47 protein-coding genes are annotated in these 57,084 nt (G+C 67.7%); 9 read left to right on the top strand and 38 right to left on the bottom strand.

The window, feature by feature from the left end:
* Positions 1-99 precede the first annotated feature (99 nt).
* Positions 100-9,069, top strand: a complete 8,970-nt coding sequence (locus tag EV685_RS15220; RefSeq protein WP_207224832.1) for a M10 family metallopeptidase C-terminal domain-containing protein — start codon at positions 100-102, stop codon at positions 9,067-9,069.
* A gap of 47 nt (positions 9,070-9,116) precedes the next feature.
* On the opposite strand, the gene xylB is transcribed toward EV685_RS15220, so the two are convergent.
* The 8 genes from xylB to EV685_RS15180 all read right to left on the bottom strand — a co-directional run bounded on the left by xylB (position 9,117) and on the right by EV685_RS15180 (position 18,242).
* The gene (gene xylB / locus EV685_RS15215; protein WP_130482869.1) at positions 9,117-10,583 is read right to left on the bottom strand and encodes a xylulokinase; all 1,467 of its coding nucleotides are present in this window, start codon (positions 10,581-10,583) and stop codon (positions 9,117-9,119) included.
* 32 nt (positions 10,584-10,615) lie between these two features.
* The gene (locus EV685_RS15210; protein WP_130482868.1) at positions 10,616-11,542 is read right to left on the bottom strand and encodes an AraC family transcriptional regulator; all 927 of its coding nucleotides are present in this window, start codon (positions 11,540-11,542) and stop codon (positions 10,616-10,618) included.
* A 62-nt stretch (positions 11,543-11,604) separates the two neighbouring features.
* Positions 11,605-12,993, bottom strand: coding sequence for a D-arabinitol 4-dehydrogenase (dalD, locus tag EV685_RS15205; RefSeq protein ID WP_207224831.1), 1,389 nt, complete (start codon positions 12,991-12,993; stop codon positions 11,605-11,607).
* A gap of 76 nt (positions 12,994-13,069) precedes the next feature.
* Positions 13,070-13,798 (bottom strand): SDR family oxidoreductase, encoded by a 729-nt coding sequence (locus EV685_RS15200; RefSeq protein ID WP_130482867.1) that lies wholly within the window; start codon positions 13,796-13,798, stop codon positions 13,070-13,072.
* Positions 13,799-13,812: 14 nt separating this feature from the next.
* The gene (locus EV685_RS15195) at positions 13,813-14,844 is read right to left on the bottom strand and encodes an ABC transporter ATP-binding protein (RefSeq protein WP_130482866.1); all 1,032 of its coding nucleotides are present in this window, start codon (positions 14,842-14,844) and stop codon (positions 13,813-13,815) included.
* Between the two features lie 55 nt (positions 14,845-14,899).
* Positions 14,900-15,730, bottom strand: a complete 831-nt coding sequence (locus EV685_RS15190; RefSeq protein ID WP_130482865.1) for a carbohydrate ABC transporter permease — start codon at positions 15,728-15,730, stop codon at positions 14,900-14,902.
* Positions 15,731-15,749: 19 nt separating this feature from the next.
* Positions 15,750-16,610 (bottom strand): carbohydrate ABC transporter permease, encoded by an 861-nt coding sequence (locus tag EV685_RS15185; protein ID WP_207224842.1) that lies wholly within the window; start codon positions 16,608-16,610, stop codon positions 15,750-15,752.
* Between the two features lie 327 nt (positions 16,611-16,937).
* Positions 16,938-18,242 (bottom strand): ABC transporter substrate-binding protein, encoded by a 1,305-nt coding sequence (locus EV685_RS15180; protein WP_130482864.1) that lies wholly within the window; start codon positions 18,240-18,242, stop codon positions 16,938-16,940.
* 262 nt (positions 18,243-18,504) lie between these two features.
* Here EV685_RS15180 and EV685_RS15175 point away from each other — a divergent pair, with 262 nt between their 5' ends.
* From EV685_RS15175 to EV685_RS15165, 3 genes are read left to right on the top strand one after another with little or no spacing between them, the layout of a single operon-like run.
* Complete coding sequence (locus EV685_RS15175) at positions 18,505-19,686, top strand: class I SAM-dependent rRNA methyltransferase (RefSeq protein ID WP_130482863.1); 1,182 nt, start codon at positions 18,505-18,507, stop codon at positions 19,684-19,686.
* An 8-nt stretch (positions 19,687-19,694) separates the two neighbouring features.
* Positions 19,695-20,615 carry an oxygen-dependent tRNA uridine(34) hydroxylase TrhO gene (trhO, locus tag EV685_RS15170; RefSeq protein ID WP_242615605.1) on the top strand — a complete coding sequence of 307 codons (921 nt, stop codon included), beginning with the start codon at positions 19,695-19,697 and terminating at the stop codon, positions 20,613-20,615.
* Positions 20,612-21,565, top strand: coding sequence for a pseudouridine synthase (locus EV685_RS15165; protein WP_130482862.1), 954 nt, complete (start codon positions 20,612-20,614; stop codon positions 21,563-21,565). The genes trhO and EV685_RS15165 overlap by 4 nt, the downstream gene beginning before the upstream one ends.
* An 82-nt stretch (positions 21,566-21,647) precedes the next feature.
* Here the strand turns inward: EV685_RS15165 and EV685_RS15160 are convergent, their stop codons facing one another.
* From EV685_RS15160 to EV685_RS15140, 5 genes are all read right to left on the bottom strand, one after another.
* Entirely contained in the window at positions 21,648-22,364 is a 717-nt protein-coding gene (locus EV685_RS15160) for an ankyrin repeat domain-containing protein (RefSeq protein ID WP_242615604.1), read from the bottom strand.
* Positions 22,361-22,897, bottom strand: a complete 537-nt coding sequence (locus EV685_RS15155; RefSeq protein ID WP_130482861.1) for a GlcG/HbpS family heme-binding protein — start codon at positions 22,895-22,897, stop codon at positions 22,361-22,363. Before EV685_RS15155 ends, EV685_RS15160 begins: the two co-directional genes overlap by 4 nt.
* A gap of 190 nt (positions 22,898-23,087) precedes the next feature.
* Positions 23,088-23,729 carry a response regulator transcription factor gene (locus EV685_RS15150; RefSeq protein ID WP_130482860.1) on the bottom strand — a complete coding sequence of 214 codons (642 nt, stop codon included), beginning with the start codon at positions 23,727-23,729 and terminating at the stop codon, positions 23,088-23,090.
* Positions 23,726-25,273: a sensor histidine kinase gene (locus EV685_RS15145; RefSeq protein WP_130482859.1), complete on the bottom strand. Its 1,548-nt coding sequence runs from the start codon at positions 25,271-25,273 to the stop codon at positions 23,726-23,728. The genes EV685_RS15150 and EV685_RS15145 overlap by 4 nt, the downstream gene beginning before the upstream one ends.
* 11 nt (positions 25,274-25,284) lie before the next feature.
* Positions 25,285-25,545, bottom strand: a complete 261-nt coding sequence (locus EV685_RS15140) for a hypothetical protein (RefSeq protein ID WP_130482858.1) — start codon at positions 25,543-25,545, stop codon at positions 25,285-25,287.
* A gap of 536 nt (positions 25,546-26,081) precedes the next feature.
* Between EV685_RS15140 and EV685_RS15135 the strand changes: the two genes are divergently transcribed.
* Positions 26,082-26,318, top strand: a complete 237-nt coding sequence (locus tag EV685_RS15135) for a cysteine-rich CWC family protein (protein ID WP_130482857.1) — start codon at positions 26,082-26,084, stop codon at positions 26,316-26,318.
* 38 nt (positions 26,319-26,356) lie between these two features.
* Here the strand turns inward: EV685_RS15135 and EV685_RS15130 are convergent, their stop codons facing one another.
* From EV685_RS15130 to EV685_RS15120, 3 genes are read right to left on the bottom strand one after another with little or no spacing between them, the layout of a single operon-like run.
* On the bottom strand, positions 26,357-26,995 hold the full coding sequence (locus tag EV685_RS15130; RefSeq protein WP_130482856.1) for a nitroreductase family protein: 639 nt from the start codon (positions 26,993-26,995) through the stop codon (positions 26,357-26,359).
* A gap of 28 nt (positions 26,996-27,023) precedes the next feature.
* Entirely contained in the window at positions 27,024-27,749 is a 726-nt protein-coding gene (locus tag EV685_RS15125; RefSeq protein WP_130482855.1) for an SOS response-associated peptidase, read from the bottom strand.
* A gap of 35 nt (positions 27,750-27,784) precedes the next feature.
* Entirely contained in the window at positions 27,785-28,792 is a 1,008-nt protein-coding gene (locus EV685_RS15120; protein WP_130482854.1) for a TerC family protein, read from the bottom strand.
* Between the two features lie 196 nt (positions 28,793-28,988).
* Here EV685_RS15120 and EV685_RS15115 point away from each other — a divergent pair, with 196 nt between their 5' ends.
* Together EV685_RS15115 and EV685_RS15110 are read left to right on the top strand one after the other, a co-directional pair.
* Positions 28,989-29,426, top strand: coding sequence for a TerB family tellurite resistance protein (locus EV685_RS15115; protein ID WP_130482853.1), 438 nt, complete (start codon positions 28,989-28,991; stop codon positions 29,424-29,426).
* Positions 29,427-29,467: 41 nt separating this feature from the next.
* Complete coding sequence (locus EV685_RS15110) at positions 29,468-30,355, top strand: LysR family transcriptional regulator (RefSeq protein ID WP_130482852.1); 888 nt, start codon at positions 29,468-29,470, stop codon at positions 30,353-30,355.
* Here the strand turns inward: EV685_RS15110 and EV685_RS15105 are convergent.
* The 3 genes from EV685_RS15105 to EV685_RS15095 all read right to left on the bottom strand — a co-directional run bounded on the left by EV685_RS15105 (position 30,352) and on the right by EV685_RS15095 (position 35,005).
* Positions 30,352-31,089, bottom strand: coding sequence for a PaeR7I family type II restriction endonuclease (locus EV685_RS15105; protein WP_130482851.1), 738 nt, complete (start codon positions 31,087-31,089; stop codon positions 30,352-30,354). The two genes, EV685_RS15110 and EV685_RS15105, sit on opposite strands and share 4 nt — an antisense overlap.
* Before the next feature lie 29 nt (positions 31,090-31,118).
* Positions 31,119-32,816 (bottom strand): Eco57I restriction-modification methylase domain-containing protein, encoded by a 1,698-nt coding sequence (locus EV685_RS15100; RefSeq protein WP_130482850.1) that lies wholly within the window; start codon positions 32,814-32,816, stop codon positions 31,119-31,121.
* Between the two features lie 110 nt (positions 32,817-32,926).
* Positions 32,927-35,005 carry a DEAD/DEAH box helicase gene (locus tag EV685_RS15095; protein ID WP_130482849.1) on the bottom strand — a complete coding sequence of 693 codons (2,079 nt, stop codon included), beginning with the start codon at positions 35,003-35,005 and terminating at the stop codon, positions 32,927-32,929.
* A 141-nt stretch (positions 35,006-35,146) separates the two neighbouring features.
* Between EV685_RS15095 and EV685_RS15090 the strand changes: the two genes are divergently transcribed.
* Entirely contained in the window at positions 35,147-36,217 is a 1,071-nt protein-coding gene (locus EV685_RS15090) for a histone deacetylase family protein (protein ID WP_130482848.1), read from the top strand.
* Here the strand turns inward: EV685_RS15090 and EV685_RS15085 are convergent.
* A complete protein-coding gene (locus EV685_RS15085; protein WP_130482847.1) occupies positions 36,196-37,131 on the bottom strand; it encodes a M48 family metallopeptidase in 936 nt (311 codons plus the stop codon). The genes EV685_RS15090 and EV685_RS15085 overlap by 22 nt on opposite strands.
* Before the next feature lie 73 nt (positions 37,132-37,204).
* Positions 37,205-38,857 carry an AmpG family muropeptide MFS transporter gene (locus EV685_RS15080; protein ID WP_130482846.1) on the bottom strand — a complete coding sequence of 551 codons (1,653 nt, stop codon included), beginning with the start codon at positions 38,855-38,857 and terminating at the stop codon, positions 37,205-37,207.
* Between the two features lie 104 nt (positions 38,858-38,961).
* Between EV685_RS15080 and trxC the strand changes: the two genes are divergently transcribed.
* Positions 38,962-39,390 (top strand): thioredoxin TrxC, encoded by a 429-nt coding sequence (gene trxC, locus EV685_RS15075; protein WP_130482845.1) that lies wholly within the window; start codon positions 38,962-38,964, stop codon positions 39,388-39,390.
* Between the two features lie 13 nt (positions 39,391-39,403).
* On the opposite strand, the gene EV685_RS15070 is transcribed toward trxC, so the two are convergent.
* From EV685_RS15070 to EV685_RS14990, 17 genes are all read right to left on the bottom strand, one after another.
* Complete coding sequence (locus tag EV685_RS15070; RefSeq protein ID WP_130482844.1) at positions 39,404-39,646, bottom strand: hypothetical protein; 243 nt, start codon at positions 39,644-39,646, stop codon at positions 39,404-39,406.
* 14 nt (positions 39,647-39,660) lie between these two features.
* Entirely contained in the window at positions 39,661-39,975 is a 315-nt protein-coding gene (locus EV685_RS15065) for a DUF1360 domain-containing protein (protein WP_130482843.1), read from the bottom strand.
* Positions 39,976-40,055: 80 nt separating this feature from the next.
* Positions 40,056-40,496: a hypothetical protein gene (locus EV685_RS15060; RefSeq protein ID WP_130482842.1), complete on the bottom strand. Its 441-nt coding sequence runs from the start codon at positions 40,494-40,496 to the stop codon at positions 40,056-40,058.
* A 283-nt stretch (positions 40,497-40,779) separates the two neighbouring features.
* Positions 40,780-41,619: an orotidine-5'-phosphate decarboxylase gene (gene pyrF, locus EV685_RS15055; protein ID WP_130482841.1), complete on the bottom strand. Its 840-nt coding sequence runs from the start codon at positions 41,617-41,619 to the stop codon at positions 40,780-40,782.
* The gene (locus tag EV685_RS15050) at positions 41,616-42,203 is read right to left on the bottom strand and encodes a DUF4276 family protein (protein WP_473964381.1); all 588 of its coding nucleotides are present in this window, start codon (positions 42,201-42,203) and stop codon (positions 41,616-41,618) included. Before EV685_RS15050 ends, pyrF begins: the two co-directional genes overlap by 4 nt.
* Positions 42,200-43,579 (bottom strand): adenylosuccinate lyase, encoded by a 1,380-nt coding sequence (purB, locus tag EV685_RS15045; protein ID WP_130482839.1) that lies wholly within the window; start codon positions 43,577-43,579, stop codon positions 42,200-42,202. The genes EV685_RS15050 and purB overlap by 4 nt, the downstream gene beginning before the upstream one ends.
* Before the next feature lie 87 nt (positions 43,580-43,666).
* The gene (locus tag EV685_RS15040; protein WP_130482838.1) at positions 43,667-45,583 is read right to left on the bottom strand and encodes a S8/S53 family peptidase; all 1,917 of its coding nucleotides are present in this window, start codon (positions 45,581-45,583) and stop codon (positions 43,667-43,669) included.
* Positions 45,583-46,737, bottom strand: coding sequence for a phosphatase PAP2 family protein (locus EV685_RS15035; RefSeq protein ID WP_130482837.1), 1,155 nt, complete (start codon positions 46,735-46,737; stop codon positions 45,583-45,585). The genes EV685_RS15040 and EV685_RS15035 overlap by 1 nt, the downstream gene beginning before the upstream one ends.
* Before the next feature lie 39 nt (positions 46,738-46,776).
* On the bottom strand, positions 46,777-48,660 hold the full coding sequence (locus EV685_RS15030; protein WP_165396816.1) for an adenylate/guanylate cyclase domain-containing protein: 1,884 nt from the start codon (positions 48,658-48,660) through the stop codon (positions 46,777-46,779).
* 29 nt (positions 48,661-48,689) lie between these two features.
* Positions 48,690-49,538, bottom strand: coding sequence for an ATP-binding cassette domain-containing protein (locus tag EV685_RS15025; protein WP_130482835.1), 849 nt, complete (start codon positions 49,536-49,538; stop codon positions 48,690-48,692).
* Positions 49,535-50,539, bottom strand: coding sequence for an ABC transporter ATP-binding protein (locus EV685_RS15020; protein ID WP_165396815.1), 1,005 nt, complete (start codon positions 50,537-50,539; stop codon positions 49,535-49,537). The genes EV685_RS15025 and EV685_RS15020 overlap by 4 nt, the downstream gene beginning before the upstream one ends.
* Positions 50,536-51,246 (bottom strand): ABC transporter permease, encoded by a 711-nt coding sequence (locus EV685_RS15015; RefSeq protein ID WP_207224830.1) that lies wholly within the window; start codon positions 51,244-51,246, stop codon positions 50,536-50,538. Before EV685_RS15015 ends, EV685_RS15020 begins: the two co-directional genes overlap by 4 nt.
* A 142-nt stretch (positions 51,247-51,388) precedes the next feature.
* A complete protein-coding gene (locus tag EV685_RS15010; protein ID WP_130482832.1) occupies positions 51,389-52,357 on the bottom strand; it encodes an ABC transporter permease in 969 nt (322 codons plus the stop codon).
* Between the two features lie 4 nt (positions 52,358-52,361).
* Positions 52,362-54,143, bottom strand: a complete 1,782-nt coding sequence (locus tag EV685_RS15005) for a peptide ABC transporter substrate-binding protein (RefSeq protein WP_130482831.1) — start codon at positions 54,141-54,143, stop codon at positions 52,362-52,364.
* A gap of 90 nt (positions 54,144-54,233) precedes the next feature.
* Positions 54,234-55,181 (bottom strand): AfsR/SARP family transcriptional regulator, encoded by a 948-nt coding sequence (locus tag EV685_RS15000; RefSeq protein ID WP_130482830.1) that lies wholly within the window; start codon positions 55,179-55,181, stop codon positions 54,234-54,236.
* A gap of 93 nt (positions 55,182-55,274) precedes the next feature.
* Positions 55,275-56,060: a Crp/Fnr family transcriptional regulator gene (locus tag EV685_RS14995; protein ID WP_130482829.1), complete on the bottom strand. Its 786-nt coding sequence runs from the start codon at positions 56,058-56,060 to the stop codon at positions 55,275-55,277.
* A gap of 66 nt (positions 56,061-56,126) precedes the next feature.
* Positions 56,127-57,044, bottom strand: coding sequence for an AfsR/SARP family transcriptional regulator (locus EV685_RS14990; RefSeq protein WP_130482828.1), 918 nt, complete (start codon positions 57,042-57,044; stop codon positions 56,127-56,129).
* Between the last annotated feature and the right edge of the window lie 40 nt (positions 57,045-57,084).

Below are 57,084 nucleotides of genomic sequence, written 5' to 3'. Positions count from 1 at the left end.
GTTGAATCGAAGACCTCGGCAGCGACGAGCGCCGTCGCAAACATCAACGACTTGCCTAGCGGCAGCGTCACGATCAGCGGCGAGGCGAAGCAAGGCCAGATGCTGACCGCAACCAACAACCTGACTGACGCCGACGGCCTGGGCAGCGTCAGCTACCAATGGTTCGCCAACGACGTCGCCATCGACGGCGCGATCGGTGACAGCTACACGCTCACGCAAGACCAAGTTGGCAAGGCCATCAAGGTCCGCGCGAGCTACACCGACGGTGGCGGCACCGTTGAGTCGAAGACCTCGGCCGTGACGAGCGTCGTCGCCAACCTCAACGACCTGCCCAGCGGCAGCGTGACGATCAGCGGCGAGGCGAAGCAAGGACAGACGCTGCGGGCGTCGAACAACCTTTCGGACCTCGACGGCCTCGGCACCATCAGCTACCAATGGCTCGCGAACGACATCGCCATCGACGGCGCGATCGGTGAGAGCTACACGCTCACGCAAGACCAAGTTGGCAAGGCCATCAAGGTCCGCGCGAGCTACACCGACGGTGGCGGCACCGTTGAGTCGAAGACCTCGACTGCGACGAGCGTCGTCGCCAACCTCAACGACCTGCCCAGCGGCAGCGTGACGATCAGCGGCACGGCCACGCAAGGCCAGATGCTGACGGCGTCGAACGATCTGTCGGATGCCGACGGCCTCGGCACGATCAGCTACCAATGGCTGGCGAACGACGTCGCCATCGATGGGGCGACCGGAGACAGCTACCGACTGACCCAAGACCAGGTCGGCAAGCTCATCTCAGTTCGTGCGAGTTACACCGATGTCGGGGGCACAACCGAGCTTGTGAGCAGCCTGGTCACAGCAGCGGTGGTGGATGTGAACGATGCTCCCACGGCGGTGACGCTGACCAGCGTGTTGCCAAACGCCAAACTGGCGCAAAACACGCCCAACACCGAGCGCATCAAACTGGCCGATGTGGCGGTGACAGATGACAGCCTGGGCACCAACACCTTCAGTTTGGAGGGTGCAGATAGTGCCAGTTTTGAGGTTGATGCGACCGGTTTGTATTTGAAGGCAAATGCTGGCTTAAACGCCGCGCTCAAGACCACCTACGCCGTCACGGTGAAGGTGAACGATGCAGGTTTGCCAGATGCGTCGCCCGTGAGTTCAGCATTCAGCTTGACGGTGACACCGCCCGTGCCGATGCCATCGTTTCGCTTGTTGAGCGATGCAGGCCAAAGCAATTTGGATGGACTGAGCACGCAAGGCACTGTGCTGGTGGCAGATGTTGCCGCTGGAAACACGTGGCAGTTTTCAATTGATGGTGGCGTGACTTGGCAAGACGGCACGGGTGATCGATTTGAGCTGCCCGAGGGTGATTGCGCCATAGACAGTATTCAAGTGCGGCAGATCGATGCGGCCACGGGTAACTTTGGGCCTGTTGCTAAAAACTCAAAACTCCCCGATGCCTTGCTGCTCTCCCTAAATGTGAACGGAGAAATTTTTGCATTTTGGGATAAGAGTGGGGACAAGAAGGTCGGAGCGAGCGGATCTCCCGATACATCGAACTTGACAGAGTTGGCGACCACGTTGGGCATTACTGGCGCCGTGAGTGATACCAATCGCACGGGTCTGCTGGATGGCAAATTGCTTGCTATTCCTACTCTTGGTAATGCATCGTTGCCAACCGCATCGGCAGCTGTGACCTTGGCGCCAGATTCTGTTTTGGGTACAGATGGTTTGGCTGGATTGTGGGACTTTGTGAATGGTGTCGGCAATACATCGAGGGGTGTGCCAGCGGGTTGGTTCAGCAGCAACTATGTGACGGTGACGAAAGTCGGTGACTCGTATGTCAAGCTGAATTTGGGTAGCGGTGAAGCCAGTGTGGGCAACTCTGGCTACGTGGCCTTGCAAGTGCGCACGCCGTCAGCGGTGTCGATCGACAAGACCGCGCCGGTGGTGAGTTCCGTGACGGTCGACAACGCATCGGGTGAAGCTGGGCCTTGGGCTGCTGGCGAAGTGGTGCGTGTGAGTGTGGCTTTGTCTGAGGTGGTTTATGTTTCAGGCTTGCCTAAGTTGACCTTGCGCATTGGTAGCCAAGATGTGGATGCGTTTTACGTGTCGGGCTCGGGCACCAAAACGCTGCAGTTTGAGATAGCCTTGCCCACGGGGCTGGCCGATTTGGATGGCATCAGCATTGCTGCGGATGCTTTGAAAAACTGGGGTGGCGATATTCAGGACAAGGCCGGTACATCGGCCAACTTGGCGCTGCCTGCCGTTGACAACAACTTGAGCTGGACGGTGGACTCCCGCGTGCCGGATGCACCGGTGTTGCGTTTGTTGTCAGACACGGGTGAGAGCAACGTGGATGGCGTTACCAGCAACGGCACGGTGAAGGTCTCGGGCTTGTTGGCAGATGGTCGATGGGAATATTCCACGAACGCTGGCACGAACTGGCAGACGGGTTCCGGCGATCAGTGGGTGCTGCCTGCGGGGACTTATGCAGCAGGCCAGATTCAGGCGCGTCAATACGACGCCAGCGGACGCGTGTCTGCGGTGCAGACGGCGTTTGAACGCGCACCGCTGAACTTGTCGATGGACCGCATTTCTGACGACGACGCCGTGCAGTGGACGCAGGCGACCACCATCAGTGGCCATGCCGCAGCGCATGCCCATGTGGCCCTGAGTTGGGGTTCTCTGAGTACCGAGGTGCAAGCCGACGAGACCGGGCGCTGGCAGTGGGACTTGTCTGCCGATCAGTTGCAGCTTGTGGGACAAGGTGTGCAAAGTGTCTTGGCCAACGTGGAGGGTTGGTCGGTTCACCGCGATGTGTGGGTGACGGGTGCGATGCCCAACCGCATCAATGAATGGGCGGGCGATGAGCTGCGGGTGCGGTTTTACACATCTGCCAGCATTGACAGCTTGATTTCCAAGTACGCCACTGAGTTGCAGTCCATGGATGGTGTGGGCCCGCGCTATGGCGGCACGATAGGTTTGAGTGACCAGAGTTGGCGTACTCTGGCCCAAAAAGGTTTGTCTTTGCCATTTTTGTTCCAGTTTTCTGGCGATGTGCGCACTGGTGGCAGCATGGCCGATGGCAGTGTGACCGACGCGTTCTTGGCCAAGCTCTACGACCAAATTTATACACAAGTGGAGTCGGTGCTGACCAATCCGCTGAAGAACAGTGTGGTCAGCAATTGGTACGCTTATGAGGAAGCGCGCGATTTCCGCACCGCCGATCTGCGTTCGGCTAACACGGTGCTGAAGGCTATACGTGATGCAGAGGAGGCCTACGGGGCTCCAGCCAGACCTTTTGAGCAGTATCAACCCAACCATGTCGAGATCGCACGCTTAGACGCCTTTGACGGCGTGTTTGATGTGATCGAGAAGGGCGCTTACGTACAGGTCGGTGATTCGACGATATATACCAAGATATTGGAAGCCAGTCGGATGTTGGTGCAGGCGTCTCGTTCAGACACGTCTGCGACAAGCAAGAACACAGGTGCAGTGGGCACAGAGTTCACGCCGCAGTTGTCTTTGGCCGCTTACGACCCGATGTCAGGTGTAGATGCGGCGCAGTATCAATCGGGTTTGCGGGTGGGCTATTACTTGGCTTTGTCGCAAGGTATCCAAGGGCTCAATATTTGGAGTTACGAGACTCGCGCGGCGACCTTCAAAACGGATGGGTCATTGAAAGAAGCGGGGTTGACCAACAGTTCGCCCAACCTTTGGCGTGACGAATTATTCAAGACCTATGCCTCGTTAGGTAAAGAGCTCAATGCGTACGAGCCCGAACTGGGCAAGGCCATTGCCCGAGGTTTGTGGATGGACCCCGCCGCTAGCACGGGCAAGCCGGTGAGCTTCAGCGCTGTTTCGGGCACGGTGGAAGGTGGTAGTTTTTTCATCAACGGTTCGCAGTATTTGATTTTGGTGAACACAAGCGCGGCTGACAGTGCATCGGTGCAGTTGACGCGCAACGATGCCGACTACACCTTGTGGCAAGAGGTGCTCAAGAGCGCCACGAGCGGTGTGCTCAGCGATGGAACAAAAGGCAGTTGGGCGAACTTGGGTGCGACACAAGAGTTGCAGCTGGCGGCCAACTCGGTGCGCATCATTCGGGTGACCGACCCCACTGGTTTGGGTGTTGCTGATGGCCTGCCTTTGGTCGTGGAGGACACCAACGCCGCGCCGCAGTTCATCAACCTGCCAACAGGTACCCAACAGGTCGTGGCGGGTGTGGCCACGGACTTGCGCGACGTTGGCGTCGCCGATGCGGACGGCGACGACGTGCCGTTGACCCTGACGCTGTCGGCCAGCAACGGGACACTGACTGGTTTGACGGATGCCGACGCCGGTGCGCCAGGCGTGCAGCTGCGGGGCACGGCCAGCCAGATCAGCGATGCGCTGGCGTTGGTTCGCTACACGGCTGACGCCGCAGGCGGTGCCGACGTGGTGCTCAGTTTGAGCGATGGGCGAGTCACCACGTCCAGCACCTACCGCGTGCAGGCGCTCAACGCCAGCTCGGGCTTGGCCTTGAGCGTGGCCTTGGCCAACGACACGTTTGCCACCGGCATCGACGGCTTGCCGGTGCGGGCCGATGACGGCCGCGACGGGATCACCCGCGGCCATGCCTGGGCCCTGCACGGCAAGGCCGATCCGGCGCTGGGCGTCGTGACGATCCTTGATGGCGAGACCGTGCTGGGCACGGCCACACCCCAGGCGGGCACGGGGGTGTGGAGCTTCTCGGCCAGCACGCTGACCGTGGCGGGCACCAGCAGGGCGGACGGCAGCTATCGGCAGATCAGTGACCCGGCGGTGTTGGCCAGCTTGGGCACCTCAGGCGTCTTGGCCGCCAACTTTGGCGGCGCGACGCTCGACAAGTCGCGCGCCATCTACAAGGCCACCCTGTCCGGGCAGGACTGGTATGTCTGGGCCAGCGTGCAGGGCGGCTACCGGATCACCGGCGTGTGGGACGCGAGCCAGTGGTATGCGGCGAGCGCGGTCGATGCCAGCGCGGCCAATCCGGACGATGTCACGGCCTGGACCTTGCGCACCAGCAACACGGCCAGTGGCGGTGCCAGCGTCACGTTGACGCTGTCGGCCAGCCACTCCTTTGCCGAAGGCGAACACGCCATCACCGTCACGCAGAAGACGGCCGATGACCCTGTTTATGCCCACCAGTCGCTGACGCTGACCCGTGACAGCACGCCGGACCAGCCTCCCCACATACAGCAGGCCCTGACGGACGATGGTGAGCTGTCGAGCGCGGGGCGCACCCGCGACCGGTCGGTCGTGCTGAACGGCACGGCGCCGGCCGACGTGATCGTCCGGGTCCATGACGGCGCCACCTTCATTGGCCAGACGCGCGCCGATGCCTCCGGGCACTGGGCGCTGGCACCCGCCGACTTCAGCGCGCGCACGCACACCTTGCGTGCCACCAGCGTGGATGCCGCCGGCAATGAGTCGGCCGCCGGGGCTGATTTCGAGCTCACGGTCGAGGGCAGCAACATCACTGGCATCAGCAGTGCGCAAGACCGGTCGCATGCCTATGTGCAAGGCGACAAGGTGCAGATCGTGCTGTGGCTGGACGATGCCATCACCTTGAACGGCCTGTCGTGGAGCACCCGCCCGTCGATCCAGCTGGAGATTGGTGGGCAGACACGCACCGCCCACCTCTTTGGCGTCGACCCCAACTTGGCCCGCCATTCATTGGCTTTCGAGTACACGCTGAGCGCCAGCGACGTTGATGCCGATGGCGTCCGGGTGGTGGCCGACAGCCTGGCGCTGAATGGTTCGACGCCCGTTCTTGTGAGTCAGGGCCAGACGGCCAACTTGCAGTTGCAGGGCAGCTGGCTCGATGACTTCATCGACGCATCGGCCGACGGGGCGCAACGGGCGGCCTTCGGCCCGACGGCCGTCGAGCCCACGGTGGGCGTGGCCCTGACGTCAGACCATGGCAATGCTTATCTCAACGGCATGTTGGGCCCGGCCAAATGGGGTGTGCCCGCCAACGGCACGCTGACCTACTACCTGGTCACCGGCTATGACCGGGGCTATGGCACCCGCCCCGTCGAATGGACCGACGAAGCCCGCGCGGCCTTGCGGGCGACCTTCCAGAACGTCACCGATGTCACCGGCATCCAGTTCCGCGAGGTTCACAACCAGGCCCAGGCCAATTTTGTCGAGACCTTGGTGCCCAGCAGCGTCTCGCCCACGGCGGCGATGCAGAGCAGCCTCGGCGTGGGCAACGGGCAAAGCACGGGCTTCTATTCGGAGTCCCGCGGCATCACCACCGCCTTGTCCAGCCTGCGGACCCTGGCCGATGTGTCGGGGCCGTCAGGCTATGCGGTGCTGGTCCACGAACTGGGTCACGGGCTGGGGCTGAAGCACCCCTTCGACACCAGCGAAGGCGACGCCTTCCCAGGTATCACGGCGAGCAACCCCAGCCAGGCCCACTTCGGCCTGAACAACCTGGCCTACTCGGTCGAGTCCTACACATCGCAGCTGCTGCTGGACGAGCTGGGGCTGGTGATCTGGTCGGTCAACCAGACGTCCTTCGCGGCCTTCGACATCGCGGCCCTGCAGCAGATGTACGGCCGCAACATGAGCACCCGCACTGGCGACGATGTCTACCTGCTGACCGATGCCAGCCTGACCAGCGTCTGGGACGCTGGCGGTCACGACACCTTCAGCGCGGCAGCGGCCACCAAGGGTGCCGTCATCGACCTGCGTGCGGCCACGCTGAGGGCGGAGGTGGGTGGCGGGGGCTACATCAGCACCGTGCGCGATGCAGCGCGCGAGTTTCGGGTCGGTGGCCAGCTCAAGACCTACGACCAGTCGCTCAACCCGGTCACGATTGCCCATGGCGTGGTGATCGAGTCCGCGATCGGCAGCGCTCATGACGACCGCATCACCGGCAACACGGCCGACAACACCCTGACCGGCGGCGCTGGCAACGACCGCTTCGTCTGGGTGGCCGGTGATGCGGGGCGCGATGGGGTGACCGACTTCTCCTTCGAACCGACCGCCACCGGCTTTGTCGGCGATCGGCTGGACGTGTCGGGCCTGCTGCAAGCGGTGACCGGTGTGGCGGCTGGCGGCGAGGTTGACCTGACGGCGCATCTGGCCCTCACGTCCACCGGCGCGGCCGGTGCGGATGCCTTGCTCACCGTGCGTCGGGCCGATGGCACTGCGGTGCAGGACATCGTGCTGAGCGATGCCTGGGACCGCCTGGCGGGCCTGGGCATCACGCAGCTGCACGACCTCGGCGTGCTGGTGACGGGGCTGGTCCATGTGCCGGCCGTCATCGAGCCGATCGACACGGCCTTGCCGGATTGGTTGACGGACGCGGCCTATGCGGTCGACGTCACGGGCCTGAGCGTCCTCCACCCCAGCATGGGCATGGCCAGCCTGATCAGCAACGATGCGATCGGCTCTGGCCTGCATCCGGCGCAGACCCAGGCGTCTTGGTTGCCGATGAACTCCGGCAACACCACCCGTTCGACCGCCAGCAGCGCCTCGCCCGCCCTGCAGCTGAGCTACGCCTTCCAGGGCCCCGGCGCGCGGTACAAGGACAACGAAGGCGTCGAACATGCCGTGCAGGCGGGCATGGCCTACACCGATGGCGAGAAGGACTTCGTGCGCTCGGTGTTCGCCAACTTCGCGTCGTTCACGAATGTCCAGTTCAGCGAGATCGCCTCCCAGGCCTACGCCACCGGCGGTGGCGGCGGGGCCGATCTGCGTCTGTTCAAGGGCACGGCGGACGAATACGGCGTGGACGCCAACGTCATGGGCTTTGCCGTCCAGCCCGCCCAGCTCGATGCCCGGCGGGTGGAGGCGTGTGGGGACTTCTTCCTCGTCACCGATTCATCGGCCTATCCCGCCCAGAACGCCTTCGGCTTCGCCTATGGATCCGAGAAGACCACGGTGTCGCACGAGCTGGGGCACGCCATGGGTCTGGACCATCCGTTTGCGAACTCGGCGGTCAGCCCGTTCGGCTGGTACGGCGACACCCGCGCCGATGTCGTGGCGGCCAATCAGCTGGGGGTGGTCACCGGCGGCAGCTACGACACGCCGTTGACGGACACGCCGCAGGAAACCCTGATGACGTACCACTCGCCGTTCACGCTGATCCGCGGCGTCTCCCATTCCTTGATCGCCGAACAGTGCGAGGTCTACACCCCCTGGAAGGCTGGCGTCCACGACATCGCCGCGTTGCAGCACCTGTACGGGGCCAACATGAGCCACCACGACGGCCCCACCACCTACCGCTACGACAGCGACACGCCGGTGTTCGACACGATCTGGGATGCCAAGGGTCAGGACACCTTGCAGCAGGTCGGCAACGAGCCGGCCGTGATCGACCTGCGCGGCGGCGAGCACATGAGCCGCATGGGCCTGTTCAGCGACGCCAAGTACGTCTTCTCGCAAGCGGTCATGGAGGCCGATGCCACGAGCAGCATCCGCGCCGCCTACCCCGGCTGGACCGCCCGGGTCGCGGACCTGCGGGCGGTCTACACGGACGAGAGCGGCGAACACGCGGTGGGGCGTCTGTCCTCGACCGCCGTCGACGGTGACACCCGCTGGACCTATCTGACCGACCCGACCATGCCGGCGGGGTCTGCGGTGGAACTGAAGGCCACCTTCCACTTCCTCGAAGAGGGCACCGCGGTCGCGGGTGCTCCTGCCACCCTGGCAAGGCTGTCGGGCATCGGCGTGCCCGATCCCTCCATGGCGTTCAACGTCGGCATCGCCTTCGGCGTGGTGATCGAGAACGCCATCGGCGGCGAGGGCAAGGACCTCGTCTGGGGCAACGAGGCCGCCAACCGCATCACGCTGGGCGGTGGCGCGGACACGCTGGCCTATGACCGCGTGGCGGCCATCCGTGGCGATGTCGTCACCGACTTCGGCAGCGAGGACAGGCTGGACCTGACGGCGCTGGGCCCCCTGGACCGCAGCCTGCTGGACTGGGATGCCACGACCCGCACGCTGCAGTTCACCGGTGCCGAACAAGCCTGGGCGCTGACCCTGCAGGGCAGCGGCGTGTTTCAGCTCGGTCAGGTGTTGACGGGCTGAGCGGCTGACCAGCTGACCGGCTGACCACTTGTTCGGCCGTCACCGGCTCACGCCTTGAACTCGTCCTTCAAGACCGCATAGAGCCGCTGGAACCGCGCATGCCGCGCCAGCAGCGCGGGCCGGGCGGCGGCATCGGGCGCGAACACGCGGGCGACCGGTGGGGCGGTGCAGACCTCGGCGACGCTGCCGCCGTCGGCCAGCCAGGCGAGCCTGGCGGCACCCAGCGCGCCGCCGGCTTCGCCGCCTTCGCGGGTGAGCATGGGCACGCCGATCGCGTCGGCCAGCAACTGGGCCCACAAGGGACTGCGGGCGCCGCCGCCGACCAGCGTCAGCGCCGTGACCTCGCCCGGCTGCACGCCCAGGCTGTGCCAGCCGTCGAGCAGGCCGAAGGTGACGCCTTCGAGCACCGACCAGGCCAGCACGGCCGCATCGGTCTCGTTGCCCAGGCCGAAGAACACGCCCTGCGCCTGCGGGTCGTTGTGCGGCGTGCGCTCGCCGTTGAGGTAGGGCAGGAAGATCGGCGCGCGCGCCCGCTGCTCGGCGTTCAGCCGGGCGACCGGCGCGAGCATGTCGCCGACGCTGGCCGCGCCGAGCAGCTTCTGCAGCCAGCTCAGGCCGTTGGCGGCGCTGAGCATCACGCTCATCTGGTGCCACTGGCCCGGCAGGGCGTGGCAGAACGCGTGCATGGCCTGGGCGGGGTTGGGTCGGAAACGGTCGCTGCTCAGGAAGATCACGCCCGAGGTGCCCAGCGAGACAAAGCCCTCGCCCGGCCGTACCGCGCCGATGCCGACCGCGCTGGCGGCGTTGTCGCCACCACCGCCAGCCACCGGGATGCCCGGCGTCAGGCCCCAGCGCGCCGCGAGTTCGGGCTTCAGGAAGGCCGACACGGCACTGCCTTCGACCAGCCGGGGCATGTGGCTGCGGTCCAGGCCGCAGGCCGCCAGCACGGTGTCGGACCAGTCGCGTGCGCCGACGTCCAGCCACAGCGTGCCGGCCGCGTCGCTCATCTCGCTGACCGCCTCGCCGGTCAGCTTCAGGCGCAGCCAGTCCTTGGGCAGCAGCACGCGGCGGGTCTGGTCGAAGGTCTCGCGCTCATGCTCGCGCACCCACAGCAGCTTCGGCGCCGTGAAGCCGGGCATGGCCAGGTTGCCGGTGATGGCGTGCAGATCCGGGCAGGCGGCTTCCAGCGCCGTGCACTGCGCGGCGCTGCGGCCGTCGTTCCAGAGGATGGCCGGGCGCAGCACCTCGTCATGGCCGTCGAGCAGCACCGCGCCGTGCATCTGGCCGGACAGGCCGATGGCGCGTACCGCCGCCATGGCCGGGCCGTGTTCGGCGGCCAGACGCTGCAGGGCGCGGTCGGTGGCGTCCCACCATTGCGACGGCGACTGTTCGCTCCACAGCGCTTGCGGCCGCTGCACGGTCAAGGCCTCGCCGGTGGTGGCGACGATCTGGTGCAGCGCGTCGAGCAGCAGCAGCTTGACTTCGGAGGTGCCGAGGTCGATGCCGAGGTACATGAAAACTCCGGGTGGGAATGCCAGGCTCAGGCTCAGACGGACGCGCCGCTGAAGCGCTTCTCCGACTGCTTGCGGAAATCGCTCGGCGTCATGCCCTTGATCTCCAGGAAGCGGCGGTTGAAGTTGGCGACGTTGTTGAAGCCGACCTCGTAGCAGATGTGCGTGATCAGCCGGTCGCTTTCCATCAGCAGCTGGCAGGCGCGGTTGATGCGCACACGGTTGACGAAGTCGGTGAAGGTGTTGCCGGTGGCGCGGCGGAAGAAGCGGCTGAAGCTGCTCTCGCTCATGCCCAGTTCGGTGGCGATGTCGGACGCACTGATGGGCTGGGCGAGGTTCTCGGTCAGGCGCATCACGACCGCGTCGATGCGGTCCAGCGAGGTGTCGTCGTCGTCGCTCTGCAGCTGCACGTTCGACAGCAGCCGGTAGTCGGTGCTGGCGGCCAGGTCACACAGGAACTCGCAGAAGGCGGTGAAGCGGCGCAGGCCGCGGGTGCCCTTGACGCGGTGCCAGTGCGCCGCGCCGCGCTCGCCCAGGCCGAAGAACTCGATGCCGTGCTTGGCGCGCTCCAGCAGCGGCAGCACCTCGCCGAGTTCGGGGATGGTCGCGGCGGCCTGCACCAGCGGGTCGTGGTTGAACTGGATGACCAGGTCACGCTCGGCCACACCGCCGTCGGGCATGTCCATCGAGACCCAGTTGTGCGGCAGGCGCGGGCCGGTCAGCACGAGGTGGCCGGGCTGGAACTGGCCGATCCAGTCGCCCACGAAGACCTTGCCCGAGGTCGAGGTGATCAGGTGCAGCTCGTACTCGTCGTGGTAGTGCCAGCGCGCCAGCGGCGTCGGGAAGCCGTGCGACAGGCAACGCACAAAACCCACGTCGGACGGGTGCTCATAGCCCAGTTCGGGCGAGCGGGCGTACTCGTGTTCCAGCTCGGGCTTGATCTGGCGAGGGCGGGCGGTCATGGGGCAGCTCCGGGATCGGTTCCTGGGCCGATGCGCCATCCGCATCGGCGACAGGCCCGAGCTTAGTGCCGGTGCGCGGCGACGAAGGCGTTGACGCGCGTGAAGGCTGCACGCAGCGCGTCGACCAGCCGCGCATCGCCGGCCAGGTCGCCCCACAGCACCGGGTCGGCCGCATAGGCTGCAACCGGGTCGTCGGCTGCGCAAATGGCGTGTGCCACCGCCGGGTCCATGGCCTGGTCCTGGTAGGTGTAGGCGATGCCGCCGCGGTGCCAGACCTGCAGATAGGCCAGGAACAGCGCCGGCAGCATGGCGACGCTGTCGAAGCGGCGGCCTCGTGCGAGGTTGTCGCGGATGGTGGGCGCGATCATCCCGGGGATCTTGCTGAAGGCGTCCATCGCGACACGCTGGTTGGTGTCGGCGATCGCCGGGTTGCCGAAGCGGTCGAGCACCACGTCGCGGTACTTGGGCAGGTCCAGCGGCGAAGGGGTCAGCACCGGGATCGCGTCATCGGTGACGTAGTCATGGGCCATCTGGCGGATCACCGGGTCCAGCGTGCCCTCGTGGATGAATGTGTAGCCCACCAGCGTGCCGGCCCAGGCGATGCAGCTGTGCGTGGCGTTGAGCAGGCGGATCTTGGCTTCCTCGTAGGCCTGCACCGAGGCCACCATCTCGCCGCCGACCCGTTCCCAGGCCGGCCGACCGGCGATGAACTGGTCCTCGATGACCCACTGGATGAAGCTCTCGCCCATCAGCGCCGCCGCGTCATCGACGCCGGTGGCGGCGAGCACGCGCTCGCGCACGGCCGCTGTCGGGCGTGGCGTGATGCGGTCGACCATGGCGTTCGGGCTGGTTGTGTGCGCCTGCACCCAGGCCAGCAGGGCGCTGTCGCCGACGTGTTCGATGAACTGCAGCAGGCCGCTGCGCGAACGGTCGCCGTTGTGGCGCAGGTTGTCGCAGTTCAGCAGCGTGACCGGCCCGGCCCCGCTGGCCATGCGTGCGCGCAGGATGGCGGTCAGCGCGCCGTAGATCGTCGCGCCCGGCTTGCCCTCGCGGGCCAGCGCCAGGTCGGTGCGCAGATCGGCATAGGTGTCGAGGTCGAGGCGGTTCTGCGCGTCGATGTAGTAGCCGGCCTCGGTGACCGTGAAGGAGATGACCTTCGTGGCCGGCGCGGCGCCTTGTGCGATCAGGCCGGACAGGTCGGCGCTGTAGGGGATGACCTGGCGGATGGACGAGATGCGCTCGTAGACATGTTCGCCCTGCGGCGAGATGGTCTCCAGCGTGTAGGCACCGCCGCTGGCCTGCAGCGCAGCGATGGTCTCGGCCATGTCGGGCCGGGTGTTGCCACCGGCCAGCACCCAGGTCGTGTCGCCCAGGTCATGCAGGCGCTGCAGATAGACGGCCTGGTGGGCGCGGTGGAAGGAACCGAGGCCGATGTGGAGGATGACGTTCATGGCAGTGTCCTGTCTGCAGATCTCGGGTGTCACAGGTGTCTCGGGGGTCTCAGGGGTCTCGGGGGTCTCACGGGTCTCAGAGGTCAAAATTCGTCGGCATCATGACCACGTCCCGGATCGTCATGCCACGCGGACGGGTCAGCATGAAGAGGATGACCTCGGCGACCTCGCTCGGGTCGAGCAGGCTGCCGCTGGCGCGGGCCTCGGCCAGCTTGTCGGCCGGCCAGTCGGCCAGCAGCGCGGTGATGACCGGGCCGGGCGAGATCGAGCCGACCCGCAGGCCGTGCTTGAAGACCTGCCGGCGCGTGGTCTGCACAAAGCAGTCGATGGCCCATTTCGAGGCCGCGTAGACGGGCTCCCACGGCGTCGGGTAGTGGGCGGCCAGCGAGCTGGTGACGATGACGTCGCCGCGACCGCGCTCGATCATCGGCAGCAGCGCGGCACGCACGTTCTTCATCACCACCGAGACGTTGAGCTGGATCATCCGGTCGATCGCGGCCGGGTCGGCATCGACCAGGTCACCGCCGACATAGGTGCCGGCGTTGGCATGCAGGATGTCCAGTTGCCCGCAGCGCGCGAGCACCTGCGGCACCAGCGTCTCGCAGGCGGCCGCATCGAGCAGGTCGATCACCAGTGGCAGGGCGGCCGGGCCGAGGCGCTCGCACAGGGGCGCGAGCGCACGCGCGTCGCGATCGGCCAGCACGACGGTGGCACCGGCGCGCAGCATCGCCTCGGTGCTGGCCAGGCCGATGCCGGAGGCGGCGCCGGTGACCAGCGCAATCTGGCCTTGGAGGGGCAGGGTCATGGACGGCTCCGGGTTCAAGGCAGGCGTGCGGCACGGCCCTGCGCATCGAAGCGATGGGCGTTGCCGGCGTTGATGGCGATGGCGACGCGGTCGCCGCTGTGCAGGGTGCTGCGGCTGGCCAGCCGCGAGACCAGCTGCGCGCCGGCATCGGTGGCGACGTAGATCAGCGTCTCCGCGCCGAGCGCCTCGACCAGGCGGACGGTGCCGGGCACGGTGCCCGGTGTGGCCTCGGCTGCGGGGGTCAGCGTGACGTCCTCGGGCCGCAAGCCGACGAAGCCACCGGCCGGCACGTGGGGAACGGTCGGCACCTGCGCGCCTTCGACCACGTTCATCTGCGGCGAGCCGATGAACTGCGCGACGAACTGGTTGGCCGGGCGGTCATAGAGCTCCAGCGGCGTGCCGACCTGCTCGATCAGGCCGTCGCGCAGCACGACGATGCGGTCGGCCAGCGTCATCGCCTCGACCTGATCGTGTGTCACGTAGATCGTGGTCGCGCCGAGGTCGCGGTGCAACTGGGCGATCTCGATGCGGGTCTGGCCGCGCAGCGCCGCGTCCAGGTTGGACAGCGGCTCGTCGAACAGGAAGACCTTGGGGGCGCGCACGATCGCGCGGCCGATGGCCACACGCTGACGCTGGCCGCCCGACAGCTCCTTGGGCGTGCGCTGCAGATAGGGCGTCAGGTTGAGGATCTTCGCGGCCCGATCGACCTTGTCGCGGATCGTGGCCTCGTCGACCTTGGCCAGCTTGAGCGCGAAGCTCATGTTCTCGTAGACGCTCATGTGCGGGTAGAGCGCGTAGCTCTGGAACACCATCGCGAGGTCGCGCTTGGAAGACGGCAGGTGCGTGATGTCGCGCCCGTCGAGCACCAGCTTGCCGCCGTCGATGTGTTCAAGCCCGGCGATCAGCCGCAGCAGCGTCGACTTGCCGCAGCCCGAAGGGCCGACGAACACGACGAACTCGCCCTGGTTGATCGTCAGGTCCACGCCCTTGATCGCGCGGTGGCTGCCGAAGAACTTCTCGATGCCCTGGAGTTGAAGGTAGGCCATGTGGGATGACTCCTGAATCGGTGTGTCTTGTGTGCGTGTATCAGGGCGGCAGTGCTTACTTGACTGCACCAAACGTGAGGCCCTGGACCAATTGCTTCTGGCTGAACCAGCCGAACACCACGATCGGTGCGATGGCCATGAGCGATGCGGCGGACAGCTTGGCCCAGAACAGGCCCTCGGGGCTGGAGTAGCTGGCGATCAGCGCGGCCAGCGTGCCGGCCTTGGCGGCCGACAGCGTGAGGCTCCAGAAGGCCTCGTTCCAGCTCAGCACCAGGCACAAGAGGCCGGTCGAGGCGAAGCTGCCCATCGACAGCGGCAGCAACACTTGGCGGGCTTCCTGCCACAGCGTCGCGCCGTCCATGCGGGCGGCCTCGAGGATGTCGCGCGGGATCTCCTTGAAGCCGGTGTAGAGCATCCACACCATGATCGGCAGGTTGCTGAGCGTGAAGACGATGGTCAGGCCCGTCAGCGTGTCCAGCAGCGCGCTCTGCTGGGCCAGCACGTAGATCGGCATCAGCGCGCCGACGGCCGGCATCATCTTCGTGGACAGCATCCACATCAGGATGTCCTTGGTGTGGCGGCTGCGGAAGAAGGCCATCGAATACGCAGCCGGCGCGGCCAGCGCCAGACCCAGGATGGTCGAGGCCACGCTGGTGATCAGCGAGTTGGTCGCATACAGCAGGTAGTCGCTGCGTTCCTGGACCTCGTGGAAGTTCTCCATCGTCGGCGGGAAGAACACCAGCGGCGGCACCGAGATCGCCTGCAGCTCCGTCTTGAAGGCGGTCAGTACGAGCCAGCCGAGCGGGAAGAACAGCGTCAGCGTGACGACCCAGGCGACCAGCGTGCGGGCCACCAGGGTCGGGGTGAGCGTGGAAGGACGTGACATCTTGGTTGTCCTCATCGACTTATTTGTCGAGGTTCTTGCCGACCAGGCGGATCAGGAAGGCGGCGGCGATGTTGGCCAGCAGCACCGCGAACAGGGCACCCGCAGAGGCCACGCCGGCATCGAAGTTCAGCAGCGCCTGCTTGAAGATCAGGAAGGCGACGTTGGTCGACGCATCACCCGGACCGCCACCGGTCGTGGTGTAGATCTCGGCAAACACCGACAGCAGGAAGATCAGCTCGATCATCACGACCACCGCGACCGAACGGGCCATGTGCGGCAGGTAGAGATAGCGCAGCTGCTGCAGGTAGGTCGCACCGTCCATGCGCGCGGCTTCGAGCTGCTCGCGGTCCATGCTCTGCAGCGAGGTGATGAAGATCAGCGTCGCAAACGGCAGCCATTGCCAGGCCACCATGATGATCACGCTCAACAGGGGCCAGTCCGTCAGCCAGTCCACCGGCGTGGCGCCGAAGAACTGCCAGACCTGCGCCAGCACCCCGTAGATGGGGTTCATCATCATGTGCTTCCACAGCAGCGCATTGACCGTGGGCATGACGAAGAAGGGCGAGATCAGCAGGATGCGCACCAGCCCGCGACCGGGGAAGGGGTCGTCGATCAGCAGCGCGATGCCCACGCCCATCAGCACCGTGATGAGGATGACGCTGCCCAGCAGCAGCAGCGTGTTGATCACCGCCACGCCGAAGGACGGGTCGGTGACGAAGTATTCGAAGTTCTCCAGCCCGATGAAGCCGGTGGCCTCGGGCTGCATGAGGTTGTAGCGGATGACGCTGAAGTAGATCGTCATCACCAGCGGCACGATCATCCACAGGAAGAGCGTGCTGACGGCCGGCAGCATCAGCAGGCGCGGCACCAGGCGCGAGATCTGGTGCGGGGCGGCCGGGGCGGCGGCGGGTGGCGTCGGGAGTGCGTCGGTCGACATGGTCTTGCCCTGCGGTGGACGGCGTCGCGGGAAGGCGAGGCGTGGACGTTGAAGTGCCGTGAGTGGCCGGGAGCCAGTGAAGCGTCGGAGAAGAGTCCGAGGAAAGCCCGAGGAAAGCCCGAGGAAAGCCCGAGAAGAGGCGGGTCGAGCCGGCCGGGATTCCCGTGTGGATCGGGGTTCCGGCCGTTCGACCCGCGGGCGTCGGTCCTTCAGGAGATCGGAGGCACCGGCATCGACGGCACGGCCGCCGTCGATGCCGGCTGGCTCGGCTTACTTGTAGTAGCCGGCCTTCTTCATCTCGCGGTCGGCCGCGTTCTGGCTGGCCTTGAGGGCCGCGTCGATCGAGGTCTTGCCGGCGAGCGCCGAGCTCATCTGCTGGCCCACCGCGATGCCGATGGCCTGGAACTCGGGAATGGCGGCGAACTGCACGCCCACATACGGCGACTTCGGCAGGGTCGAGTCGTTCGGGTTGGCGCTGTCGATCGCGGCCTTCTCGGCAGCGGCGAACTTGGCGGCCTTCTGGAACTCGGGGTTGGCGTAGGTCGACTTGCGGGTGCCGGTCGGGACCGCGCCCCAGCCGTTGGTCTTGGCGACCAGCTCGATGTAGTCCTTGGACGTCGCCCAGGTCACGAACTTCTGCGCCGCGTCACCCTTCTTGGTCGAGGCGGGGATGCCCAGGGCCCAGGCCCACAGCCAGTTGGCACCCTTGGGGGTGGCCATCGTCGGGGCTTGGGCGAAGGCGACCTTGTCGGCAACCTTCGACTGCTTCGGGTCGGTGATGAAGGACGCGGCGATCGTCGCGTCGATCCACATGCCGCACTTGCCTTCGTTGTACAGCGCCAGGATCTCGTTGAAGCTGTTGGCCGACGAGCCCGGAGGGCCGTAGTTCTTCAGCAGGTCGACGTAGAAGGTGATCGCGTCCTTCCAGGGCTTCGATTCGAGCTGGGGCTTCCAGCTCATGTCGAACCACTGGCCGCCGAAGGTGTTGACCAGCGTCGACAGGAAGGCCATGTTGTCGCCCCAGCCCGGCTTGCCGCGCAGGCAGATGCCGTACACGCCGTTCTTCGGGTCATGGATCTTGCTGGCCAGGGTCTTGATGTCGGCCCAGGTCGGGTTGGCGGCGACGGTGATGCCAGCCTTGTCGGCCAGGTCCTTGCGGTACATCAGCATCGAGCTCTCGCCGTAGAACGGCACCGAGTACATCTTGCCGTCGACCGACAGGCCGTTGCGCATGGCGGGCAGCAGGTCATCGACGTCGTAGCCGGCGGCCGGCTTGATTTCCTGCAGCCAGCCCTTCTTGCCCCAGATCGGGGTTTCGTACATGCCGATGGTCATGACGTCGAACTGGCCGCCCTTGGTGGCGATGTCCGTCGTCACGCGCTGGCGCAGCACGCCTTCTTCCAGCGTCACCCACTTCAGCTTGATGTCGGGGTTGGCGGCTTCGAAGTTCTTGCTGAGCTTCTGCATCTCGATCATGTGGCCGTTGTTCACGGTGGCGATGACGAGTTCGGTGGCGGCGTTGGCCATGCCGGCCATCAGGCCGAAAGCGAGCGCCAGGGATGCCTTGAGCTTCATGCGTGTCTCCTCAGAGGGATCAGGTCAGGGTGGTGTCAACCGGGTGCGATGCGTGGCTGCATCGACGGTCGCAACGATAGGTTTGCGCCCTCCTGCCCACCGATACTTCGCTTCCTGGTGCCTGTACGTTCTTGCGCATATGACTAGGTATTTTCTCTAGGATGGTGCGATAGCGTATAGGTTCGCTGCAATGCGGTACGCGAATCACCACGAGAGTTCAGGCCGCTGGAAGGCCTCGGGCGGGCGGCGACAATCCCGAGCCATGAAAACCATCCGATTGCGAGACGGCCGCGAGCGCTCGCTGCAGCGCCGCCACCCGTGGGTCTTCCAGGGCAGCATCGCCAGCGGCCGGGCCGACAGCGGCGAGACCGTGCGGGTCGAGGCCGCCGACGGCCGCTTCCTGGCCTGGGCCAGCTACAGCCCCGAATCGATGATCCGGGTGCGCGCCTGGAGCTGGGACGAGGCCGAGCGCATCGACGCCGCCTTCTTCGCCCGCCGCATCACCGCCGCCGTCGCGATGCGCGAGCGCCTGGCCATCGCCAGCAACGGCGTGCGCCTGCTGCACGGCGAGGCCGACGGCCTGCCCGGTCTGGTGGTCGACCGCTACGACGACATCCTGAGCGTGCAGTTCCTCAGCGCCGGGGTCGAACGCTGGAAAGCCGTCATCGCCGACGCCCTGCTGGCGGCCACCGGCTGCACCCGGCTCTATGAACGCTCCGACGCCAGCGTGCGCAGCCTTGAAGGCCTGCCCGCCGTCACCGGCTGGCTGCGCGGCGGTGGTGACACGGCGGTCACGCTGCACGAACACGGGCTGCGCCTGACGGTCGACGTCGCCGAGGGCCACAAGACCGGCTACTACCTCGACCAGCGCGAGAACCGCGCCCTGTTCGCCCGGCTGGTGCGCCAGTTCGGCAGCCAGCGGGTGCTGAACTGCTACAGCTACACCGGCGGCTTTTCGGTCGCGGCCCTGAACGGCGGCGCGAGCGAGGTGGTCAGCGTCGATTCCTCCGGTCCCTCGCTGGCCCGGGCCACGGCGCATGTGGCGCTCAACGGGCATGACCCTGCGCGCCATGTGTCCCTCGATGCCGATGTCAACGGCACGCTCCGGCAGATGCTGCAGGACGGCCGCAGCTTCGACGCCATCGTGCTGGACCCGCCCAAGTTCGCGCCCACGGCGTCACACGCCGAACGCGCCAGCCGGGCCTACAAGGACATCAACCGGCTGGCGCTCAAGCTGCTGTCGCCCGGTGGCCTGCTGCTGACCTTCAGCTGTTCGGGCGGCATCGGCGCGGATCTGTTCCACAAGATCGTCGCTGGCGCGGCCATGGACGCCGAGGTCGACGGCTACCTGCTGCAGCGCCTGGAAGCCGCGCCCGATCACCCGACCACGCTGTGCTTCCCCGAGGGCGAGTACCTCAAGGGGCTGGTGATCCTCAAGCGTTGACCGACGCCATGAATGACGCGATGAACGCCGCGATGAACGCCTCGCCCGACACCCTCGTCCACAGCGCCTTCTACCGCTACGCCGCGGTGCCCGATCCGGCCGCGATGGCCGATGCCTTGCGGCAACTCGGCGTACGCCTGGGCGCGCCGCAGGCCTTCGGCGGCAGCGTGATCGTGGCGGCAGAAGGCATCAACGCGGTCGTTGCCGGCACGCGGGCGGCGGTCGAGGCCTACGAGGCCGCGCTGTCGAAGGACGCCGCCTTCGCGCCCTTGCACGGCCTGGTCTTCAAGCGCAGCGCCTGCCACACCCTGCCGTTTGGCCGCTACAAGGTCGCGCACAAGGCCGAGCTGGTGGCCATCGACCTGCCCGAGGTGGCCGACGTCATCGACGAACACGACGACAGCCATGTCGCCCCGGCCGACTGGGACGCGTTGATCGCCCGGCCCGACGTCGTGCTGCTGGACAACCGCAACCACTTCGAGTTCCGGCTCGGCCGGTTTCGTGGCGCGGTCGACCCCGCCGTCGACCATTTCCGCGACTTCGCGGCCCATGTACTGGCCCATGCCGACACCTGGCGGGCCGCCGGCCAGACGGTGGCGATGTACTGCACCGGCGGCATCCGCTGCGACCGCACCGCGCCGTGGATGCGCAGCCTCGGGCTGGAGGTCCGGCAGCTGCAGGGCGGCATCCTGGGCTATCTGGCTGATCGGGCTGAGAGGGCCGAGCGGGCCGACCCGACCGCATCGACCGGCAAGGCCGATCAACACGCCTGGATCGGCGAGTGCTACGTCTTCGACCGGCGCATCGCGCTGGACGCCACGCTGGCCGAGACCGGCCGCAAGCCCGCGCAGGTCTATGACCCCTCGCGCCCCGACGAGGCCTGGCGCCTCGCGCGGGCCGAGCGGCTCGACGGCCAGATGCCGACTTGAGCCGCCCGCGTCCGGCCTGGACCCCGCCCGACCGCGACGGCATCGGCGCCAGCCGCGTCGCGCTGGCGCCGGGCCCTTGGGCCACGCTGATCGACTTCCTGCCGCGACGCCTGCCGGCGCTGGATGTGGCTGGCTGGCTCGCACGCATCGCCCGGGGCGAGGTGCTGGCCGCCGACGGCCGCGCGGTCAGCCCCCACGAGCCCTGCGCGGCCCACCGCATCCTCTGGTACTGGCGCACCCTCGATGCGCCCGAGCCGGTCGTGCCCTTCGAGGCCGACCTGCTGCACGTCGACGAGCACCTGGTCGTGGCCGACAAGCCGCATTTCCTGCCCATGACGCCCAAGGGCCGCCACCTGCACGAGACCCTGCTGACGCGCCTGAAGCGCCAGCTCGGCATCGCCACGCTGGCGCCGATGCACCGCCTGGACCGCGAGACCGCTGGCGTGGTCGTCTTCACCGTCCGGCCCGATGAACGCGATGCCTACCAGCGCCTGCTGCGCGAACGCGCTGTCCACAAGGTCTACGAGGCCATCGCCCCCTGGCGCGCCGACCTGGCCTTGCCACGCCTGCATGAAAGCCGCTTAGAGGAACGCGAGGGCGATGCCTTCATGCAGATGCATGAGGTCCCCGGCGAGCCCAATGCGCAGACCCGCATCGAGCTGATCGGCCGACTGCCGTCGACCGCGATGGCCGATGCACACGGGCATCCCGAAGGCCATGCGCACTACCGGCTGCACCCGCTGACCGGCCGCAAGCACCAGCTGCGCGCCCACCTGAGCGCCCTGGGCATGCCCATCGTCGGCGACCGCATCTACCCGGTCCTGCAGCCGATGGAGACGACGCCCGACTTCACCCGCCCGCTGCAACTGCTGGCGCGCGAGGTGGCGTTCGACGATCCGGTGACGGGGACACACCGGCGCTTCCTGAGCCGGCGGGGGCTGGGCGGCTGATGCCGTCATGCCGTGACGCCGTCACGCCGTCACGCCGTCACGCCGTCACGCCGTGACGCCGACCGGCGAGGTCGCCCGCAGCTCACGGCCTCGCCAACATCGCCTCGATCTCGCGATACCCCCGCGCCTGTGCCAGCTGCAGCGGCGTGCGGCCTTCGCGGTCGGTCAGGTCGCGGCGGGCGCCCGCATCGAGCAGGGCGCGGACGGTGGCCTGGTGGCGGGGCCCGCCCTGGCCCAGCACGACGGCCTCGATCAGCGCGGTCCAGTGCAGGTTGTTGACATGGTCCAGCGGCGCCTTCGCGGCGATGAGCTGGCGCACGACGCCGTCGTGGCCGAGGTGGGCCGCCGCGATCAGCGCGGTGCCGTCGTAGCGGCTGGTGACCTGGCTGGCGCTCGCGCCCAGGGCCAGCAGGGTGCGCAGCGTGGCCTCGTCATCGGCCACGGCGGCAATGGTGACGGCGTCGTAGCGGTCGTTCTCCAGCGCATCAAGTCCGATGCCGGCGCGCGCCAGACGTTCGATCGCGCCGCGCTGGCCGGCGTGGGCGGCCACATGCAGGGCGTTGCGGCCGTGGCCGTCGCGGGCCTTGAGCAGCGTGGCGGCGTCCGGGCCGGACAAGAGCGCGTCGAGCGCCGCCAGGTCGCCCCGGCCAGCGGCGTCGTGCAGGCGCAAGGCGCTCTGGCGGGCGTAGCCGGCGACGGTGGCCGCGTCCGGCGCGACCTGGGCCGAGGCGATCGGCGCGCTCAGGGCGACCAGCAGGCCAAGGCCGGCCAGCCGCAGGGTGTCGCGGACCGGCTTCACTTGAGTTCACCCGCCAGCTGATCGAGCGCGGCCTTGGCGCACTGCTCGTCCAGGTGACCGCCCGGCGCACCGCCGACGCCGATGGCGCCGATGACCTCGTCGCCCGACTTCACCGGCACGCCACCGCCCAGCAGCAGGTAGCCGGGGATGTGGACCAAGTTGGCGGCGGCCGGGTTCTGCTGCGCGGTCTGCATCATGGCCAGCGTGGTGTTCTTGGCCGAGGCAGAGGTGTAGGCCTTGAGCCGGCTGGCCTCCAGCGTGTGCGGACCGGCTTGGTCGGCGCGCTGGACGGCGCGCACGCCGCCGGCACGGTCGACCACGGTGGCGGTGACGGCAAAGCCGGCCGCCTGACAGCTGGCGACGGTCGTGCTGGCCAGCTCGTTGGCGAGCGCCAGGCTCATGTTGCGTTCGACGCGCACGCCGCCGCTGTTGCGAGCTTCGGCGGTCGGTGCGGCGAAAGCGAGCAGCGTGGCGCCGCTGGTGGCGAGGACGGCGGCGATCAGGGTGCGGGCGGTCAAGGAGCGGGTCGACATGGGGCGGTTTCCTTCGGGTTCGGTGGGCTGGCGCTCGGGGTGAGGCCATGGCGTGAAGGGTAGGAACCGGCCGGCGTGGGCGCTATTCGGCGGCCTACGTGCGGGGGTCCGTAGAAGTACGCAAGCACGTCGCAGGTGCGTCGATGGCGCGTCGATGGCGTCCGACCGAGCGACGTGGCCGCAGGTGGGTTCAGCCTTGTTCGTCGACCAGCGCGGCGTATTGGCGGATCAGCGTGGCGAGCGATTCGGCGCCGAGCTTGGCGAACAGGTTGGCGCGGTGGGTCTCGACGGTGCGGGGCGAGAGGCTCAGCGCGCGGCCGGCTTCCTTGTTGGTCAGACCGGCGACGATCAGGCCGAGCACCTCGCGCTCGCGCTCGCTCAGCTGGGCGTAGCGCTCACGCGCCTGCCGGTCGGCCTGGTGGCGCTGGCGGGTCTGCACGTGGCTGCGCACGGCCTGCTGCAGGGTCTCGATCAGCAGCTCGTCGTCGACCGGTTTCTCCAGGAATTCGGCCGCGCCGGACTTGAAGGCGCGCCGGCACAGCTCGACGGTGCCGTGGCCGGTCAGCATGACCACCGGCTGGTCGACGCCCTCGGCGCGCAGCCGGTCCAGCAGCGCCAGACCGCCCAGGCCGGGCATGCGCACGTCCAGCACGATGGCGCCGATGGCGTCGCGGTCGAACTGGCCGATGAACACGAGCGGATCGGCCCAGGTCCGCACGCGCAGCCCGACCGTGCCGATCAGCAGCGCGAGGCTGTCGCGCACCGCCTCGTCGTCGTCGACCAAGTGGATCAGCGGGGTGGTGTTCGGCGCGGTGCCCGAGGTGGCGTTCATGGCGTCGTTGATCGCGGCTGTGGCGCGGTCACGCTGGCCGGCAGGCGCAGCACGAAGACCGCGCCGCGCGGTTCGGCCGGTTCGAAGTGCAGGCTGCCTCCGGCGCTGGCGGCGAGCGTCTCGCACAGGCTCAAGCCCAGGCCGAGACCACCGTCGCGGGTGGTGAAGAAGGGCTCGAAGAGCTGCGCGCGCTGCGCCTCGGGCACGCCCAGGCCATGGTCGGTGACACGCAGCTCGATGGCGTCCGGCCCGCGTGCATGGGCCGAGATGACCAGCCGGCGTTCGGCCGGCGGCACCTGCGTCAGCGCCTGCAGCGCGTTGCTCAGCAGGTTGTGCAGGATCTGTTCGAGCGTGACGGCGTCGGCCTGCACCGCCAGCGGCTCCGGCAGGTCCAGCGCGGGTTGCACGGCCAGCCGGTCGAGGTCGCCCGCCAGCAGGTCCAGCGCGTGGCGCACGGCAGGGGCGAGCGCGACGGCGGCCGCCTCATCGGCCGCTGGCACGTCGCTGCCGGGACGGACCAGCGCGCGCAGGCGCTGCAGCACCTCGCTGGCGCGGCGGGCCTGGCGCACGGCCCGCTGCATGGCGCTGCGGGCGTCGTCCAGCTCGGGCGGGTCCTCGGCCAGCAGCCGTCCTGCCGCCTGGGTGCTGGCCAGCACGGCGGTCAGCGGCTGGTTCAGCTCATGGGCGATGCCGGCGGCGAGCTCGCCGAGCGCGTTCAGGCGGGCGACCTGGCCAAAGCGCAACTGCGCCTCGGCGCGGCGCTGGCGCTCGGCCTGGGCCTGCCAGTCGCGCCGCAGCCGCCACAGGCCGAACACGCTGCCCAGGCTCAGCACCCAGCTCGCCAGCAGGCCCCACCAGGGCCAGCCGGACCAGCCGCTGTGCCAGCGCACGACCAGGTCGAAGGGCTGGCTGGCGGCGGCCAGGTGCTTGCGGAATTCGAAGGACCAGCCGCCGCTGGGCAGGCTGTCGACGTGGGTGCCGGCCGGCAACGGCAGGGCCCAGGACGGCCCGCCGTCAACCTGCAGCGCCATGCGCAGCGGCGGCGCGTCGGGGCTGTCGCCGACCCGCTCGGGCCATTCGGCGCGCGGCACCATGCGCGCGAGGTCGATCTGCAGCGCATAGCTGGCGGGCTTGCCGGGCTGGACGAGGCGCAGCCGGCCGGCGTTGCTGAACGCGTCGGTGTCGGGCGTGACCGCCTCGGCATGGCCGCTGCGGGTGGCGCGGTCCTCGGCCTCGGCCCAGGCCGGATCGGGCCAGGCCTCGCCGGGCCCACGCCGGTCGACCGACAGGATCTGGGCGAACAGCGTCGACAGGCCTTGCCCGGCGGCCGCGTCGTGGTCGGCCTGCAGCAGCACCAGGGTGCCGAGGATGGCCTCGTGCTGCACCGCCTGCTGGCTCAGCAGCCGGTGGGCGATGCGGGCCTGGGTCTCGAAGGCTTCGCGCTGGACCGCGCGGTCGCGCAACAGCAGCAGGGCCGACACCAGCAGCGCCAGGGCCAGGCCCAGCAGCAGCGGCCGCCACAAGGGCTGCGGCCGGGCGTCCATCACACCGTTCCTCAGGCCAGGCTCTGGAAGTTGGTGTCGCTGTCGGCGTGGCCGGAACTGAGGTAGAGCCGAAGCACCGGCCCCTGGGCGTTGTTCTCCCAGACCCGGGCGGTGATCTCGAACTGGCGCCCGCCGATGCGCAGCACGTCGCCGCACAGCGGCTGGGTGGCGTGACCGTCCCAGAAGCGCGGCACCCGCACGTCGTTGCGGCGGATCCAGGCCTGATCCTCGTGGGTGAAGGTCAGCACGATCGAAACCTGCGTGGCGGACATCGTCTCGCTCCCTGGCACATGCCGGATGTGAAAGGGTCGAGATTAGCGCGGCCGGCCGGGCCTGCGCAGGCCCGCGCGTGACCGCTTGGCAAATCGGTCGGGATCGGCCGTGAAAGTGGCGGTATCCGCGGGGATGTCCGTGGGGAGATCGGCGGGGTGAGAAGGCCGGAACCGGCACCGCCGTGGTCGCGTGCGTCCGGGACGCTGTCGGCCCCACCGCCCACCGCTGATCGACTGAACCTGGCGCTCACTGCACCTCGGTCGATCGGCGCTGGGTCGACAAGGCGGACAGGCCCGGCGGCGACACGGAGCGGATCTTGGGGCCCTGTCACCCGCCACCGGTAAGCAAATGCTGCGGGGGTATCGGGTTACAACCCCCGAAGTTTTCGGCCCGGATCCCGAAAATCCCCCGTGCAGAACTGGAAAAATGGGATTGAAATCCATCTGAACCCAAGCTGGGTGCAACACCTGCTCACAGATGACACCGGCCTGACCGCGCCTAGCCCGGTTCCCTGACGGATCCCCGACACTGCTGCATGCCCGAACACCGCCTGGCCACCGACCCCGCCGCCCTGCCCGACCGCTGCCCGCGCTGCGGCGGTCCCTTCCGTTGCGGCATGAACGACCCCGGTCCCTGCGCCTGCACACGCGTCAGCCTCGACGCCGCCACGCTGGCGAGCCTGCGCAGCCAGTACACCGGCTGTCTTTGCCTGGACTGCCTGGCCGCGCTGTCCGGCACGGCGGCAGCGCCGAGCGGGCCTGACCCGCGTTAGCCGGGCCGGCGATCGCGCCGGTCGTCGTCCGGCTGGGCCTATGGCGCCGTGTCGACGGGCGCCCAGGCCGATGCACCGGCCTCACCGAGCACGCTGACGAAGCTCTCGGGCAAGGGGCGCGGTCGGGCGCGGGGTCGGGCGGTCCTGGCGGTGCCCAGGTTGATGCAGCAGACCGCCTGCTCGTCGTCCTGCAAGCCGAACAGCCGGCGCAACGGTGCCGCGTCCATGGCTTGACCGCTGGTCAGGCCGCTGCCGTAGCCCATGGCATGGGCCCCCAGCAGCAGGTTCTGGATCGCCGCGCCGAGCGACACCAACCGCTCGGCCGCCGGGATCTCGCGCACCGCGCCGTCGCGCTCGATCGGCCCGAGCCGCACGATCGCCAGCAGCAGCAGCGGCGCCCGCAAGGCCTTCTCGCGGGCATCGTCGATCTGGTGGGTCAGGGCCTGCGGATCGCGCGCGAGCAGGGCCTGCGCATAGGCCTCGCCCAGGCGGTGGCGCTGCGCCGTTGGCACGATCACGAAGCGCCACGGCGTCAGCTCGGCATGGTCGGGCGCATCGGCGGCCAGCGACAGCAGCCGCTGCAGCTGGGCTGCATCCGGACCCGGCTCGTGCAGGCGCTTGGGCGAGGTGTTGCGGCGCGTGGCGATCAGGGTGCTGGCGAGGTCGAACGGGTTCATGGCCCTGATCATGCCGCGCCGGGCTGCCTCACAACAGCGAGGCTTGCCCACCCATGCCCGACGTGCCCGCCATGCCTGCATCCCGCAGCGCCGCATCCGTCGCGCGCGTCACCGCCGTGTCGAAGACCGCGACCGGCGACGGCCGGATCAGCGTGCGCGCGGCGGCCTCGTCGCCGTGCAGCCAGGCGTCCCACTCGTGCGGCTCCAGGCTGACCACGGCACGCTTGTCCTGCGCGTCCGGCGGCAGGGCCGGATCGGGCTTGTGCAGCCGCCCCAGCAGCGGGTGGCCGTCGCAGTTGCAGGTCAGCATCGTGTAGCTGGCGACGATCTCGCCGCTGGCCGGATCGGTCCACTCGGACCACAGGCCGGCCAGTGCCCAGGGCGCGTCATCGGCCCGACGCAGCTGCCACCAGATGTTGCGGCCCGTCTCCCAGTTCGGCTCCTGGTACCAACTGGCGGGGATCAGGCAGCGCTGAGCGCGTCGCCAGGCCTCGCGGTAGGTCCACTTCTCGGCGACGGATTCGGCCCGTGCGTTGTTGGTCAGCACCGCGCGCGAGGCCGGTCGCCGGGTCGTGGCCTTCGGTGCGATGAGGCCCCACTGCGCCTCGGTCAGCGCCAGGCGGCCGTCTCGCACGCGCAAGAACGCGCCCTGCCCGAACGGCCCGACCGCACCGGCCCGGTAGCCGTCGCCGACGAGGGCGCGGAAGTGGCGTTCGATGTCCTCCTTGGGGACCATCTGGTAGAGGTTGCACATGGGTGCGACTCTAGCCCGATGGTCCCGCTGAAGGCTCAGTTTTGCGGCTGCGGCTGAGCTTGCGGCTCGGTCTGGCCGCGTGTCTTCCACAGCGACACCAGCACGCCACCGGCGATCAGGCCGAAGGTCACGCCCAGCGAGATCGGCGCCGGGATCTTGCCGATGAAGCCGACCAGGAAGATCTTCGAGCCGATGAAGACCAGCACCAGCGCAAGGGCGTACTTCAGGTAGGTGAAGCGATGGATCATCGCGGCCAGCGCGAAGTACAACGCCCGCAGGCCCAGGATCGCGAAGATGTTGCTGGTGTAGACGATGAACGGGTCGGTCGTGATGGCGAAGATCGCCGGCACCGAGTCGACCGCGAAGACCAGGTCAACGAACTCGATGATGATCAGCGCCAGCAGCAGCGGCGTGGCCCAGCGCACCGGACGGCCGGTGGCGGGATCCGGCTCGGTCACGACAAAGGCCTTGCCACGCAGGCCGTCGGTGACGCGCAGGTGACGACGCAGGAAACGCAGCAGCGGGTTGTTGGCGATGTCGGGCTGGTGGTCGGCCATCCACCACATCTTGATGCCGGTGACGACCAGGAAGGCGCCGAAGACATAGAGGATCCAGCTGAACTCACGCACCAGCGTGGCACCCAGGCCGATCATGATCGCGCGCAGCACGATCACGCCCAGGATGCCCCAGAACAGCACGCGGTGCTGGTACTGACGCGGGATCGCGAAGAAGCCGAAGATCAGCGCGATCACGAACACGTTGTCCATCGACAGCGACTTCTCGATCATGAAGCCGGTCAGGTACTCGATGCCACTTTGCGCGCCCAGCAGCCACCACACGCCAGCGCCGAACAGCAGCGCCACGCTGATGTAGCCGGCCGACAGCAGCAGGCTTTCGCGCACGCCGATCTCGTGATCGTCGTCCTTGTGCAGCACGCCCAGGTCGAAGGCGAGCAAGGTGATCACGATGCCGGCAAAGGCGAGCCAGAGCCAGGCAGGTTTGCCGAGCAGGTCGGCCATCAGGAAGGCGGGCAGGAAGTCCATGGCGGATCCAGGAGTCGTTGATGGGGGGCGACTGTGGGGCCGATGTGTCGACTGGAAAACCAGCGGCAATCGATGGCCAACTGCGGTTTTTACGAACCTCGAAGCAAACGCAGTCGAGCTGCGGTCCAGCCTGCTGGATGGCGCAGCGGCGTGCCGCTAACTTGGCGGCTCCCGCAACGCTCCGAGGAGACAAGCCATGCGCCCCTACCCCCGCAACAGCCCCGAAGCTGCCGCTCGCATCGTCTGCCTGGCCATGCTGGCCGACGGCGAACTGACCCGTCCGGAGATCGAGGTCATGGAATCGGTGGATCTGGAACGGCGCCTGCACCTGAGCCTGCCCGACTTCTACCGCGTGCTGGAGCACCTGTGCGACGACCTGAGCGTCGGCCTCGGCGACGAGTTGCTGACCGTCGACGACCTGACCGTCGCCCGCCTGATGGACGACATCGACGACCCGGCGCTGCGCCGCATCGTGCTCGACCTGTGCCGCGACGTGATCGAGTGCGACGCCTGGGTGAGCGACGGCGAGGCCTTGCTGCTGAATGCGGCGGTGGCGCAGTGGGGCCTGCATCGGGCCATGTTCGATGCGGCGGCCACGCGACCCCGGGCGGCGGGCTTGCCAGAATCGGCCTGATCGCCTGATCGCCTGATGCCCGCTCTTCCAGCCGTGACCCCATGAACCCGCTCAACTACCGCCACCTGCACTACTTCTGGGTTGTCGCCAAGGAAGGCGGCTTTGCCCGTGCGGCCGAGCGGCTGGACATGGCGGTGCAGACCGTCAGCGCGCAGGTCAAGGCGCTGGAGCTGTCGCTGGGCCATCAGCTCATCAAGTCCTCCGGTCGCAGCCTGGTGCTGACCGAGGCGGGTCAGGCGGCGCTGGCGCGGGCCGAGGAGATCTTCCGGCTTGGCCAGACCCTGCACGACGACGTCCGCCAGGCCGCCAGCGGGCCGGCCGTCCGGCTGGCGGTGGGCCTGTCCGACGGCATCAGCAAGCTGGCCGCACACGCCCTGCTGGCGCCGCTGCTGGACACGCCCTCGCTGCGGCTGGTCTGCCATGAGGGCGAGGTCGAGCAGCTGCTGGCCGAACTGGCCATGCACCAGCTCGACCTGGTGTTGGCCGGCCAGGCGGCACCGCACAACCCGAATCTGCGCCTGAGCAGCGACCGGTTGTTGAGCGCGCCGGTCGACTGGTACGGACCGGCGGCGCTGGTGCGCAAGTCGGCGGTCGATCGCTTCCCCGACTGTCTGGCCGACCTGCCGGTGCTGCTGCCCACCGGCCATTCGGCGCTGCGTCTGGCCATCGACCGCTGGTTCGACCAGCACGGCCTGCGCCCGCGTGTGGCCGGCGAGTTCGAGGACAGCGCCCTGATGGCGGTCTTCGCCGCCCGCGGCCTGGGCGTCTTCCCGGTCAGCCGCCTCGGCGCCGAGGACCTCGCCCTGATGCGCGGCCTGCGCCACCTCGGCGAGTGCCCCGACGTGCGCGAAGACATCCACGCGATCCGCTCGCGGCGCGGGCTGCATCACCCGCTGGTGCAGCGGCTGATGGCGGGGGCGCTGGCTTAGCTGCGTGCCGCTTCTGAAGCAATGTGCCCAGCAAATGACGCCACGAACGATCGCAAGCCTGTCATCGGCGACAACTCCGAATAGGTCCCGTCCACTGCCGCTGATCGAGGTGTGGCAATGACAGCGGCCGAAGAGTAAAGCTGTTCTTTCGCCAGTCGTTGGCACAGCAAGTCGTATCGCTGGAGATATGACGAGCCCGCGAACTCTTGGAACACGGGGAAGTGTGGCGACGACTCGCGCACCGAGACTCTGGATTTCGGGGTGTCTTCGACCACCATCAACCAGCCCACGAAGGGCCGCTCTTGTTGGCCAAATGCACCTTCACGATATGCCGTCCACAGATCGTGTGATGTGCCGATTGCTTCCTCGGCTCGATTGTTGAAGTTGTTCCCGAACGATGGCCCGACGTGACTCTTGAACTCTAAGGCAGCCACGAGTCGACGCCTGTCGATAATCAGTAAGTCCCAAAGCTTGGTTGGCCGAAAGTATCCCGGCAGCGTCAGCACAGCACGCTGCTGATGAATCTCTGCGTTCGGAAGGCCGTTTGCTTTGACCAGATCAATGACCAACTCAACAAAGCCGTCCAAATTCTTGCCTCCCGTGACTCCCGATCGCTCACCTTGGTCGGACTTTCCTGACTCCTTCTGCTTGCGTTTTGCGTCTTCGCGTGCATGCCAAAAAGTCTGTACCGCAGCTTGTGCCTTCTTCTCGAAGTCGCAGAGGTTTAATGCCATGGATCACGTTCTCCCGTGGTTGCAAATTCTCACCCGATCAGTGTATTGGCCTCGTCTTCAGTCAAGCCATAGAGTTCGCATGCCGCTTGATTGCACTCTTCAAGGTTTAATGACATGGCCGCCTGAACGAGTCGAACACGCATTTCTTCGGGCACAGTCGACCAGTTGGGTAGACGGATACGTCGAAGGTACTGTGCCTGGAAACGAAGGAAGCCTCCCCGCATAGTCGTGGAATACGCAGCTACGAACTGTCTCGCCACGCTGGATAACAACACGGCTTGCAGGGCGCGCAAGTTCCATTCTTCAGAGACGACGAAATAGAGGTTGTGGTGTGGATACAGCTTGCCTTCCTCGAACACCACGTGCGCTGATCCCTTGATGTCAGGAATGAGCAACTTCGGGCGATCGGCCAGAGAAGGCGTAATTCGGTCGATGGTCCGATACCAGTTGGCCGGAGCCTTTTGTGCCACGTGTCGGCCTGCGATGGCGGCACGGTGTCGGTCGAGATGCGCGCGAAGCTTTGGATATTTTGTAAGGTCTGCCAGCTTGCCGTCGTCCTCGAACGGATTGATAACACCCAGTCCGAGCCAATAAACGTGACCACTAACAATGTCCTTTGTCGTGGCGAGCGGCAGCTTGCGAGACGGCTCAACGTCCAGTTCTGCAATTGGCGCAATGAACGCCTTATCGGCTCCTGTCGCGACGCCAATTCCCACTTTGCATCCTGCTTCTTCGAGGGTGGGGAACCTGGCTTCCAGGCGCCTCAGGAGACTACGCTTGTCTGAAGAACTCAACACCCACGGCGCCGAACCGATGCCCGCTTGTTCAACGACCGCGACACCCCGTTCAGCGCTCGGCTTCCCTGATCGAAGGATGCGGGCGAGCTGCGCCAGATCCGTCGGCACCAGACCCGGTTGTTTGGCAACCAGGGTTGGTCCAGGATTCGCTCGTTCAATCAGGGTGATGGCGGGATAGGCAATTACGTCGGAGTTGAATGCGGGCGTGTCCACCATGTCGACATAGACCTTGAGGTGAAACGATTGGGTTACCTTCCCACGTAGTGGTCCACCGTACTTGTTCTTCGTCCACCTGTCCGCGCAGATGAACGTGAACTGCCCACCGTCCACCAACAGGTCTAGCGATCGTTCCATGAAGGGCACATAGAGGTCCGCCCGGTCATACATCGATGCGTAGCGCCGTCGATATTCGTTCAACAACGGGGCCGGGATCAGTTCTTGGCGCACGTAAGGTGGGTTGCCTACGACGAAGTCGAACTTTCCAGGAAGTTCCGAAAGCAGAAAGTCGCCGTGTAAGAGCCATGCCTCGGCGATTCGGCGGGATTCAATTGCAGAGAGCCCTGATTCTTCCAGCAAGCCAACCACCTTCGCGCGTGTCGCCGCGTAGGTGATGCCGTGCAGCTCAACGCCTCGTATGCAGTCTGCCAAGTCGCTGACACCGTCAACCGACTTGGCTGCTACCAGCAACCTCGCCGCAGCAGCCAAAAGGAACTCGCCGCCTCCAAACGAAGGCTCTAGGAGGCGCATTTGGTGCAATGGTCGATCAGAGGTGTACCCCGCCAAGTCCAGCATGAAGTCCACCACTTCGCGGCGGGTGAAGATAGCGCCGCGCTCGCTGTGATCCGAGCCATGCGCCAGCTTCTCCACCGCATCTGCAATGGGGCACATGCCCGGGAGCCCGGGTTGCTCGACTGACAGGGAGAGGGCCATGTTGTTCAGGATGAAAGGTGCGGTTGATCGGCCCGACGCTCATTCAATGACCGGGTCGTCAGCGCATTGTGCGCGGCGTGCGGGTGCGCCATTTGTGATTTGCGGCCTACTCATCGAACGCGCGGCAGCGTCGCACTTTGTACGTCAAGGTCACCCGCCACACCACCCGCAGCCTTGCGCCTCAGAAACCCCACATCGAAACAGCGCGCCGCGCCGCTGGCCTCGTCGTGCAGCCACAGCTCGGTGCCGTCCGGGCTGATGCGGGCGACCTCGCCGATGTGGCGGCCGATGCGCACGCGTTGGCCCACCGTCGAGCGGGGGAAGCCGCTGTCGCCTGCCAGCGCCTCGATGGGCTGCACCGCTCGTGCATCGTCGGCCAGGCGCAGGCGTTGCACGATCTGGCCGAGCACCGGGTTGGCTTGGGCATCGCTGTCGGCCAGGTAGACGATCAGCTTGGCCTGTGCGCGGCTCATCGCCACGTTGACCAGCCGGCGCGCGTCCTCGGTCTGCAGGAAGGGCTGGCGACCGTCGACCGGGTCGAACAGCACGAAGGGGGCCTCGCTGCCCTGGGCCTTGTGGACCGTGCTGACGCGCACCTGCGCCGTCAGGTGGCTCAGTTCATGAGCCTGCAGGGCCTGACGGATGACCGCGCGCTGGGCCCGGAACGGTGTCAGCACGACGATCTCGTGCGGCGCGGCCTCGCCAGCGGCCAGCGCCCGGCCGACACGCTCGGCCATCGCCTGCGCCGACATGTGTCGCACCGGCCCGCGATGCGTGGCCGACCAGCCGCCGCTGGCATTCACCGGCTCGATGCGCAGGTGCTCGTCCGGTCCGATGCCATCGAGGCTGCGCGCACGGCGAGCCTGCCACGCCGGGGCCTCGCGGGCGTCGTCGGCGACCCGCAAGAGGCCGTCGTAGAACAAGGCGCTGACCAGCTCGCCGATCGGCGCGGCCATGCGCGATTGCTCGTCCAGCAAGGCGACCGGGCCTTGCGGGTCGTCGAGCGCCACGCGCGCACGCGGCATCTCGCCGAAGGCCGATCGGCCCAGCCAGACCTTGGCCTCGCGGGCCTCGGCCCGCCGCACCGGCGCGAGCTGCTGCGGGTCACCGGCGTAGAGGCGCGAGCGACCCAGCGGGGCGAGCGCCAGCGCCTGGGCCAGGCTGACCTGACTCGCCTCGTCGAACACGACCAGGTCGAAGGGTGGACCGTCGTCGTCGCTCAGCTCGCGCAAGGTCTTCAGCGTGTAGGTGGCCCGGCTGGTCGTCATCGCCACCAGCCGGGCGCTGCGCAGTTCCGCCAGCGAGGCGCTGCGCAGCTGCCGGCGCAGGCCGTCGACGCGGTCTTGCCAGGCCTCCAGTGCGGCGAGGTCGTGGCGGCGTGGCCGGGCGGCCTCGGCCTTGGCGAGTTGCGCGACCAGGGCCGGATCGCGCAGCGCCAGCAGGTGCTCGCGGCCTTCGTAGGCCGCCGCCGAGAAGCGTGTGCCCAGCCGTCGCACGCGGGCGCGCAGGGCCTCGCGGCGCTTCTGCGCCAGCGCCTTGTCCAGCGCGATCACGGCCTGGTCGACGGCGGTGTGGGTGGTCGACAGCAGCAGCACGCGGGCCTCGGGACGCTGCTGCAGCAGCTCGGCCAGCAACACGCCCAGCGTGGTCGTCTTGCCGCTGCCGGGCGGGCCCCACAGGAAGCTCGTGGCGTGTTCGACCAGGCCGAAGGCGCGGCGCTGGGCCGGACGCAACCAGCCGTAGGTGTCGCGTGCCAGCGCGGCGCCCGGGAGGCGACGCGGTGTCGCCAGTTCGGCGCGTGTCGCCCAGGCGCGGGCGGCCCAGCCGTCATCGGCCCAGGCCTGGGCCAGCGCTTGCAGGAAACGAGGCGGGTAGACGCGGATCAGGCCGTCCAGCGCGGGCGGCGGCGCGGTGGCGTCCGACAGGATGAGCTGGTCGTCCTCCGGCACGACCGCGAGCACGGCCGCCTGGCCCTTGGGCGGGCCGCCCCACCAGACGCTGGCGCCGTCGAAGCTGTCGTCAAGCATCAGCTGCGGCGCCGGCTTGCCGCCCGACCAGGCCATGCCCGACTGCAGCGTGACGCGCCAGAGCGTGCCCTCGCGCTGCGAGGCTTCGACGCGGAAGTCGTGGAACTCGGGCGTCGCGGCCAGCTCCTGCTCGATGGCGGCGCGGATCTCGGCGATGCTCATGGCGACGGTTGGCGGGCGGCTGGGCGTGGTGGCCAGCTTGAAGGCAGCAAGGCGGGAAGGCTTGAAGGCCGGAAGGGCGCGCAGTGTAGGTTCCGGCGTTAGCCTTCGCGGGCCACCACGTCACCTTCCACGAGCCCCGCCATGCTGATCGTCCACAACCCCCTGCAGGCCAGCCACGCCGGTCGCCACGAGATGTTCCGCGGCCGCCTGGTGCCCTGCCACGAGACGCCCGAGCGTTTCGAGCAGGTCATGGCCGAACTCGCGCGCCGCCCGGTCGGCCCGATGCGCACGCCGCTGCCGGGCCACGAGGCTGCCGACGATGCCCGGCTGGCGCGCATCCATGACGCGGCCTATCTGGCCTTTCTGGCCGGTGCCTGGGACGAATGGCTGGCGCTGGATGCGGCCAACGCGGCGCTCGACATCCTGCCCTCGGTCTGGCCCAACCACGGGCTGCGACGCGACGTGTCGCCGCTGAATTTCTCGGCCCGTGTGGGCCTGTACGGCTTCGATGCCGGTACGCCCATCACCGCTGGCAGTTGGTCTGCCGCCCGGGCCGGTGCCGCCTGCGCGATGGACGCCGCCCGCGCGGTCGCCGCCGGCCAGGTCCGGGCCGCACTGGCGCTGACACGGCCGCCCGGCCACCATGCCGGGCCCGACTTCTTCGGCGGCTACTGCTTTCTCAACAACGCTGCGCTGGCCGCGCAGACGCTGCGTGACGCGGGCGCCGCGCGGGTGGCGGTGCTCGACATCGACTACCACCACGGCAACGGCACGCAGACGATCTTCGAGGCCCGGTCCGACGTGCTGACGGTCTCGCTGCACGGCGACCCGCGCACCGAATACCCGTTCTACCTCGGCCATGCCGATGAACGTGGCACCGGTGCGGGTCTGGGCTGCAACCTCAACCTGCCCTTGCCGGCGGGCACCGGCTTCGAGACCTGGTCAGATGCGCTGCAGACGGCGCTGGCGGCGGTGCGCGCCTTCGCTGCCGACGCGCTGGTCGTGCCGCTGGGCGTCGACACCTGGGAAGGCGACCCGATCTCGCGCTTCCGGCTGCGCAGCGACGACTACCTGCGCATCGGCGCGGCCCTGGGCGCCCTCGGCCTGCCCACGGTCTACACGCTGGAGGGTGGCTACGCGGCGGCGCAGATGGGGGTCAACGTCGTCAACGTGCTGGCCGGACACCTCGATCAGGCCGGCGGCGGCGCGTAACGGCGGGTCGGACGCGGCGCGCGTTCGTAGAGGCCGGTGACCTTGTTCAGGTTGGCCTCGATCTCCTGGATGCGGGTGTCGCTGGCCGGGTGGGTCGACAGGAACTGCGGCGGCGCGCCCTTGCTGGCCTGACCCATCTTCTGCCAGAGCGTGACACCGGCGCGCGGGTTGTAGCCGCCACGCGCGGCGAGTTCCATGCCGACCAGATCGGCCTCGGACTCGTCCTGACGGCCAAAGCGCAGCGTCAGCAACTGGCCGCCCACGTCGGCCACGGTTCTGCCCAGGTCGCCCAGGCCCAGCAGCGCCGAACCGAGGCCGATGAGCCCCTGCGTGGCGGTGGACTTGCCCATGCGCTCGCGGGCATGTTCACGCAGCGCGTGGGCCATTTCGTGGCCCATGATCATCGCGACCTCGTCGTCGTTGAGCTGCAGCTTCTGCAGGATGCCGGTGTAGAAGGCGATCTTGCCGCCGGGCATGCAGAAGGCGTTGATCTGGTCGCTGACGATCAGGCTGACCTCCCACTTCCAGGTGCGGGCGCGGTCGTTCCACTCGTAGGTGTGCGGCTTGAGCTGTTCGGCGATGGCACGCAGGCGGATCACCTGCGGGTGGTTGTCGGCAGCCAGCGCGCCCTTGCTGGTCGCCTCCTGCTGCAGCTGCAGGTAGTTTTGCTGGGCCGCCTGTTCGACCTGTGCGGCAGGCACCAGCTTGGCGAACTTGGACGTTCCGCCGACCTCCACGCCTTCGCGTGCCCAGGCTGGCAGGCCAGACAGCGCCGTGCCGCCCGCGACCAGGCCGGTGAACAGGCCGGTGAACTGTCGGCGCGAGGTGGGCGCGTGCCACGGGCAGGCGCAGCCGCCGCGATGCAGCTCGATCGGGGTGTGGATCTCGGCGGGGGTGACGAAGTCTCGGCTCATGGTGCTCGGGGCTTTCGGGTTGGGGCGTGACGCCCGGGGGGCTGCACGCCAGGTCAGTTCAGATCAGGGCGCCTCAGTCGTCCGTCAAGGGCGTGGCGGGATCGATCTCCAGCGCCCGGACGATGGCGCGCATCGTCCACAACAGCCACAACGCGGGCAGCGCCGCGAACGTGGACAGGATGAAGAAGCTGGGCCAGCCGATCGACTCGGCCAGCACACCCGCCAGCGGTCCGACCCAGACCCGGCCGACCGCCGCGAAGGCGCTGAGCATGGCGTACTGGGTGGCCGTGAAGCGCTGGCTGGTCAGGCTCATCAGGAAGGCGACGAAGGCGGCCGTGCCCATGCCGCCCGACAGGTTCTCGCCAGCGATCACCAGCAGCAGCGCGCCGTCGACCGGCGTGGCCTGGGCGAGCGACAAAAAGCCCCAGTCGAAGGCCGGCACGGTCAGACCGGGCAGGCTGCCCTTGCCGGCCACCGCCAGCCACCAGAAGCCGACGTTGCTGGCCATCTGCAGCACGCCGAACAGCATCAGCGAGCGCCACAGCCCGAGCCGCAACATCAGCGCGCCGCCCAGCAGCGCGCCGGCGATCGTCAGCCACAGGCCCAGCACCTTGTTGACCACGCCGACCTCGGCCGAGCCATAGGCCATGGCCTTGAGCAGGAAGGGCGTCATCAGCGAGCCGGCAAAGGCATCGCCCAGCTTGTAGAGCACGATGAAGCCGAGGAAGGCCCAGGCGCCGGGCTGGCTGAAGTAGTTGCCCAGGCCGCCCAGCAGGGTCTCGAAGCGTGCCCGGCGCGCCGCCCAGGCCGCCAGCGGCAGCGTGAAGCCGATGCCGACCAGCAGGGCGACCAGGTCGATCCAGCGCTGGCGCAGGGTGGGCGCCAGCGACGAGCCCTCGAACAGCGGCCCGAGCAGCGCCTGCAGCGCCGGCACGACGGCCTGCTGCGTCACGACATAGCCCAGCGCGACGGCCAGCACCACGGCCAGGAAGCCGACCAGGTCGTGCCGGGCCTCGCTGCGGGGTGCGTCCAGCGCTGGCAAGCGCGGCAGCACGAGCGCCGACAGCAGCGCCGCACCGACCATGATCGCGGCCATCAGGCGGTAGACCGCCGGCCAGCTCCAGCTCGGTCCACCAGCGGCCGCGGCGGCGGCGATGTTGGCCGGATCGGTCCAGATCATCGCAACGCCGCCCGACAGGATCATCGCCAGCCGGTAGCCCAGCACCGACAGCGACGAGCCCAGGCCGCGTTCGGCCACCGGCAGCAGGTCCGTGCGGTAGGCGTCGATGACGACGTCCTGCGAGGCCGACAGGAAGGCCACCGTGACCGCCAGCAGCGCGAAGACCTGCAAGGCACCCTGGGGCGATGTCGCCGACAGCGCCAGCAGGGCCAGCGCCAGCAACAGCTGCGTCAGCACCAGCCAGCCGCGTCGACGGCCCAGGCCGGGGACCTCGAAGCGGTCCATCAGCGGCGCCCACAGGAACTTGAAGGTGTAGGGCAGGCCGACCAGGCTGAGGAAGCCGATGGTGGCGACGTCGATGCCGTCCAGGCTCAGCCAGGCCTGCAGCGCCTGCCCGGTCAGCGCCAGCGGCAGGCCGGAGGCGAAGCCCAGCAGCGTGACCACCGCCAGACGCCAGGCCCGGCGTGCCCGCGCGGCGCCGCCAAGCGTCGGCGGGAGGGCCGCGGCGAGCGCGGGGTGGTCGGTGTCGGGACGGAGGGCGGGCATCGGCAAATTCTAGGAGCCGGGCCGTGGCGGATCTTCCGGTTCCACCGGGGCCTTGAAGCCTGGCCGGTCCTGCCCCATATCAGCCATGACTGATGGAGTGAACCATGCACATCGCCTGCGCCCAATGCGGCGCCACCAACCGCGTCCCGCCCGAACGCCGCGCCGAGGCACCCACCTGCGGCCGTTGCAGCCAAGAGCTGCTGCCCGCCGAGCCGGTGGTGCTGACCGACGCCCGCATCGACGCCGTGCTCGGCCGCACCGAACTGCCGGTGCTGATCGACATCTGGGCGCCCTGGTGCGGCCCTTGCCGCTCGATGGCACCGCACTTCGCCCAGTCGGCGCGGACCTGGCAGGGCCAGGTCCTGTTCGCCAAGCTCGACAGCGACGAGAACCCGCAGACCTCGGCCAAGCTGGGCATCCGCTCGATCCCGACGCTGGCGCTGTTCGTCGGCGGGCGCGAGGTGGCGCGCCAGAGCGGCGCGATGACCGCGCCGCAGCTCGACGCCTGGTTGCGGCAGGCGTTACGGGCTTGAAGGTGGGCGAAGCTCAGGCTTCGCGCGCTACGCCGCCATAGCGCAACAGCGATTCGACGTCAGTGGCTGCCACCAGCAGGGTCGGCACATGCGGTGTGAAGTGGTAGTCGCGGCCGGTTGTCTCACCGCGCAAGGTGAGGTCCAGCGGCCGGTCCAGACGCATGCGGATGTCTGAACCGGCCACCGGTCGAGGGACGGGCTCCGTGCCCGATCCGATGGCGAGGGAGGCGCGCTTGGCGCCGCAGCAATTGCTCATGTCGTTCTCCGGTTTCAGGGGCTAGGCTGCTGCCGGCCCGGCGACGAGCTGATGCGTTCGAGCAGACAGGCAGCACCAGACATGGCCAGCCAGAGCAGCAGGCTCTCAGGCAAAGTCACGTCGAAACTCCAGGTCAGTGGGATGGCGACCCACAAGCTCAGACAGAAGAAGCAGTCCATCATGGCGCCCAGCCAGGAATGGCCGAGCGAGGCCCTGAGCCGCACGACGAGGTCGCCAGGACCGTCTTCACGGGCGAGCAGATGGGTGAGTCGCCAGGTGGCCAGGACGCACAGGGCGAACAGCCAGCTCAGCTGGATATCGATGGTCATGACGGCTCTCCGGCTGGTTGGAGGTCAGGACGTCGGCGGACGGCGCCTGTCGCGCCGGCCGCCGCGTTCACCGTCACCGATCAGGAAAAGGTGAAGACATCACCCAGGCGGGCGAAACCGGCCAGACCGACCGGCTTGCTGTGGCAGTTGTCCAGCGCCACCACCGCCACGTAGAGCGAGTAGATGTTGCCGCAGGGTCCTTCGCCATCCTTGTCGAGCCAGTCCTCGGTGAGCTCCACGACGATGGTGTCGGCGGCGTCGTCGCAGTTGTTCATCGGCACGACGACATGCTTTTCCTTGTCGGCGCCGGCACCGATGCGCTCGGCGATCACCGAGACGCACCACTTGCCGCACAGGATGCGCTTGAGCTTGGCGCTCAGCTCGACCTTGATGACGACCTTGTAGCGGCTGCCAGGGGTCAGGATGCTGGTCGCCTCGTGCGCCGGCTCTTCGAACAGTTGCACGTTGAAGCTTTGGAACTGCAGCTTGTTGCAGACGGTCGCGGGGGATTCGATGGTCATTTTGCTCACCTCACTCAGTTGCTTGGACCCGCCCGGAGACATTCCGGGCGGCACCTGGCGGCGAGGGCTCCGACTGTCGGTGCGGATCGCCTTCCTCGGTGAACTCAGTGTGGCCAGCAGCACATGACGGGCACTGCCAAGGCACGGTATCGGGTGCTGTGCGCGGGCTTCATCCGCGACTCAACGGCGGGTGTCGACCGGTGTTCACGCCTGCTTAATCGCCACTGTCATTGGCGTCACCGACCGATGATCGGTCCGAGGCGGAGCGTGCCGCCTTGGGCGTTCAGCGCGCCGCGTTGAGCGTCGCCCGGGTGGCCAGCGCCACCCGCCGGGCCGCTTCGGCAAAGTCGTCGCCGTTGCTGGCGTAGAGGATGGCGCGCGAGCTGTTGACCACGATCGGGCCGGTGATCGCGCCGGCTGCGTCGCGCACCAGACCGGCCTGCACGGTGGCGACCGCATCGCCGCCCTGCGCGCCGACGCCGGGGATCAGCAGCGGCAGCGTGGGCGCGAGTTCGCGCACGCGGGCGATCTCCGCCGGGTAGGTGGCGCCGACCACCAGGCCGAGCTGGCCGTTGCGGTTCCACGCCGACTGCGCCAGCGCGGCCAGGTGTTCATACAGGCGCGGCTGGCCGGGCAGGTCGGCCAGGCGCTGCATCTGCCAGTCGTTGCCGCCCGGGTTGGAGGTGCGGCACAGCAGGATCGCGCCCTTGTCCGGGTGGCGCAGGTAGGGCTCGATCGAGTCGAAGCCCATGAAGGGCGACAGCGTCACCGCATCGGCCTGATAACGCTCGTAGGCCTCGCGGGCGTACTGCTCGGCGGTGCTGCCGATGTCGCCGCGCTTGGCGTCGAGGATCACCGGCACATCCGGCGCCACACGCTTGATGTGGGCCATCAGCCGCTCCAGCTGGTCCTCGGCGCGCTGGGCCGCGAAATAGGCGATCTGCGGCTTGAAGGCCACCACCAGGTCCTTGGTGGCGTCAACGATGCGGGCGCAGAAGTCATAGATGCGCGCGGCATCGCCCTTCCAGGCGCCCGGAAACTTGCCCGGCTCCGGATCGAGGCCGACACACAGCAGCGAGTCATGCAGGCGTTCGGCGCGGGCGAGCTGGTTGATGAAGTTCATGGTTGTGTATCGCTTGAGGAACTTGGGGACGCACGCGGGTAGTACGTGCTGGTGTGGCGCATCCAGTCGTCGCACAGTTTTCTGAAGGATCGGCTGCGTTGCCGAGCCTGGGCCATATCAAACTTTGCGGCGAACTTCGGCTGATCACTGGTGGCGTGATATCGGCTGTTGCCGAGTCGTCTCCCCAGCCAACCTTTGGCGTCTCTCGGGGTTTCGGCGTGCACGTTCTGGTCGCCGGGCTCCAGCTTCAGGCCGTGACAACCATTCAACGATTCGGCTGCGGCCATGAACCAGGCCTCGAACTCGCGATTTGCAAGGACAACGGCGACCGGACGATGCGGCACGACGCGTTGCGAGCGTTCCCTGAGGGTTGCAGCCAGCGCAACTGGGCGGTCATCGTCGGCATCCAGGAGGATCAAGATCCAGCCCTGTTCGCCACACTTGTTGGCAGCGAGTTGCAGATGCCGCTCGAACTCATGCTGGCGATTCAACAACGTCATTCGCGGTACGCGGATCGGACGATTGATCGTCACAGGACATGCCGGCGTCAACCAGGCGCACATTCGTCTGAGAAGATCGGTCAGATCCGCCGCGCCAGCTCCGCCGCCACGCCGACATAACTGGCCGGCGTCATGGCCAGCAGGCGGTCCTTTTCGGACTGCGGCAGGGCGAGGTTGGCGATGAAGCCCTGCATCAGTTGGCGCGTCATCGGCTGGCCGCGGGTGAAGGCCTTGAGCTGCTCATAGGGTTGCGGCAGGCCGTAGCGGCGCATGACGGTCTGGATCGGTTCGGCCAGCACCTCCCAGGCGCTGTCGAGGTCCTCGGCCAGCGCGGCCTCGTTGAGCTGCAGCTTGTCCAGGCCGCGCAGCAGGCTGTCGTAGCCCAGCTGCGCATAGCCCAGCGCCACGCCCATGTTGCGCAGCACGGTCGAGTCGGTCAGGTCACGCTGCCAGCGGCTGATCGGCAGCTTCTGCGCCAGGTGCGTCAGCAGCGCGCTGGACAGGCCGAAGTTGCCTTCGGCGTTTTCGAAGTCGATCGGGTTGACCTTGTGTGGCATGGTCGACGAGCCGACCTCGCCTTCCTTGGTCTTTTGCTTGAAGTAGCCCAGGCTGATGTAGCCCCAGACGTCGCGGCTCCAGTCGACCAGGATGGTGTTGGCGCGCGTCACCGCGTCGAACAGCTCGGCCATGTAGTCATGCGGCTCGATCTGGATGGTGTACGGGTTGAAGCTCAGGCCCAGCGCGCCTTCGACGACCTGGCGGCTGAAGGCCTCCCAGTCGTGCTCGGGGTAGGCGCTCAGGTGGGCGTTGTAGTTGCCGACCGCGCCGTTCATCTTGGCCAGCAGGGCCACACCCGCGATGCGGCTGCGGGCGTGCTGCAGGCGGGCGACGACGTTGGCGATCTCCTTGCCGACCGTCGTCGGGCTGGCGGTCTGGCCGTGCGTGCGGCTGAGCATCGGCACGGCGGCGAAGTCGTGCGACAGCGCGGTCAGCTTGGCGACGATGCGGTCCAGCGTCGGCAGCAGCACGGTCTCGCGGGCGGCCTGGAGCATCAGCGCGTGGCTGGTGTTGTTGATGTCTTCGCTGGTGCAGGCGAAGTGCACGAACTCGCCGGCGGCGACCAGCTCGGGCTGGTCGGCGAAGGTCGACTTGAGCCAGTACTCGACCGCCTTGACGTCGTGGTTGGTGGTCCGCTCGATGTCCTTGATGGCCTGGGCATCGGCCTCGCTGAACTGGGCAACCAGCGCGTTCAGGTGAGCCCGTGCGCCGTCCGACAGCGGCGCGAACTCGGCGAAGCCGGCGTCCGACAGCGCGATGAACCAGGCCACCTCGACCTGCACGCGGCGGTGCATCAGACCGAATTCGCTCAGCAGAGGGCGCAGCGCGCCGAGCTTGCCGGCGTAGCGGCCATCGAGGGGGGACAGGGCGGTCAGGGCGCTGAGGGAAGAGGCGGTGGACATGGCGCAGGGCCCGGGGACGGGCGCGTTCGAGGGAATCGGGAATTGTAGGTTTCGACCTGTTCCCCAAGCACCTGCCAGACGCCCCGCTCAGGGCAAGATGGCCCGGACCCGCCTGACCTTCTTTGACGGTTCGGCCCTTGCACCCGGCAGTGCTGGGCCAGGCGGCAGATTTTCCAGGTTGAGCGGCGATGGCGTTGCCTGGGCAGCGAGGGCTCCGCAGACATGGGCCGCAGCGATCGACGTTCCCCGCAGTTGCTGGCGTGTCCCGGTCGTGAAGCCGGGCCCGTGGAGCCGACCTGGGCCGTAGACCGGGTCGCCGCCCAGGATGGTCGAGGAATAGTCGGCCTCCTCGAACGGGTAGATTGCCCTGGGCATGCGCGCCGGTTCGACGGCGCCCACCACCACCACCTGGTGGGCATGGGCCAGGGTGGACCGTTGATCGGCGAGCTGCCCAGATGGCGCGTCCGCCTTGCTGAAACCGTACTGAGGTCGTTCGCCGGCCAGTTCGCCCGGCACGTCGCGCCGACGGATCCAGCCGTCGACATGGAGCGGCTCGCGCGCACGGTCCTGCGGCGACAGCTTGAGCGACCAGCGGCCCAGAGGGCCACATCGACGACCGAGCCAGTCGGTCGTGTGCGGCAAGGCGACCAGAATCAGGCTGGAACCGGTACCGCAGGCGCCCTCGGATGTGTGGGTGCCATTGAAGACCGCCGCCTGGACACCGGGTGCGTCCTGCCAGTCGCAGGTGGCATGCTCGCCCGGCCCGGCAGTGGCTTGCAGTGCGACAGCGCCGGGCGGCGGAATCAGGGTCGCCGTCATCCGGACCGGTGAGTCTCCTGTCGCTGGTACCCAGAACTCGAGGAAGGTTTCAGTGGCGTCGGGAACCTCGATGTCCCATGAGAACTCGATGCTGCCGTCCTCTTTACAGCCCTTGCGCAGATGGACCCGGCGCGGCTCCCCGGAGCCGTCATCGTCCACGTCGCCTGTGCCGATGTTGCCGGCGGCCACGACGACCTGCAGCCGCTGGATGCCGTCAGGCCCGTTCCAGCGGCGGATGCGCTCGTCGATGGCCTCCTCAAGCATCGACGTGCCGTTCTGCGGCCCGCCAAATCCGCCCAGGCTGAGGTTGATGACCACCCGTGCCTCGGGCGAACAGCGAGCCAGGATGTAGTCGATCCCGTCGCGCACATGCGAGGCCAGCCAGTTCGCGCTGGTGTCGTGCAGGGCAAGGTCCGGCAGTTGGACATGGATCAGCGCTGGCCCCACCGGTGGCGACGTGTTGCCTCTGGCATCGAGGTCGCGGTAAGCCTTCAGGGCTGTCGACAGCACATGGGTGCCGTGACTCCAGTCCGCCGCCTCGGGCAAGGCATAGCCGATGGCCCGATAGCTCGCCAGTTCGCGCTGCTCGCGCTGCCAGCCGGTCGCGCACGCGGCGAGCGACGCACCGAAGCGTTCTTCAAGGCGCGCACCGGTGACCTGTCGGCCGTATTGCATGTCGTCCGGTGTGCGCCAAAAGGCCGGATCTGCCGTGGCCGGGACACCCTGGTCCCAGAAATGCCGGATGAAGGTGCGCCCCTCGTCGGTCCAGAAGTCCTGGTGCAGGAAGCCGCAACGACCATCGATGACGCCGATCACCGTCGCAGCCTCGCAGGGCTGCACCTCCTCCGCGCCTGGTTTTTCTGGAAGAGGCGCCATGTCCACCAACCCGACGGACTTTCGACCCCCCACGGGCGCCATTCCGGGGTGCGCCAGACCGATGCGGTGGTGGTTCGAGCAGTCCAGCGCGACCGGCAGGTCATCGGCGTGCAGCCAGACCGTCCGGTGTCGAGCGGCCGGATCGACGAGCGACAACACCTGGTGCTGCGCCCTTTCCTGAAGGGCAGCGACCCCCTCAGGGGTGGTGATCAGACGCAGCCAGTCACCGTCCTGCGCGTCGCGCATCGGTTGCAGGTAGCGAAGCTGGGTGAGCTTGGCCCATTGCAGGTAGGGATCCGGGGCGGACATCAGTGCCACTCCGCAGACGCTTGCGTCCAGAGCCAGGCCAGCGGCTCGGAACGGCCGACGGGGACCGCCCCACGTGGGGCCGGGATCCGGCTCACGACCAAATCGACCACATCGGCCGCTGCGTCCACCCCTTTCTGCTTGCGCTTGACTTCTGGATTGAATGCGCGTGCCTCGACATCAACGGTTGCGTTCTCGTCTGCCGTGCAACGGGCGATCAGATAGTCCGCCATCACGGTGCCCAGCACCTGCCCCGCGATCGAGTCGATCTCGTAGTGCACGCCGGCGTACTCGCGGTTCTCGGCGATGCGGTACGCCAGGGCCAGTTGTGTTCGGGTCAAGGGAAGGAGCGCTCTGCGGTCCCCGTCCACCAATTGCGACAGCACCCAGGCGATCGTGAACGCTTCAGTGGCGTGGCCGCTGGGCAGGCTGCCATGGGCAGGCGTCAGGATCGCCGGCATCACCTGGTGGTTGATGCGATGGGGCCGCCTCACATCCAGCGCGTGCTTCAGGCGCTGCACGGCATGGTTGGCCAGACCGAGCGCGACCTGCATCAATTCGAGGGTGCGTGGCGTCCGGTCGGGGTGCAGCGGCAGGATCTGAGACCAGAAAGCAAAGGCCGGTGTGGTCTGGGTGGTGATCTCCAGCAGGCGCTCGCGCGAGGGATCCTGGGACTTCGGCATCGAGCGAAACCGGGTCTTTTCCGCGACCGCTTGGGCCTGGGCCATCAAGGTCGCATCCGATGGCGCAGTCAAGGTCAACAGGGCCTTGAATGTTGCCTTGACGCCGGCCGGGTTGGGGACCCAGAGGCCCAGGGTTGCGGAATCCTGCGACTCCGCTCTGAAGACCAGGTCCTGCGCGACCTCGAAGCCCCAGATCGCGCCTCGGACGTCAGGCTGCCACTGCCGGAGCCGATCCCCCTCGCCCTTGCTCGGGGTCGGGACCATTGCAGCCCCGGTGACACCGAGACGCCACAGCGCATGCTGCGACGACTCCAGGGCCTGCGTCAGCGCGGGGTTGACGATCGCGCCGGCATAGCCGGCGACGCCGTTCATCGATGCCGAGGATGCCGACGATGCGGAAGACGCTGACGAGGCAGACGAGGCCGAGGACGCCGAAGACGCGGACGATGCCGACGACGCGGACAGGATGCTCATGGGTTCACTCCCTGTGGATGGGCTGGGACAGGACCCCCGTCAGTTCTCCGGCAGACCGGCCTCGCGCAGGGCCTGCGCATAGCGGACGGCATGTGGCCTGTCGGCGCCGGGGTATCGCCGCAGGTACTGGGACACGCTGAAGCCGCGCTCGACCCGCAGCAGATCCTGGACGGTCTGGTGCGCCTCGTCGGCATGGCCACCCAGCGACTGCGCGATCGCCAGGATGCGCAGCGTCGATCCGTGGGTGCGGTTGGCACGCAGCGAGCGCTTGCCGTAGGAGATCGCGGTGTCGTAGTCACCGTGGGACAGCAGCGCCATCGAGGTGAAGTTGTCGTAGTAGTAGCGCATCGGATCGAGCGGTGACAGGCGTTGCGCCTGCAGCGCGCATCGGACCGCGTCCTGCCCATCGTTTGCATAGGCATGCAAGGCGGACTGGAACAGCCACGCCAGGCCTTCGTTCGGATTGATCTGGATCGCCTGCGAATACCGGTCCGAGGCCTGTTCCAGGTCCTTGCCCAGATAGGCGTGCACCAGCCCGTCGATCGCCAGTGCGAGGCTGAAGCCGCCGTCCAGATCGAGGGCTTGCGAGACCGCGAGACGCGCCATCTGGTGGTCGTCGTCCTCGCGTTCGGACCAACCCTGCGCGACGCGCAGCACATGCCATTTCGCCAGCCAGGCGCGCGGTGCCGGCGAACGGGGGTGTCGATCGCACAGGTAGCTCAGCATCTCGCGAGCCCGTCCAAACTCGCGCGGGGACAGCAGATGCATTTGCGAGATCGCGCCCAGCAAGATGGTGTAGCTGTCCAGCGTCGGCAGCGGAAGCCTGACCGCCCTGCGCACCTCGGCCCCGACCATGGCCGCGCCGATCTGCTCGCCGAGCCGCTCGACGACCGGGCTGCTGCCGTCGAGCGCTTCGGCGACACGGCCGTCGAGCCCCTCGGCCCAGATGACCTCGCCGAGCGGGCAGTTCACCAGTTGCACCCGCAGCCGGAAACGTTCGCCGACGAGCGTCAGCGTTCCCGTCACCGCGTAGTTGCACCCCAGCACCTCGTGCAGCACCTGCGCGTCGAAGGACCGGTCACGCAGGCGCGTCGTCGACAGTCGCGAGATCACGTTGAGCTGGGGCAGCCGTGCGAACTGGGCGATCAGGTCATCGGCCAGCACCTCTCCGAGCACGCTCTGGATACGCTCGGTCGCCAGCGGGTCCTCGAACGGGATGACCGCGATGCCGATGCGCTCGTCATGCCCGGCGCCTTGTGAGGCCCACATCGGCATACGTTCACCGATCGGGCCTGCACGGAAGGCCCTTTGTCGCTCGGAAAAATGCTTGAGGTTCACGAGGCCGAGGTCCTCGATCTCGAGGTCCAGCCGCACCGGGCGCGCGGTGGTGTCCGGCATGGGCAAGTCGGCATCACCGAGATCCTCGATGTCTGCATCGATGTCGGGAACGAGTGCCTGTCGGGCCTGCGGCGACAGGATGGTCTCTCCAGGCTGGGCGACTGAACACAGCCGGGCAGCCAAGTTGACGCCAGACCCGAAAACGTCATATTCCTCGACGACCAGGTCGGTTTCGTGCACCCCTGCTCGAAGGACGATGGAGGCGTCCTGCGGACGGCCCTGGTTGAATGCAGAGGCGAGCCTGTGCAGCTCGAAGGCGGCATCCACCGCCTGAGGCACGGACCGGAATTCGAGAAGCATGCCATCGCCCAGACTCTTGACCATGCGTCCGTTCCTGACGGGGAGCACGTCGCTACGTACCTGCTGGACAAACTGCCGCCAGCGCTGGATCACGTCGTTTTCATGCTCCCTCAGCAGCCGGACCGACTCGACCACGTCGACCACCACCACGGTTCGGCGCACCCGCACCAACTCGGGCCATGGATGCTTCCCCACTTCCGGTTGCGCCGCTTCCTCGGGTGCCATGGTGTGCTCTTGCTTGGGTTCAGGCATCCTCATTCTGATGGACAGTTCGGCGCCGTCGCAAGCGCCCGCTGGCCGGTTTCGCCTGGCATGCACGGCAGGGCGGCAAGCAGTGCCCGCGTGCAGGGATGCCCAGGCTGTTCGAGCAGATCGGCCGTTGTCCGGCACTCGACCACGCGGCCGGCCTGCATGACGGCCACGTGGTCGCTCACCTGTGCGACGGCCGCCAGGTCATGGCTGATGAACACCATGCCCAGGCCTTGTCGTCGCTGCAGGTCGACCAGCAGGTTCAGCACCTGAGCCTGCACCGAGACATCCAGCGCCGAAACCGCCTCGTCGCAAACGAGCAGGCGTGGCCGGACGGCCAGCGCCCGCGCGATGGCGATGCGCTGGCGCTGTCCTCCCGAGAACGCGTGCGGATGCCGCCGCAGGTGTTCGGTCCCGAGGCCGACCTGTGCGAGCAGCTCCACCACCTGCGCATCCCGTTCGGCGCGTCCCCGCACCAAGCCATGAAGAACGAGGCCCTCGCCGACGATGTCGGCAACGGTCATCAACGGATCGAGCGAGGTCTGCGGATCCTGGAAGATGATCTGGACGGCACGGGCCCACGCCAGCCGATCGGTTCGGCGCCGGCGATCGACCGGTCTTCCGTCGATCCGAACTTCCCCCGAGCTGGGTTCGATCAGGTTCAGGATGCAGCGTGCCAGCGTGCTCTTGCCGCATCCGGACTCTCCCACCACGCCCAGCGTCCGGCCGGCGGACAGCTCCAAGCTCACGCCGTCCAGCGCCCGCACGCCTTGGGCTGGTCCCCCCCACCAGGTTGACCGAACGGTCGGGTAGACCTTGACCAACTCGCGCACGGCCAGCAGAGGAGGGTTCATCGGACGTCGCCCTCAACGGCCCAGCAAGCCACCCGGTGAGACGGACCGACTTCACGCAGTGGCGGTGCCTCGGCGTGGCAGCGTGCATGGACCGATGCGCAGCGGTCAGCGTACCGGCAACCCCCGGCAGGCCCGATCAGCGACGGCGCCTGGCCAGCAATGCCCGTCATCTGAACCTGACGTGCCCGCCCGGGCTCAGGGCGTGGCACGGCCTCGATCATGGCGCGCGTGTACGGATGGCGGGCACCGAAGAACAGCCGCTGCGTGTCGGCCTCTTCAGCCACCCGTCCGGCATACAGGACGACGATGCGGTCGGACATCTGCGCGACGACCGGCAGGGCATGCGTGATCAGCAGCATCGAAAGTCCGAGGTCTCGACGCATGTCGCGCAGCAGTTCGAGAATTCCCGCTTGCACGCTGACGTCCAGCGTCGACGTGGGCTCATCGGCAATCAGCAGTTGCGGTCCACAGGCCAGGGCCGCTGCGATCAGGGCTCGCTGGCGCATGCCGCCAGAGAGCTGATGGGGGTAAGCATCGGCCAGTCTCTCTGGATCGGACAAGTGAACGCGCGCCAGCCATGACAGGGCCCGGGCACGCGTCTGCGACCTCGACAGTTGCAGGTGCCAGCGCGCGGCTTCTCCGACCTGATCGCCGATGCGCCGAACGGGGTTCAGCGCGGTGGCCGGATCCTGAAGGATCCAGGCGATCTCGCGCCCACGAACCGTGCGCAGGTCCTTGGGCCCCAGCTTGAGCAGGTCACGACCCTGCCAGAAGACTTCGCCGCTCACCACCCGTCCGGCTGGCCCTGCGACCATCCCGACGATGGCACTGGCGAGCGCGGACTTGCCGCTGCCGGACTCCCCGACCAGGCCCAACGTTTTCCCCGGCTCGATGTCCAGACTGACGTGGTCGAGTGCCTCGACCGTGCCCTCCGGGGTCTCGAAGTGGACTGACAAGCCGCGCACGGACAGACCACCCGCCGTCAGATCTCGGACGCTCATGTCGTTGAGGTCCTTTTGCGATGCGACAGGCGGGCGTGCGGGTCCTTGGCGTCCCGCCAGGCATCGCCTGCCAGATGCAGCGCCAGCACGGTCAACGCAATCGCCAGTCCGGGCGCGACGGCCACCCATGGTGCGATGTCCAGGTAGTCCTTGCCGTCATGCAGCATGCGGCCCCAGGTCGGCGTTTCGGGCGGAAAGCCCAGGCCGAGAAAGGAGAGGGTCGACTCCGTGAGGATCGCCGCCGCCGCGTCGAGCGAGCACATGACCACCACCGGACCCCTCGCATGTGGCAGCAGGTGATGCCACGCCAGCCAGCGACGCGACGCGCCCAGGGCCCGCGCCGCGTCGATGAACTCCCGCTGGCGTACCGTCACGAACTGCGCCCTGACCAGCCGCGCGACGGTCATCCAGCGGAAGCCGCCGATCACGGCCACGATCAGCACGAAGAGGCCCGGTCCTGAACCCAGACGGGCCTGCAAGGGGTCTCGGAACAGGTGAACGAGCAGCAGCAGCACGGGCAACTGGGGCAGGCACAGGAACAGGTCGGTGGCGGCCATCAGGACGGCGTCGCTGCGACCGCGTCTGGACAGCCCCGCCACAGCACCAACGGCTGTGCCGACCAGGGCCGACAACAGCATGGCAGCAGCACCGATCGCGAGGCTGATGCGACCACCGTGCAACAGCCTCGCCAACAGGTCACGGCCCATCTCGTCGGTGCCCAGTGGGTGCTGCGCACCGGGAGGCAACAGCCGGGACGAGAAATCGATCTCGTCGACCGTCGGCGTCCACAGCCACGGGCCGACGACTGCAAGCAGCACCAGCGAGACCAGACCGGCGATGCCCGCCGGCCTAGCGCGTGCCAATGCGGGGGTCGAGCCAACCATAGGTCACATCTGCCAGCGCGTTGGCCATGACCACCAGCACAGCGAGAAGAAGGGTGATGGCCAGCAGCACGGGCGTGTCATTTCTCAGGACCGACTCGACCAGCAGCGAGCCGATGCCCGGCACCCGGAAAATCTGTTCGGTCACGATCGCGCCGCTGAACACCGCCGGCAGTTGCAAGGCCAGCAGGGTCACCAGCGGAATCAGGGCGTTGGGCAGCACATGCCGCCAGACCACGAGGGTCTCTGGCAGGCCCTTGCTGCGAGCCAGCCGGACGTGGTCGAGGCAAGCGACATCCATCACCGCCGAACGCACATGACGCAACCAGATCGCGGACTGGAAGGACGCCAGGACCAGCACGGGCATCAGCGACTGTCGAGCCTGCTCCACCATCCAGGGCCAGCCGGTCTGCGACAGATCGGTGCGAAAAACGAACGGCAGCCAGCCGAGTTGAATCGAGAACAACAGGATGAGCAGCAGACCCGTGAAGAACGACGGCAGGGCATAGCCCAGATAGGCCAGGGCCGACACACAGCGGTCGAAGGCGCTCCCGGGATGCAGCCCGGCCTTCATCCCGATCGGCACGGCCAGCGCCAGCGCCAGCAGCAACGAGCCACCGACGATTGCCAAGGTGACGGGCAGACGCTGGAGGATCAGGTCGATCACGTCGAACCGACTGACGTGGGACCAGCCCCAGTCGCCGCGCAGCATGGCCCACAGCCAGTGGAAATAGCGCGCGATGGGCGGCTGGTCCAGACCGAACTGGTGTCGCAGTTGTCGACGGACCTCTGGCGGTACGTCGGGGTGCGTCACGAGCTCGCTCATAGGGTCGCCAGGAGCCATCTTCAGCACCGCGAACAACACCGCGCTGATGCCGAGCACGCTCAGCAAGGCCCGCAGCGCACGCCATCCGACGGAGTGGGCGCGCCGGTGCATGGGCTCAAGCCTTGAACCAGTCGGCGATCTGGGCCGTCTCGACGGTCCATCCGCTGATGGGCGCACGCAGCCGGCGGGTCAGTGCGGAGATGGCCGGTCGGTAGACGATGGGAACGATCGCGCCGTCCTCGCAGACCAGGTCGTTGAGCTCGATGAGCAGCGCGGCGCGCCGCACAGGATCGACCTCGACCTCAGCCGCGCGGAAGGTGCGGTCATAGCGCTCATGTCGCCAACGGATCACGTTGCGACCCTCCCACTTGTTCTCTCGCGATGCGATCTGCCAGGAACAGAACATCTCCATGAATCGCCCCGGATCTGGCCCGTTGCGGCCCTGCTGGTACATCTGGAGATCGGCCAGGAACTTGGTCGCTGTGTCTTGGCTGCCGGGATCGGAGGAGAAGAACACCGAGGCCGTCGTCGACTTCAGTTCCAGTTCGATTCCAACCCGCTGTGCGGCCTGTCGCAAAAGGCCCTGAACCTTCTGGCGGGTCGCGTTGACGGAGGTCTGGAACAAGAATTTCAGCCGCTTCCCATCACGCTGACGCACCCCGTCCGGCCCGCGTTTCCAGCCCGCGGCTTCCAGCAGTGCCTCGGCCCGTGCCGGATCGTGTCCGAGCCCTTTGCGCGTGGAGGTGTAGCGCGCCGGATTGACCAGGAAGTTGGCGGTGCCGACGCCTCCTCGTCCATACAGGAATCGCTGGATGCTGTCGCGATCGACCAGCAAAGCCAGCGCTTCTCGCACCGCCGGGTCCAGCAGCACCGGGTGGCGACTGGCCGGAGAAGCCCGCTCGCCATCGACCTCGCTCCAGGGGTCCGCGTGGTTGAGCATCAGGAACTCGACATGGCCCCCATGCGCGAAGTCCAACGTGCCGCGGCCGCCTTCTTCCAGCCGTCGCAGGATCTCATCCTCGATCTGGAGATTCCAGGCGAAGTCGTACTCGCCGGTCTGCAGCACCGCGCGGGCCGCGGACAGGGCATCGCCGCCGCCCTTGATCGTGACCGTGTCGAAATGCGGCTTGAGCGGTTGGTGGTACGTCGGGTTGAGCTCGCCTCGAACCAGGTCGCCCGGAACCATGTCGACGAAACGGTAGGGGCCCGTCCCGACCGGTCGCGAGTTGGCGGGGGCATCGCGCGACGTCGCTCCTCGGAAGGCTGCGAAGAGGTGTCGCGGCAGCACGCAATGCAAGGCGGCGTCAACCCAGAAGGGCGTCGGGCGATCAAATTCGTGGCGCACGGTCAGGGCATCGACCTTGCGGACCTGGATCGAGCGGAATGACCCGTGCGTGATGGCGGCGGTGGCCGGGTCTCGTGCGTACTCCCATGTCGCGACGACATCGTCGGCCGTGAAGGGCTTGCCGTCGTGCCAGGTGACGTCGGGCTTGAGTTTCCAGGTCACGGAACGCCCGTCCCGAGCGAGCCCCCCGTTCGCGAGCGAGGGCACCTCCTGAGCCAGCATGGGGTAGAGGTTGCCGTCCCTGTCCCAGTCGACCAGCGGCTCGTAGAACAGCCTGCAGGCCGCCTGGTCCTTGCTGCCACTGGCGAAGTGAGGATTCAGGAGCGTCGGTCCTTGCCAGAACAACATCCGGAGCGCCCCGCCCCCGCCGCGCCGAACCGGTTCGTAGAAGGGCTTGCCGGTTTGCGCGCCGGCAGCGTCGGACATCGGCAGCAAGGCCGCCGCCATGGGCCCCGGCAGCCCGACTGCCGTCAAGCGCGCGATGAAGGCGCGCCGTGACAAGGCGCCAGATCGAACCGCTTGGATCGCTGCCCTGATGTCCGCTTCTCTCATCGTGGATCCTTGCATGGTTCAGGTAGATCGGCTTCTTGATTCTGTTCGACAGCCCCGAGCCTGTACACCAGGGAACGGGCCGTTCTCCGCCTACGGCGAGGGATGCAGCGCGTGCCAAGCCGGTCGGGCCGTTGCGCCGTTCGCATGGATATCTGCCGCCGAAACCTCCCGCGAGGTCAGCAAGCGGTACAGGCGCGTCGTGACCTCTTGCGGTGCGACGCCGAGCGTCTCTCGCAGAACCCGCACGCAGGTGCGGTACTGGCGCTCGGCGAGCTGGGGTTGTCCCAACGCTGCATAGCAGCGCATCAAGCGACCATGGGCGGCCTCGTTGCAGGCATCCAGGCTCAGGTGGCGCAACGCCGTCCGCAAGCAGGCATGGAGATCGCCTGCAGCTTCATGCAGCTCGGCCAGTCGCTGCAGAACCTGGTTGTGGCGGTCGCGCAGCTGTTGCGCCAGACCTGACAGTGCCGCGTCCTGGCTGTCTTCGTCGATCTGGTCCAGACCGTGCAGCACCAAAGACGCCTCGTAGTGGGCGATCGCCTCGACATGCTTGCCACGGGCATCCAGAAGCGCGCCCATGTCGGAGCGCTGCAGGAACTGTTCGCTGTCGATCCACACCGGCCCGTTCGGCAGGAACTGGTAGCCCTCATCCTGATGCACGATCACCCCCGCCGGATCGAGCGCCCGGCGCACACGGTGCAGCGTCACGTGCAAGCTGTTGCGGGCGCTTCCAGCGTCGGCTTCAGGCCAGTAGAGGTTGCAAAGCCGCGTCCGTGACAGGGGACCATGCCGCCGCAACAGCAGCAGCTTGAGCAGTGAACGGGTCTTGCCGCGCGGCAGGTTCTCCACACGCATGTCGTCCAGCCACAGTTCGAAACCGCCGATGACCTTCATCGACAACAACGGGCCGTTCGACCTGGGTAGGCTGGTGCGCAGGCACGCTGGCATGTCGAGCAGGATGTCGGCCGGCGCAGCGCTGGCGCGGTTGACGCTCGCCATGGCTGTGTTCCGGGATGTCGTGTGTTCGTCGTTCAGCATGCTGCCTCCGGGCTGAGGGTCGCCGTGATTGAGAAATCGGAGAAATCGCGACTCAGTCTAGAAGTCGGCAGGCAACCTCGCCGGTGATCTCGCTCACATGCTTTCGACGGAAGTTCTGGGGGCAACCGAGCGCTTGGTCGCTTCGCACGGGGCCGTCGGCGAGCTGGTGGGCACATCCACGCGATCGGCCAGCCGCAAGAGGTCGACCACGACCCGTCCCCGCGTCGAGCACTCGATCACCCGGGCGCGGCGCAAGTCACCAAGCTCTCGTGTGACCTGCTCTCGCGTACAGCTGATGCGGCCTGCCAGTTCGCTGTGGCTGGGCGTGGGATCCAGCAGGCACCGTTGCGCTTTTGGCGATGCCGCGCTGGCGTGGCTCAGTCGGAGCAGTTCGGCGCACAAACGCTGGGACACGTTCAGGGCGCTCAACTCGTAGACCCGCTCGGTCAGACCGCGCGCAGCGCCAGCCAGATGCCTCAGCATGCGTTCGTTGACATCCCAATGGCGCCTGAGCAGCGCCAGGAGGTCATCTGGGCTCATCCGCGCCAACAGGGCATCCTGGACGGCCACGACCGTGGCCGAGCGTGGCAGCCGGTCGATCGCTGACATCTCGCCGATCAGTTCGCCAGGACCAGCGTCGCGGAAGCTGACTTCTTTGCCGCTGGGCGACAGCGCGACCACCCGCACCTTGCCGGACAGGATCAAGTAGCAGTCCCGATCTCTTTCGTCCCGCGACATCACGATCTGACGGGAACGAAACAGCTTGAACTGGCAGATCTGTCCGACTTCCGAGACGATTTCGTCGGGAAGATCGCGCAGCAGGTGCACCTGACGCAGGCCGCTCAGCGCACGTGCGTCGGTCGAGCGAAGCAGTGTCACGGTCTTGCTCCTTGCATCCGGGCAGTCCGGACACACGGAGTATGGGATCTCGGTTGGGTTACTGCATCATCCGCCTGAAGGAGCGGAGCGGCTGGCGAACCAGCTGGCCGATGGCTGGTGCCTGTCAACAAGAAGGCGCCGATGCAACTCGATCGTCTCCGCCTGCGGCGTCACGCCGAGCTGGCGGCGCAGCGTGTCGACACAGGTGCGGAACTGGCGTTCGGCCAGCTGGACCTGACCGAGCCGCGCGTAGCAGCGCATCAGGCGGCGGTGGGCCTGTTCGTTGCACGGGTCGATGCCCAGGTGACGCAGTGACACGCGCAGGCAGCCGTGCAGGTCCTCGCGCGATTCGCGCAGCCGGGCCAGCCGTTCCAGCGCCTGGTTGAAGCGGTCACGCAGGGCCTGGTCGTCGCAGGCCAGCGCGGGTTCGTGTTCGCCGTCGTCGAGCAGGTCGCTGCGGTAGAGCGCGATGGCCGATTCGTACTCGGTGATCGCTTCATCCAGGTTGCCGCGCAGGTCCTCCAGCGCGCCGACCTCGGCGTGCAGCACGAACTGCTCGGCATCGAGCCAGACCTCGCCCGGCGCGACGAGCTGGTAGCCCTCGTCGCCGTGGCGGATCAGGCCGCTGTCGCCGATCGCGCGGCGCAGCCGGTGCAAGGTGACGTGCAGGCTGTTGCGCGCGCCGGCCGGATCGGCCTCCGGCCACAACAGGCTGCACAGGCGCAGCCGTGACATCGGCCGGCGACGCTGCAGCAGCAGCACGCGCAGCAGCGCGCGCGCCTTGCCATGCGGCAGGTCCTGGATGCGCTGCCCGCCCAGGCTCAGCTGCAGGCCGTCGAGCATGTGCACCGTCAGCATCGGTTCGGCAAGCGCCGCCGGGCGGCTCGACACCGGCAGCGGTGCGGGTGCGATCGGGCGATCGAAGGGCAGCACCAGGGTTGGACCGGCCATGGCGGCCGGTCGGCTCAAGACATCGAGTTCCATCGTGTTGACTCCCAAGAGCGTCGACGCCGGTCCCGCACGG

The organism is Sphaerotilus mobilis, from assembly GCF_004216565.1.
Lineage (GTDB): Bacteria > Pseudomonadota > Gammaproteobacteria > Burkholderiales > Burkholderiaceae_C > Sphaerotilus > Sphaerotilus mobilis.
The sequence above is the reverse complement of the archived record's forward strand: the minus strand, read 5'-3'. Positions and strand labels throughout refer to the sequence as shown.

Bases quoted from the DNA above. Each gene is read 5' to 3' on its own strand.
- trhO (WP_242615605.1), top strand. From the start codon at position 19,695: ATGAATGACGCGATGAACGCCGCGATGAACGCCTCGCCCGACACCCTC.
- EV685_RS15190 (WP_130482865.1), bottom strand. From the start codon at position 15,730: ATGTCACGTCCTTCCACGCTCACCCCGACCCTGGTGGCCCGCACGCTG.
- EV685_RS15110 (WP_130482852.1), top strand. From the start codon at position 29,468: ATGAACCCGCTCAACTACCGCCACCTGCACTACTTCTGGGTTGTCGCC.
- EV685_RS15035 (WP_130482837.1), bottom strand. From the start codon at position 46,737: ATGAGCATCCTGTCCGCGTCGTCGGCATCGTCCGCGTCTTCGGCGTCC.
- EV685_RS15095 (WP_130482849.1), bottom strand. From the start codon at position 35,005: ATGAGCATCGCCGAGATCCGCGCCGCCATCGAGCAGGAGCTGGCCGCG.
- EV685_RS15140 (WP_130482858.1), bottom strand. From the start codon at position 25,545: ATGTCCGCCACGCAGGTTTCGATCGTGCTGACCTTCACCCACGAGGAT.
- EV685_RS15115 (WP_130482853.1), top strand. From the start codon at position 28,989: ATGCGCCCCTACCCCCGCAACAGCCCCGAAGCTGCCGCTCGCATCGTC.
- EV685_RS15015 (WP_207224830.1), bottom strand. From the start codon at position 51,246: ATGGGCCGTGACCTGTTGGCGAGGCTGTTGCACGGTGGTCGCATCAGC.
- EV685_RS15020 (WP_165396815.1), bottom strand. From the start codon at position 50,539: ATGAGCGTCCGAGATCTGACGGCGGGTGGTCTGTCCGTGCGCGGCTTG.
- EV685_RS15025 (WP_130482835.1), bottom strand. From the start codon at position 49,538: ATGAACCCTCCTCTGCTGGCCGTGCGCGAGTTGGTCAAGGTCTACCCG.
- EV685_RS15105 (WP_130482851.1), bottom strand. From the start codon at position 31,089: ATGGCATTAAACCTCTGCGACTTCGAGAAGAAGGCACAAGCTGCGGTA.
- xylB (WP_130482869.1), bottom strand. From the start codon at position 10,583: ATGTACCTCGGCATCGACCTCGGCACCTCCGAAGTCAAGCTGCTGCTG.
- EV685_RS15005 (WP_130482831.1), bottom strand. From the start codon at position 54,143: ATGAGAGAAGCGGACATCAGGGCAGCGATCCAAGCGGTTCGATCTGGC.
- EV685_RS15125 (WP_130482855.1), bottom strand. From the start codon at position 27,749: ATGTGCAACCTCTACCAGATGGTCCCCAAGGAGGACATCGAACGCCAC.
- EV685_RS15135 (WP_130482857.1), top strand. From the start codon at position 26,082: ATGCCCGAACACCGCCTGGCCACCGACCCCGCCGCCCTGCCCGACCGC.
- EV685_RS15060 (WP_130482842.1), bottom strand. From the start codon at position 40,496: ATGACCATCGAATCCCCCGCGACCGTCTGCAACAAGCTGCAGTTCCAA.
- EV685_RS15195 (WP_130482866.1), bottom strand. From the start codon at position 14,844: ATGGCCTACCTTCAACTCCAGGGCATCGAGAAGTTCTTCGGCAGCCAC.
- EV685_RS15155 (WP_130482861.1), bottom strand. From the start codon at position 22,897: ATGTCGACCCGCTCCTTGACCGCCCGCACCCTGATCGCCGCCGTCCTC.
- EV685_RS15145 (WP_130482859.1), bottom strand. From the start codon at position 25,273: ATGGACGCCCGGCCGCAGCCCTTGTGGCGGCCGCTGCTGCTGGGCCTG.
- EV685_RS15070 (WP_130482844.1), bottom strand. From the start codon at position 39,646: ATGAGCAATTGCTGCGGCGCCAAGCGCGCCTCCCTCGCCATCGGATCG.
- EV685_RS15085 (WP_130482847.1), bottom strand. From the start codon at position 37,131: ATGAGCCGAGACTTCGTCACCCCCGCCGAGATCCACACCCCGATCGAG.
- EV685_RS15130 (WP_130482856.1), bottom strand. From the start codon at position 26,995: ATGAACCCGTTCGACCTCGCCAGCACCCTGATCGCCACGCGCCGCAAC.
- EV685_RS15150 (WP_130482860.1), bottom strand. From the start codon at position 23,729: ATGAACGCCACCTCGGGCACCGCGCCGAACACCACCCCGCTGATCCAC.
- EV685_RS15000 (WP_130482830.1), bottom strand. From the start codon at position 55,181: ATGCTGAACGACGAACACACGACATCCCGGAACACAGCCATGGCGAGC.
- EV685_RS15220 (WP_207224832.1), top strand. From the start codon at position 100: ATGCTGACCGCAACCAACAACCTGACTGACGCCGACGGCCTGGGCAGC.
- dalD (WP_207224831.1), bottom strand. From the start codon at position 12,993: ATGAACGTCATCCTCCACATCGGCCTCGGTTCCTTCCACCGCGCCCAC.
- EV685_RS15040 (WP_130482838.1), bottom strand. From the start codon at position 45,583: ATGTCCGCCCCGGATCCCTACCTGCAATGGGCCAAGCTCACCCAGCTT.
- EV685_RS15175 (WP_130482863.1), top strand. From the start codon at position 18,505: ATGAAAACCATCCGATTGCGAGACGGCCGCGAGCGCTCGCTGCAGCGC.
- EV685_RS14990 (WP_130482828.1), bottom strand. From the start codon at position 57,044: ATGGAACTCGATGTCTTGAGCCGACCGGCCGCCATGGCCGGTCCAACC.
- purB (WP_130482839.1), bottom strand. From the start codon at position 43,579: ATGTCCACCGCCTCTTCCCTCAGCGCCCTGACCGCCCTGTCCCCCCTC.
- EV685_RS15120 (WP_130482854.1), bottom strand. From the start codon at position 28,792: ATGGACTTCCTGCCCGCCTTCCTGATGGCCGACCTGCTCGGCAAACCT.
- EV685_RS15065 (WP_130482843.1), bottom strand. From the start codon at position 39,975: ATGACCATCGATATCCAGCTGAGCTGGCTGTTCGCCCTGTGCGTCCTG.
- EV685_RS15210 (WP_130482868.1), bottom strand. From the start codon at position 11,542: ATGACCGCCCGCCCTCGCCAGATCAAGCCCGAGCTGGAACACGAGTAC.
- EV685_RS15180 (WP_130482864.1), bottom strand. From the start codon at position 18,242: ATGAAGCTCAAGGCATCCCTGGCGCTCGCTTTCGGCCTGATGGCCGGC.
- trxC (WP_130482845.1), top strand. From the start codon at position 38,962: ATGCACATCGCCTGCGCCCAATGCGGCGCCACCAACCGCGTCCCGCCC.
- EV685_RS15200 (WP_130482867.1), bottom strand. From the start codon at position 13,798: ATGACCCTGCCCCTCCAAGGCCAGATTGCGCTGGTCACCGGCGCCGCC.
- pyrF (WP_130482841.1), bottom strand. From the start codon at position 41,619: ATGAACTTCATCAACCAGCTCGCCCGCGCCGAACGCCTGCATGACTCG.
- EV685_RS15090 (WP_130482848.1), top strand. From the start codon at position 35,147: ATGCTGATCGTCCACAACCCCCTGCAGGCCAGCCACGCCGGTCGCCAC.
- EV685_RS15100 (WP_130482850.1), bottom strand. From the start codon at position 32,816: ATGGCCCTCTCCCTGTCAGTCGAGCAACCCGGGCTCCCGGGCATGTGC.
- EV685_RS15030 (WP_165396816.1), bottom strand. From the start codon at position 48,660: ATGGCACCCGAGGAAGCGGCGCAACCGGAAGTGGGGAAGCATCCATGG.
- EV685_RS15080 (WP_130482846.1), bottom strand. From the start codon at position 38,857: ATGCCCGCCCTCCGTCCCGACACCGACCACCCCGCGCTCGCCGCGGCC.
- EV685_RS15010 (WP_130482832.1), bottom strand. From the start codon at position 52,357: ATGCACCGGCGCGCCCACTCCGTCGGATGGCGTGCGCTGCGGGCCTTG.